The sequence below is a fragment of the Curtobacterium sp. ME26 genome, assembly GCF_903970945.1.
GTDB classification, from domain to species: Bacteria; Actinomycetota; Actinomycetes; order Actinomycetales; family Microbacteriaceae; genus Curtobacterium; species Curtobacterium citri.
Genome location: NZ_CAJCKG010000025.1, coordinates 1 through 44291, shown reverse-complemented (window position 1 = coordinate 44291; position 44291 = coordinate 1). Strand labels below are relative to the sequence as shown.

Sequence of the window (44291 nt, the reverse complement as noted above, 5' to 3'; positions counted from 1 at the left end):
ACACGAGGCACGAGAACTGGTCGCCGCCCCACCCGTAGGAGCCGATGGCGCCGCGGGCGTACGCCTGCGCGCCGGCGGGGTCGACGGCGACGCCGTCCGTGCTCGGGTAGGACGTGCCCGATCCGCCGCTCGTGGCGGCGGGCGTGGACGCCGCTGCGGCCGCCGCGGCCGCCGATGCCGCGGCTGCCGCGGCGGCTCGTTCGCGGGCGCGCTGCTGTGCAGCCTTCTGGGCCGCGACCTGCACACCCAGCTCGTACCGCTGCTCGGTCTCGGCGGTCGTGTCCCGCAGTTCCGCGAGCTGGGCGTAGAGCTCGTCGCTGTGCTGCTGCGTGTCGGCGACGCTCCGTGCGGCCGCGTCCGAGGCGGAGCGGGCGTCTGCCGACCGTTCCTCGGCGGCGCGCGCGAGCGTCGTCCGCTCGGACTCGGCCCGCTCGGCCTGGTCGTGCAGGGCGGACGCGGTGTGTCCGGCGACCGAGGCCTCGTCGAGCACGCCCTCCCACGTCGTCGAGAGCTGGTCCATCGCGCCGAGCTGGTAGAGCAGCTGCCGGGGGTCGTCGGCGGTCGCGATCCGCGTCGTCATCGCGTTGCCGCTGCCGTCCCGGTACAGGGTGGCGGCGAGCTGGCCGGCTCGTTCCCGGGCGCGGGCCGCCGTCCGGTCGGCGCTGTCCGCCTGGGACCGGAGGCTCGTGGCCGCCTGGGTGGCGGAGGCCAGGTCCGCCGCGGCGCGGTCGGACGCCGCTGACGCCTCGAGCGCGGCCTGCGACTTCGCCGCCGCGTCGGCCTGCACGGACCGGAGGGCGGACTGCACCTTCGTGACCTCTGCCGCCGCGGCCTGCTCGTTGCCCTTCGCCCGCTGCACGTCCTGCCAGCTCGGGTACTGCTGGGTGTCCGCCGTCGCGGGGAGGGCGGTGGCCACCGGGGCGACGAGCGCGCCGACGACCACGGCCGCCGCGACGAGCACGCCCCGCGAAGGGGTGAAGCGCATGGCGGCAGGCTACCGGGGACACGCCCGTTCGCCGGGAGCAACACCCGCGAGCGACCTGAGGACTGGTAAAGTCCTCCTCGTCCGGGGACCGTTTCCCCGGGCGTCACAACACACACTGCGCAGACCGGGCACGGAGCTGGTCATCGGTGGTGGCTCGCGGGCAGCACGGTCCGTCCCGAGTGCTTCTACTGCTGACCAGACATGCGTCCCGACCCCTCGGCGCGCACGCACCATCGAGTGCCGTCGCCCAGGTCTGCCGAACACGTCAAGGAGGCACCCTTTTGGAGGGTCCCGAGATCAAGTTCGCCGAGGCCGTCATCGACAACGGCAAGTTCGGCAAGCGCGTCGTCCGGTTCGAGACCGGCCGCCTCGCACAGCAGGCCCAGGGCGCGGTCGCCGCGTACCTCGACGAGGAGACCATGCTCCTCTCGGCCACCAGCGCCGGCAAGCACCCGCGCGAGGGCTTCGACTTCTTCCCGCTGACGGTCGACGTCGAGGAGCGCTCGTACGCCGCGGGCAAGATCCCCGGCTCGTTCTTCCGCCGTGAGGGCCGTCCGAGCACCGAGGCGATCCTCGTCTGCCGTCTGATCGACCGGCCGCTGCGTCCGTCGTTCGTCGACGGCCTGCGCAACGAGGTCCAGATCGTCATCACCGTCCTGAGCATCGCGCCGGACGAGTTCTACGACGCGCTGGCGATCAACGCCGCGTCGGCGTCGACGCAGATCTCCGGTCTGCCGTTCTCCGGCCCGATCGCCGGTGTGCGCCTCGCCCTCATCGGCGACCAGTGGGTCGCGTTCCCGAAGGCCTCGCAGCTCGCCGAGGCCGTGTTCGACCTCACCGTCGCCGGGCGTGTCGTCACCGACGACCAGGGCAACGAGGACGTCGCGATCATGATGGTCGAGGCCGAGGCCACCGAACACGCCTGGGGTCTCATCCAGGGCGGCGCCACGAAGCCCGACGAGGCGATCGTCGCGCAGGGCCTCGAGGCGGCCAAGCCGTTCCTCAAGGTCCTCGTCGAGGCGCAGGCGAAGATGGCCGCGCAGTCGGCCAAGGAGATCCAGGACTACCCGGTCTTCCCGCCGTACGCCCCCGAGGTCTACGACGCCGTCGAGGCCATCGCCCTCGACGAGCTCAAGGACGTCTACCAGATCGCCGGCAAGCTCGAGCGTCAGGACAAGGACGACGCCCTCAAGGCCCGCGTGAAGGAGGCCGTCGCCGCCAAGGTCGAGGCCGGGGAGCTCCCCGACAGCGCCAACGGCCAGGTCAGCGCCGCCTACAAGTCGGTCACGAAGAAGGTCGTCCGCGGCCGCATCCTGACCGAGCAGGTCCGCATGGACGGTCGCGGTCTCGCCGACATCCGTCCGCTCGACGCCGAGGTCGCCGTGATCCCGCGCGTCCACGGTTCGGCGATCTTCCAGCGCGGCGAGACGCAGATCCTCGGCGTCACCACGCTGAACATGCTCAAGATGGAGCAGCAGATCGACTCGCTGTCGCCCGTCACGAAGAAGCGCTACCTGCACCACTACAACTTCCCGCCGTACTCGACGGGTGAGACCGGTCGTGTCGGTTCGCCGAAGCGTCGCGAGATCGGGCACGGCTTCCTCGCCGAGCGCGCCCTCGTGCCGGTGCTGCCGTCGCGCGAGGAGTTCCCCTACGCCATCCGTCAGGTGTCCGAGGCCCTCGGCTCCAACGGTTCGACGTCGATGGGCTCCGTCTGCGCCTCGACCCTGTCGCTCCTCAACGCCGGTGTGCCGCTGCGCGCGCCGGTCGCGGGCATCGCGATGGGCCTCGTCTCCGACACCGTCGACGGCCAGACCCGCTACGCGGCGCTGACCGACATCCTCGGTGCCGAGGACGCCCTCGGCGACATGGACTTCAAGGTCGCCGGTACCTCGGAGTTCGTCACGGCGATCCAGCTCGACACGAAGCTCGACGGCATCCCGTCGTCGGTGCTCGACGCCGCGCTGAAGCAGGCCAAGGAAGCGCGCTCCGCGATCCTCGGCGTGCTGACCGAGGCGATCGACGCCCCCGACGAGATGGCCGACACCGCCCCGCGCGTGATCTCGGTGCAGATCCCCGTCGACAAGATCGGCGAGCTGATCGGCCCGAAGGGCAAGACGATCAACGGCATCCAGGACGAGACCGGTGCCGACATCTCGATCGAGGACGACGGCACGGTCTACATCGGCGCCGTCGACGGTCCGTCGGCCGAGGCCGCCCGCGCCCAGGTCAACGCGATCGCGAACCCGACGAACCCGGAGATCGGGGACCAGTTCCTCGGCACGGTCGTCAAGATCGCGACGTTCGGTGCGTTCGTGTCGCTGCTCCCGGGCCGCGACGGTCTGCTCCACGTCTCCGAGGTCCGCAAGCTCGCCGGTGGCAAGCGCGTGGAGAACGTCGAGGACGTGCTCGGCGTCGGCCAGAAGATCCTGGTCGAGGTCACGAAGGTGGACGACCGCGGCAAGCTGTCGCTCGCGCCGGTCGTCGCCGACGAGGTGGACACCGAGGGCCGCGACGACCACGCGACCCACGCCGAGGCGCCTGCCGAGGGCTGATCCCCGGACACCTGAACGGCCGCCGCTCCTGCTGGAGCGGCGGCCGTTCGCCGTTGCGGGCCGTGCGGGCGGTGGGGGTCAGGACGCGGGGGTCTCCTGCGTGCCCATCAGCTGTGCGCGGCCGAGCAGGTGCTCGCGGAGCACGAAGCCGACGACCGCAGGGGTGGCGTCCGCCGGGGCCTCGAGCACGGGGACGTCGAGCGCGCTCAGCGTGAAGAAGTACCGGTGCGGACCGTGCCCCGCGGGCGGTGCGGCGCCGAGGAACGTGTCGGTGCCGTACTCGTTGCGGCGGCGCAGGGCCTCGGCGGGCAGCAGCGCGTCGTCCGTCCCGGCGCCCTGCGGCAGCGAGGTCGCCGAGGCCGGCAGGTCCGTGAGGCTCCAGTGCCAGAAACCGGACCCGGTCGGGGCATCGGGGTCGTACACGGTGAGCACGTAGCTCTGGGTGCCCTCGGGCGCGCCCTCCCACTCGAGGGCGGGGGAGCGATCCTCGCCGCCACCGCCGGCGTCGGAGCCGCGTGCCCAGTCGGGCAGGACGCCGCCGTCGGTGAAGTCGGGGCTGGACAGGGTGAAGGACGGGACCTCCGGGAGGTTCCAGTTGGGGTCGTTGGCCATGTGCCCAGCCAACACCCGGGCCCTGGTGCGTGGGTGGGACGCCACGGGAGGCGCGTGGCGGCGCCGCCACGCGCCTCCCGTCCGTCAGGTGGTCACCGTCAGGCGGTCAGCGTCAGACGGTCAGGACCCGTTCGGCGACCCGGCCGAGCGCCGCCGTCGCCGCGATCGCGTCGCCGGCGTACGCACCGGCCATCGCGCCGTCGCGCGCGAGCATGAGCTCGTCGGCACCGTCGCCCGCGAGCGGGTGCCCGGCGCGCTGCAGCAGCGACGCGAGCTGCTCGGTGTACCAGTCGCGGTGCGCGGCGACGACCTGGCGGACCGGGTCGCGCGGGTCGTGGTACTCGGCAGCGGCGTTGAGGAAGGCGCAGCCGCGGAACTCGGAGCGGCCGACCTCGTCGGAGACGGCGGCGACCCACGCGCGGACGGCGTCCGTCGGGCTGTCCGCGTCCGCCACGAGCTGCTCGAAGGCGCGCTGGACCCGCTCGTCCTGCGACCGGATGTAGGCCAGGATCAGGTTGTCCTTCGACCCGTAGTGCTTGTAGAACGTCGCCTTCGTGACGCTGGCCTCGGAGATGAGGCGGTCGACGCCGACGCCGCGGATGCCCTCCTCGTAGAAGAGCCGCGTCGCGGTCTCGAGGATGCGGACCTTCGCGCCGCCGGAACGGGGAGCCGGGGGGACGCTCGACCCGTCCGGCGACGCGAGGTTCGTGCTCGGGCCCGGGAGACGCTGGACGGCCGGTTGGGGGGAATCGACCGTCACAGCGCTGCTCCTCGGACTCATCGGCTCCGCGGGGGAGTGGGGGGACTCCCGCGCGCAGGACTGATGTCCCGAGCCACCGGGTCGGAATCTAGGGGGGCTTCCGACCCGATGGAAGAAACTGTACCACAGGGAGGACAGACAGACGAGTCTTTCTATCCTCCTTCGATGTACCCCACTTCGAGGCACGTGGGTCCGGGCTGGGGAAACTGGGCAGCGGGCCGTGCCGGATCAGTAGGCTCCTACCCGATGAACCAGCCAGTGCCGTTGCCGCTCGGGTCGCAGGACACGTCGTTCCTGACGTCCGGCGGCGCATTCGTCCGTCGAACCGTGTTGTCGTCCGGGGTCCGGGTCCTGACCGAGTCGGTCCCGGGGGCGAGCTCGACGAGCCTCGGCTTCTGGGTCGGTGTCGGCTCCCGCGACGAGCGCGAGGGGCAGTTCGGCTCGACGCACTTCCTGGAGCACCTGCTCTTCAAGGGCACCGCGAGCCGGAGCGCCCTGGACATCGCGATCGCGTTCGACTCCGTCGGTGGCGAGCACAACGCTGCCACCGCGAAGGAGTACACCTGCTACTACGCACGCGTGCGGGACACCGACGTCCCGATGGCGGTGGAGGTGATCGGCGACATGGTGACCGGCTCGGTGCTCGAGGCCGACGCGTTCGACGTCGAGCGCGGGGTCATCCTCGAGGAACTCGCGATGGCCGCCGACGACCCGGCGGACGTCGCGGGCGAGGCCTTCTTCGCCGCCGCGTTCGACGGGCACCCGCTGGGCCGCCCGATCGGCGGCACCCCGGAGAGCATCCGCGCCGTCGGCCGCGACGAGGTGCTCGACCACTACCGCGAGCACTACGCGCCGAACGGCATCGTCGTGACGGCCGCCGGTGCCGTGGACCACGACCGCTTCCGCGAGCTCGTCGAGCGGGTCTTCCGTGACGCCCCGAAGGCGTCGCCGCTCGCCCGTCGGACCCCGCAGCCCGTCGCCGACCCCGCCGTGCCGCGGCTCACCGTCGCGCACCGTCCGACCGAGCAGGTCAGCATGCTCCGCGGATCGCAGGGCCTCGACCTGCGTGACGACCGGCGACCGGTGCTCAGCGTGCTCAACGCCGTGCTCGGTGGCGGCATGAGCTCCCGGCTGTTCCAGGAGGTCCGGGAGCGTCGCGGACTGGCCTACGCCGTCTCGTCGTTCGCGCCGGCGTACCTCGACAACGGCGCGTTCGGCGTGTACGCCGGGTGCGCGCCGGACAACGTCGGCGGGGTCGTCGAGATCATCGACGCCGAGTTCGCCCGCATGGTCGACGACGGCATCACGGAGGACGAGCTCCGACGCGCGAAGGGGCAGATCGAGGGGGCGCTGACCCTCTCGCTCGAGGACTCCGACGCCCGCATGACCCGGCTCGGGCGCTCCGAGCTCGGCACGGGCGAGTTCACCGACCTCGGCACCGCGCTGCAGCGGGTCGACCGCGTGACCGCCGCCGACGTGCTCGACCTCGCGCGGGACCTGCTCACCCGTCCGACGATCACCTCGGTCGTCGGCGCGGTCGAGCGGGACCGACTCGCCGCCGCCATCGGTGCCGAGGGGTGACGGACGTGTCCCACTACCTGTACCTCGTGCGCCACGGTGAACACCAGGACGCCGAGCACGGGCTCCGCGACGGCAAGCTGTCCGAGCGGGGCAAGCGCCAGGCGATGCTCGTCGCCGACCGGCTCGGCGGGGTGCCCTTCGACGGTGTGTACCACTCGCCGCTCGACGCCCCGAGCGAGACGGCGTCGTTCCTCGCGCAGCGGCTGCCGGCCGTCCAGCCCGAAGCGTCCACGCTGCTCTTCGACTGCATCCCCTCGGGTCCGACCCCGGACATGCCGCATGCTTACCAGGGCTGGTACGGCGGCGTGACCGAGGAGGAGATCGTCGCCGGCCAGGCGCAGATGGGCGACGCGGTCGCCGAGTGGTTCACCCCCGCGCGCGAGGACCGGCACGACCTGCTCATCACCCACAACGCGGTGATCGGGTGGTTCGTGCGCGAGGCGTTCCAGGCCCCGGAGTGGCGCTGGATGGGCACGAACGTCGCGCACACCGCGCTGACGATCATCCGCATCCGCTCCGCGAAGCCGGCCGAGGTCGTCACGCTCAACGACCTGGCGCACCTGCCCGTCGAGTTGCGCACGGGCCTGCCGGTCGACCAGCCCGTCTAGCGTCCGGCGTCCGGCGTCCGGGCGGGCACCGGCCTGGAGGCGCTGCTCGCCTCAGCGCACCGGCTTGCGGTACCAGGCGGTCGCGTTCGGGTTCTCGTTGAACGGTTCGACCCGCTGGTAGCCCCGACTCCGGTACATCGCACCCGCGGCGACCAGGGAGTCGTTCGTGTCGAGGACCACGCTCGTGGCACCGAGGTCCCGCGCCGCCTGCTCGAGCGCGTCCATGAGTGCGGTCGCGACACCCCGTCCGCGTCCGCCGGGGGTGACGTAGACGTGCTTGACCTCGAACCGGACGTCGTCGCCGTCGTCCGCGATCCGTCGGAGACCGCCGCAGCCGACCGGGACCTCGGTGCCGTCCGCGGTGTCGACCGCGAGCGCGAAGGTACCGTCCGGGGCGACGAACTCGGCCGCCGGGGTGCGCTTGCGCGAGTAGGAGCCCTGCGCACTCGGGAACGTCGCCTCGCGCTCGTCGAGGTAGGCGTCGAGCAGGGCGTCCACCTCGGGGGCGTCGGCGGGTACGGACCTGACCTGGAGCGACATGGGTCGATCCTAGGATGGGGGCATGGTCACTCCCGTCGCCGTCGTCGGCGCCACCGGTCGTCTCGGGGGCCTCGTGGCCTCCGTCGTGGAGTCGCTCGACGGCTTCGAGCTCGTCGCGTCGCTGTCCTCGAAGGACGCCGTGCACGAGGCGCCGCCGTCGGTGTTCGGGGGAGCTGCCGTCGTGGTGGACGTGACCGTGCCGGCGCTCAGCCCGGCGATCGTCGAGCACGCGCTGGCGAGCGGCGCGAACGTGCTCGTGGGGACCTCCGGCTGGTCGCTCGACCGGCTGGCGTCGCTCCGTGCCGGGCTCGAGGACCGGCCCGAGCAGGGCGTCCTCGTCGTGCCGAACTTCTCCATCGGCTCCGTGCTCGCGACGCACCTGGCCACCATCGCCGCGCCGTGGTTCCCGTCCGTCGAGATCGTCGAGACGCACCACGCGGGCAAGATCGACAGCCCGTCGGGCACCGCCGTGCGCACCGCGGAGCTGATCGCCGACGCCCGGCGCGACGTGGGCCCGGTCGACGCCCCCCACGTGGACCAGCGCGCCCGTGGGCAGCAGGTCGCGAGCGTCCCGATCCACTCGCTCCGGCTGCCCGGCGTGAAGGCCGTGCAGGACGTGCTCCTGAGCGGCCCGGGCGAGACCGTCACGATCCGCCACGACACGAACGACGACGTCGCGTACGTCGCCGGCATCCGCGCCGCGCTGTCCGCCGTGGTCGGTGCCCGCGGGCTCACCGTCGGGCTCGGCAGCGTCCTCGGCGTGGGCTGAGCCGTGTCGACGCTCTGGCGGTCGCTCCGCTCCCCGTTCTGGGGTGCCGCGCTGATGACCCTGCTCCTCGCGCTCTACATCGTGCTCGTGGGCCAGCGCGCGGTCGCGTTCGTCCGGACCGGGCAGCCGATCGGCATCGGCATCGGCGTGGCCCTGTTCGTCGTCGCCGCGATCGGCGCGCTGCTCCTCGTGCTCGAGCTGCGCTTCGGCGTGCGCATCACCCGGCTCGGCGCGCGGCTGGAACGGGAGGGCGGCACCCCGGACGACGTCGTCCCCGTCCGTCCGTCGGGCCGCCCCACCCGCGAGGCCGCCGACGAGCTCTTCCCGCGCTACCGGGACGCGGTCGAGGCCGATCCCGACGACTGGCGGGGGTGGTACCGGCTCGGGGTCGTCTACGACGCCGCCGGTGACCGGAAGCGTGCCCGGGCGGCGATGCGGACCGCGCTCGCCAGGGCGGACCGGACGGCCAGGGCCGGCTAGAACGCGGCGTCGACCGCGTCCTCGGCGCGCTCGTACCGGAACCGGTAGCCGGACTCGGTGAGCTTCCGCGGGACCATGCGCTGGCTCGAGAGCAGCATCTCGTCCGCGGCCTGGCGGAGCAGCGTCCGCAGCGCGAAGGCGGGCACGCTGAACAGGTAGGGCCGGTGCAGGTCCTCGGCGACCCGGCGCGTGATCCGGGTCGCGACCGCCGCCTCCGGTCCCGCCAGGTTGACCGGTCCCGTCACCCCGGCCGCGTCCGGACTGGTGGCGAGGTGAACGATCGCGCCCACCTCGTCCTCGAGGGCGATCCAGGGCCAGAACTGACCGCCGGTGCCGAGCTTCCCGCCGAGGCCCGCCTTCGTCAGCGGCACGAGGGGCGCCAGTGCGCCACCGCCCTGTCCGACGACGATCCCGGTGCGGAGCAGCACGACGCGGACCCCCTCGGGTGCGGCGGTCGCGGCGGCCTCCCACCGCGTGCAGACCTCCGCGAGGAAGCCCGTGCCCGCGGTCGCGTCGTCGTCGAGGACGTCGACCGGGCGGTCGCCGTAGACGCCCGACGCCGACCCGGACAGGAAGAGCGCCGGGGGCGTCGAGGCGTGCCGCATCGCCTCGACGAGGGTCTCGGTGGCGTGCACCCGGGAGTCGAGGATCTCACGCTTGTACGACTCGGTCCACGGCAGCTTGCCGATGTTCGCGCCGGCGAGGTTGACCACGACGTCGGCACCGTCGAGGATCGCGGGGTCGAGCGGGCGGGTGCCGGGGGACCAGCGGAACTCGGACGCCGAGCGCGGGGCGCGGCGCACCAGGGTCGTGACGTGGTGTCCGGCGTCGCGCAGGGCACGGACGAGGGGGGTCCCGATGAAGCCGGACGCACCGGCGACGAGGATCGAGAGCGGCTGGGTCGACATGACCGCCACGGTACTCACGAGTCTTCGGCACTTCCCGCTGGACGACGTATGGTCGTCTGGTGACCGAGACCGTGCAGCCCGACCCCACCGTCCCCACCCCCTACGAGGACCTGCTGCGCCGGGTGCTCGAGGAGGGGACGCCCAAGGGTGACCGCACCGGCACCGGGACCCGCAGCATCTTCGGGGCGCAGCTCCGCTACGACCTGTCGCAGGGCTTCCCGCTCGTGACCACCAAGCGCGTGCACTTCAAGTCGGTCGCGTACGAGCTGCTCTGGTTCCTCCGCGGCGACGGCAACGCCCGCTGGCTGCAGGAGCACGGCGTCCGGATCTGGAACGAGTGGGCGGACGAGGACGGCGACCTCGGTCCGGTCTACGGCGTGCAGTGGCGCTCGTGGCCGACGCCCTCGGGCGAGCACGTCGACCAGATCGCGCAGGTGATCGAGCAGATCCGGACGAACCCGGACTCGCGGCGACTCATCGTCTCGGCGTGGAACGTCGCCGACGTGCCCGACATGGCCCTCGCCCCGTGCCACGCCTTCTTCCAGTTCTACGTCGTCGACGGCAAGCTCTCGTGCCAGCTCTACCAGCGGAGCGCGGACATGTTCCTCGGCGTGCCGTTCAACATCGCCTCCTACGCGCTGCTCACGCACATGATCGCGGCCCAGACCGGGCTCGAGGTCGGCGACTTCGTGTGGACCGGCGGCGACTGCCACGTCTACGACAACCACGTCGACCAGGTCCGCGAGCAGCTGTCCCGTACGGCGTACCCGTACCCGACGCTCGAGATCGCACCGCGTGACTCGATCGACGACTACGAGTACGAGGACTTCTCCGTGGTCGGCTACGAGCACCACCCGGCGATCAGGGCCGCGGTCGCCGTCTGATGACCGGGACAGGCGCTTCCGGCTGGACCGAGCCCGTCCGCGGCGTCGGCATGGTGTGGGCGCGCACCGCCTCCGGGGTGATCGGTGCCGACGGTGGGATCCCGTGGCACGTGCCCGAGGACCTCGCGCACTTCCGGCAGGTGACCGGTGACGGTGTCGTCGTGATGGGTCGCCGAACGTGGGACTCGCTGCCGCCGCGCTTCCGTCCGCTGCCCGGACGCCGGAACGTCGTGCTCACGCGTGACGCGTCGTGGTCCGCCGAGGGCGCGGAGGTCGTGCACGACCTGGCGTCAGCGCTCGACACCGACGAGCCGGTGTGGGTGATCGGCGGGGGAGCGGTCTACACCGACGCCCTGCCCTTCGCCGACCGGGTCTCCGAGACGATCGTCGACCTCGACGTACCGGGCGACACCCGCGCGCCCGGGCTCGACGACGCGTGGGAGCTCGTCGACGAGGGCCCGTGGCAGGAGTCCCGCGTCGACGGCACCCGCTACCGCTTCCTGGAGTGGCGCCGCCGCGCGTAGCGCGCCGCGCCGCTCGCGGTGGACCGCCACCGGTGCCGGGCGGGACCGGCCGTGGCGGGGGCGAGCCGCGCCTCCCGACCGCGCCTCCCGACCGTCCGGGAGCCGCGCACCGTCCGACCGGACGGCAGCCGCGGCGCGCATCCCCGGTACGCTGGTGCGCGTGTCCCAGCGTGAGAATCCCTTCGGTCAGGTCCTCGTCGCCCTCGTGACGCCGTTCACGGCCGACGGCGAGGTCGACTGGCCCGGCGTCGAGCAGCACATCGACGACTGCATCACGGCCGGTGCCGACGGCATCGTCGTGACCGGGACCACGGGCGAGACGAGCACGCTGACCGACCCGGAGAAGCTCCGACTGGTCGAGGTCGGCAAGTCCGTGGCCGCCGGTCGGGCGAAGATCATCACCGGCGGCGGCTCGAACGAGACCGCGCACGCGATCCACCTCTACAAGCAGAGCGAGCGGGCCGGCGCGGACGGCGTCATGATCGTCACGCCGTACTACAACAAGCCCACCCAGGCGGGCGTGCTCACGCACTTCCGGATGATCGCGGACGCCACCGACCTGCCGGTCATCCTGTACGACATCCCGGGGCGCACGGGCATCCCGATCACCTACGAAACCCTCGTGCGGGCGTCGAAGCACCCGAACATCCTCGCGGTGAAGGACGCCAAGGGCGACTTCGCCGAGGTCTCCCGGGTGCTGAACAACACCGACCTCATGTACTTCTCCGGCGACGACACGAACGTGCTCCCGCACCTGTCGATCGGCGCGACCGGGCTCATCGGCGTGACGGCGAACATCACGTCGACCCCGTACCGCACGATCGTCGACGCCGTGAACCGCGGAGACCTGGCGACCGCCACCGCCGAGCACAAGCGCGTCGAGCCGCTCGTCCGCGCGATCATGACCCACGTGCCGGGCACCGTCGCCGCGAAGTACGTGCTGCACGGGCTCGGGCGCATCGGCAGCCCGCGGGTCCGCCTGCCGCTCGTCGGCCCCGAGGACACCGAGGCCTACGCCATCGAGACCTCCCTCGAAGCGGTCCGGGACATCCCGGGCGCCGACTTCTCGAACTTCCGCCCGGACCGCAACGCGGCGGCCGGCGGCGCACTGCCGAAGGTGCCAGGCACCACACGTTAGGAAGACCGCGGCTCGCCCGGAGCGCGTCGCACGACAGTCAGGACCGAATGCCCACCCAGATCTCCACACCGCAGCCGCTCGAACCCGGCACCCTCCGCGTGATCCCCGTCGGGGGTCTCGGCGAGATCGGTCGCAACATGACCGTGTACGAGTTCGACGGCAAGCTGCTCGTCGTCGACGCCGGCGTGCTCTTCCCCGAGGAGCACCAGCCGGGCGTCGACCTCATCCTCCCCGACTTCGGGCCGATCCGGGACCGCCTCGACGACGTCCTCGGCGTCGTGCTCACCCACGGGCACGAGGACCACATCGGCGCCGTGCCGTACCTGCTGAAGCTCAAGGGCGACATCCCCCTGATCGGCTCCACCCTGACGCTCGCACTCGTCGAGGCGAAGCTCAAGGAGCACCGGATCAAGCCCTACACGCTCGTCGTGCAGGAGGACCAGACGGAGCAGCTCGGCCCGTTCCACCTCGAGTTCGTCGCCGTGAACCACTCCATCCCGGACGCCCTCGCCGTCGCGATCACGACCCCCGCCGGTCGGGTCCTACACACGGGCGACTTCAAGATGGACCAGCTCCCGCTGGATGACCGCATCACCGACCTCCGCGCGTTCGCGCGGCTCGGTGAGCAGGGCGTCGACCTGTTCCTGCCGGACTCGACCAACGCCGACGTGCCGGGCTTCACCGCCCCGGAGCGCGACATCGGTCCGGTCCTCGAGAACATCATCACGCGCGCCCGCAAGAAGGTCGTCGTCGCGAGCTTCTCGTCGCACGTGCACCGCGTGCAGCAGGTCCTCGACGCCGCGGCCGCCGCGAACCGCAAGGTCGCCTTCATGGGCCGGTCGATGATCCGCAACATGACCATCGCCGCCGAGCTCGGCTACCTGCGGGTGCCCGAGAACGTGCTCATCGACACGAAGAAGGCGAAGAACGTCCCCGACGACCAGATCGTCTACATGTCGACCGGGTCGCAGGGCGAGCCGATGGCCGTCCTCGCGCGCATGGCGAACCTCGAGCACCAGATCGAGATCGGCGAGGGCGACACCGTCATCCTGGCGTCGAGCCTGATCCCGGGCAACGAGAACGCCGTCTACCGCGTGATCGACGGGCTGACGAAGCTCGGCGCGAAGGTCGTGCACAAGGGCAACGCGAAGGTGCACGTCTCCGGACACGCCTCGGCCGGCGAGCTGCTCTACTGCTACAACATCCTGCGACCGAAGAACGTGCTGCCCGTGCACGGCGAGCACCGCCACCTGTACGCCAACGCGGACCTCGCGATCCAGACGGGCGTGCCGCCGCGGAACGTCATCCTCGGGCAGGACGGCATCGTCGTCGACCTGAAGGACGGCGAGGTCACCGTGGCGGGTCAGCTCGACATCGCGTACGTGTACGTGGACGGCTCGACCGTCGGCGAGATCACCGATGCCGACCTCAAGGACCGTCGCGTCCTGGCGGAGGAGGGGTTCATCTCCGTCTTCTGCGCCGTGGACTTCACCACCGGCCAGTGCGTCGTCGGACCGGAGATCCAGTCGCGTGGCTTCGCCGAGGACGACTCGGTCTTCGACGACGTCCGCCCGCAGATCGCCAAGGCGATCGCGGAGGCGGCCGCCAACGGAACCCGCGACGCGCACGCGTTCAGCCAGGTGGTCCGTCGGACCGTCGGCCGCTGGGTGAACACGAAGCACCGGCGTCGGCCGATGATCGTGCCGGTGGTCATCGAGGCGTAGGCACCGCGCAGCAGCCGGCCGGGAGGCACGGCGAGCGTTCCCCGCGGACGCTCGCCGTGCCTCCCGGCCGTTCGCCTTCCGGTGGCGGGGCGTCCACGGAATGTCCCGGACGGGGATTAGGGTCTGTCCCATGGCCGGAGGCACCAAGTCGACCACGCGCGCACGCGCGTCCACGTCGTCCCGCGGGAGCGGGGCGCGCGGTTCGTCGCGCACGCAGGCCACGACGAAGAAGCTGCCGCAGGCCGCACCCACCCCGGTGTTCCGCGAGCAGAACCCGCTCGTGACCACCTGGCTCGCGATGGCGCACGGCGTCGGCGCGCTGTTCCGGCTGCTCGGCAAGGAGACCCTTGCTCCCGAGGAACGGCGCGACGGCTTCCCGTTCCTGCTCTTCGTGCTCGCCATCGCCGGAGCCGTGGTCGAGTGGCTCAACCCGACGAACCCCGTGTCGATCGGCCTCGACGCGTACACGTTCGGCGGGCTGTTCGGCCGGCTGGCGTTCGCGCTGCCCGTGATCATGGTCGTCTTCGCGGGCTGGCTCTTCCGCCACCCGGCGTCCGTGCACGACAACACCCGGATCGGCATCGGGCTCGGGCTCATGCTCGTCTCGATCGCCTCGCTCTGCCACGTGTTCGGCGGGCAGCCGAGCGCCGCCGACGGCATGGTCGCCCTCGCCGCCGCGGGTGGCGTGCTCGGGTGGGTCGTCATCAGCTGGCTCGTCGCCGTCGCGACCGTGTGGGTCGCGGTGCCGGTCGCCGTGCTGCTCCTCGTGCTCTCGCTGTTCATCATCACGAAGACGCCGCCGAACAAGACCGGTCGGCGACTCCACGAGCTCTACGCGTACCTGTTCGGTGCGCCCGCGCCGGTCGACGCGGCCGAGGTCGACGCCGAGGACGCCCCGGCGCCGGCGGCCCCGCGTGCCCGGACGTCGAAGCGCCGGACGAAGGACCAGACCGACTTCCCGCTGTTCGAGGACATCGGGTTCGAGGACGAGCGGGCCGCCGCCGACGGCGACGAGGCCGAGAACACGATCCCCTGGTGGCGCCGGAACAAGTCCGGGCGCGAGGAGGACCCGGCGTACGACAGCCCCGTCCTGCCCGCGGCGGGTGCGCCGGCCGCCCCGGCTGCCCGTGCGAGCGCGGGCGCTGCCGCGGTGTCCCCGAACGCGGGCGCGGCGGCCGGGCTCGTCGACCACACCCCGGCCGAGCCCGCCTCGGTGAACCTCAACGACTCCGCCGAGCAGGACACCGTGCACGGGGCGGCGGAGGTCGAGCAGGACCTCGCCGTCGCCGAGCAGGCCCTGCGCGACTTCGGCACGCCCGTCCCCGAGCAGCCCGCCGCGGTCGCACGCCCCGAGGCCGCCGTCGTCCCGAGCAGCGCCGGACCCGTGGTCTCGCCGATCGCGCCCGAGCCCGCGCCCGAGGGGCTGCCGTCGGCCGACGCCGCCGACGAGGACCCGGCCGCGCCGTACCGCCTGCCCGCGGCCACGACGCTCAGCGCCGGGACGCCCTCGGTGGCCCGGAGCCAGGCCAACGACGAAATCGTCGCCGCGATCACCGGCGTGCTCACCGAGTTCAAGGTCGACGCGAAGGTCACCGGCTTCTCGCGGGGGCCGACGGTGACCCGGTACGAGATCGAGCTCGGCCCGGGCGTCAAGGTCGAGCGCGTCACGGCCCTGTCGAAGAACCTCTCCTACGCCGTCGCCTCGAACGAGGTCCGGATCCTGTCGCCGATCCCGGGCAAGAGCGCGATCGGGGTCGAGATCCCGAACACGGACCGCGAGATCGTCTCCCTCGGCGACGTGCTCCGGTCCGGCGCCGCGACGAAGTCGAAGCACCCGATGACCATCGGCGTCGGCAAGGACGTCGAGGGCGGGTTCGTCGTCGCGAACCTCGCGAAGATGCCGCACCTGCTCGTCGCCGGTTCGACCGGTTCCGGCAAGTCGGTCTTCATCAACTCGATGATCACCTCGCTGCTCATGCGCGCGAAGCCGTCCGAGGTCCGCATGGTCCTCGTCGACCCGAAGCGCGTCGAGCTCTCGATCTACGCCGGAGTGCCGCACCTCATCACCCCCATCATCACGAACCCGAAGAAGGCGGCCGAGGCGCTGCAGTGGGTCGTGAAGGAGATGGACATGCGGTACGACGACCTCGCGTCGTTCGGCTTCCGGCACGTTGACGACTTCAACAAGGCCGTCCGGAACGACGAGATCGTGCTGCCCGCGGGCAGCGAGCGGAAGCTCAAGCCGTACCCGTACCTGCTCGTCGTCGTCGACGAGCTCGCGGACCTCATGCTCGTCGCGCCGCGCGACGTCGAGGAGTCGATCGTCCGCATCACCCAGCTCGCGCGTGCCGCCGGCATCCACCTCGTGCTCGCCACGCAGCGCCCGTCGGTCGACGTCATCACCGGCCTCATCAAGGCCAACGTGCCGTCGCGCGTGGCCTTCGCGGTCACGAGCGTCACGGACTCCCGGGTCATCCTCGACCAGCCGGGTGCCGACAAGCTCATCGGGCAGGGCGACGGGCTCTTCCTGCCCATGGGGTCGTCGAAGGCCGTGCGCGTGCAGGGCGCCTGGGTGCAGGAGAGCGAGGTCGCCGAGGTCGTCGCGCACGTCACCCGGCAGGCCCGACCCGAGTACCGCCAGGACGTCCAGGCCGTGGTCGAGCGCAAGGAGATCGACGCCGACATCGGCGACGACCTCGAGCTCCTGCTCGCGGCGGTCGAGCAGGTCGTCTCGACGCAGTTCGGCTCCACGTCGATGCTGCAGCGCAAGCTCCGCGTCGGGTTCGCGAAGGCCGGACGCCTCATGGACCTCATGGAGTCCCGCGACATCGTCGGCCCGTCCGAGGGGTCGAAGGCCCGCGACGTGCTCGTCACGCCCGACCAGCTGCCGGGTGTGCTCGCCAAGCTCCGCGGCGAGGAGCCGCCGGCCGCGGCGTCCGCGCCGGTCGGGTCGGGAGGCCCGGCACCGGCCGACGGGTCGGGTGCGGCTGCGAGCGTGGTCGCCTCCGGCACGGCCGGCGCCGACGACGACCGGTACGGCTCGGACCCGGTGGCGGACATGACCCGCGGGTACCCTGAGGTCGAGGACGAGGGTCCGGACGAGGACGCATGGGGCCTGACGGGCAGGGAGTGAGCGCATGACCAGCTCGGAGACCACACACGGCGCACGGTTCCCGTGGCGCGGACGGCTCCTCCGCAAGGGGGAGGGCCCGGCGTCGACGGCGAACGTCGCGAACGTCATCACCGTGGTGCGCATCCTCATGGCGCCCCTCTTCTTCGTGATGCTGCTCGCCGACGGCGGCCAGGACACGTCGCTGCGCGTGTGGGCCGCGGTCGTGTTCGTCGTCGCGATCGTCACGGACAGCGCGGACGGCATCATCGCCCGCCGCCAGAACCTGGTGACCGACTTCGGCAAGCTCGTCGACCCGATCGCCGACAAGGTGCTCATCGGAGGAGCCCTCGTCGCCCTCTCGATCCTCGGCGAGCTGCCCTGGGTCGTCACGGTCCTCATCATGGTCCGCGAGATCGGCATCACCGTCTTCCGGTTCGCAGTGCTGTCCGACCGGGTCATCCCGGCGAGCCGCGGCGGCAAGATCAAGACCGTGCTGCAGGCCGTGGCGATCACCCTCGCGCTGTTCCCGTGGTGGAACGTGGTCGGTGACCTGGCGCACTGGGTCAACGGCATCCTCATGACGGCGGCGCTGCTGGCGACCGTGCTCAGCGGTGCCGACTACCTGTGGCAGGCGTGGAAGCACAACCGCACGGGCGCATGACCGCCACGGACCTCGGCGCGGACGGCGATCCGGCGGCGGTGGCACGGACGCTCGTCGCGCGACTGACCGCGCGGGGCGAGACCGTCGGCGTCGCCGAGTCGCTGACCGGTGGACTGGTCGTCGCGACGCTCGTCGGTGTCCCGGGGGCCAGTGCCGTCGTGAACGGCGGCGTCGTCGCCTACGCCACACCGGTCAAGACGACGCTCCTCGGGGTCTCCGCCGAGCTGCTCGCGGCGAACGGAGCGGTCGACCCGGAGGTGGCGCGCCAGATGGCCACGGGCGTCCGCACCGCCGTCGCGGTCGACGGTCGACCGGCGACGTGGGGGATCAGCACCACGGGTGTCGCCGGGCCGGACCCGCAGGACGGCAAGCCCGTCGGCACGGTCTTCGTCGGCATCGCGTCCGCCGAGCGCGCCGAGGCCGTCGAACTGCACCTCGACGGGGACCGCGGGGCAATCCGCGAGGCCACCGTCTCCGAACTCCTGGCACGGATGTCGGCCAAGGTCGGCAGCGGGGAATAGGCCCTGTTGCCACTGGGTTACATCCCACGCAATCTCCAGCAGGACAGCAGTTGCCGTGGTTAGCATGCTGCGAACGGCAACGCTACTGTTGCTGAACCCGACCAAGGTCACCGGGACCGGGGCGGGCGCGGAGACGACAGAGAGGAGGAGTCCACATGGTTCTCGTTCGTCAGGAGATCGGCGACGTGCTGCGGGACTTCCGCTTGCAGAAGGGCCGGACCCTCCGTCAGGTCGCGTCCAAGGCCAGCGTTGCTCTCGGGTACCTCAGCGAGGTGGAGCGTGGTCAGAAGGAGGCCAGCTCCGAGATCCTCGCATCGGTGGCCGACGCACTCGACACCCCGATCTCGACCATCATGCGTGAGGTCGGAGACCGTCTCGCGGTCGTCGAGGGACTCACCCCGGTCCCCGACACGCTGCCCGACGACCTCGTCGCCGAGTTCGACAACGACCTCGCGGTGCGCTGACGCACCGCTGCACACGAACGCCCTCGCCGGTCCGCCGGCGGGGGCGTTCGTCGTTACGCTGGTCCGATGCGCGTGAGTGAGTTCTGGCGAGCCGTCGACCAGGTGTTCGGGGAGGCCTACGGTGCCGTGGTGTCGCGCGACGTCGTGCTCGAGGACCTCGGTGGTCGCTCGGCCGCGGACGCGCTCGACGCCGGCATCGACGCCCGGCGGGTGTGGGAGGCGCTCTGCGACTCGCAGGACGTCCCCCTCGACAAGCGGCACGGCAAGGGGCTCGCGGAGCCGCGTGACTGAGCTCGGCGAGCCCCGGGACGTCCGAACGTCTGTTCGGCGTGTTGCTCGAACGCGTGTTCGATCGGTGTTAGGTTCCTGCACAACGGCGCTGTCCTGACCTCGGTCCACAGGTCGCGCGGTCACGGGCAGTGATGTCGGTGGCCCGCCCTAGGTTCGGAGTCATCGGGAACAGCCCGACGCCTTGTCGCTCGACCCCCGGCCCTGCAGCACCGGCCGGCGGGAGCGCGACAGCCTACAGGCAGCCGACACCGAGCACGAAGGAGCACCCCATGCCCTCACCGGCAGACCGCGAGAAGGCCCTCGAGACCGCTCTCGCCCAGATCGACAGGCAGTTCGGCAAGGGCACGGTCATGCGCCTCGGCTCCGACGAGCGCGCCCCCGTCGCCACCATCCCGACCGGTTCGGTCGCCCTCGACGTCGCGCTCGGCATCGGCGGGCTGCCCCGCGGCCGCATCATCGAGATCTACGGCCCGGAGTCCTCGGGAAAGACGACCCTGACCCTGCACGCCATCGCCAACGCGCAGCGCGCCGGTGGCATCGCGGCCTTCATCGACGCCGAGCACGCGCTCGACCCGGAGTACGCCAAGAAGCTCGGTGTCGACATCGACGCCCTGCTCGTCTCGCAGCCGGACACCGGTGAGCAGGCGCTCGAGATCGCCGACATGCTCGTCCGTTCCGGGTCGATCGACCTGATCGTCGTCGACTCGGTGGCCGCGCTCGTGCCCCGCGCCGAGATCGAGGGCGAGATGGGTGACTCGCACGTGGGTCTGCAGGCGCGCCTCATGTCGCAGGCGCTCCGCAAGCTCGCGGGTGGGCTGAACCAGACGCAGACCACGATGATCTTCATCAACCAGCTGCGCGAGAAGATCGGTGTGTTCTTCGGCAGCCCGGAGACGACCGCCGGCGGCAAGGCGCTGAAGTTCTACGCCTCCGTCCGACTCGACATCCGACGCATCGAGACGCTGAAGAGCGGCACCGACGCGGTCGGTAACCGCACCCGCGTCAAGGTCGTCAAGAACAAGATGGCGCCGCCCTTCAAGCAGGCGGAGTTCGACATCCTCTACGGCACGGGCATCTCGCGAGAGGGCTCGCTGCTCGACTTCGGTGTCGACCACGGCATCGTGAAGAAGTCGGGCGCCTGGTACACGTACGACGGCGACCAGCTCGGCCAGGGCAAGGAGAACTCGCGCTCGTTCCTCATCCAGAACCCGGACACCGCTGCCGAGATCGAGGGCAAGATCCTCGCGAAGCTCGGCGTCGGTGGCGCGAAGGCCGACGCCGTTGACGCGCCGGTCGAGTCGATCGCTCCGAAGCTCGCGGAGCGCAAGGGCGCGTGACGGACGCACCCGACCACGGCGAGGGCCTGGCACCGGTCACCGACCTGTTCGGTGCCCGGTCCCGCCGTGGTCGCCCCGCGCCGGACACGGATCCGGACGGACCGCAGGACGTCGAGGCGACGTCGCCGCCCGACGACGATCCGGCGACCGACGACACGGCCACCGGACTCCGCCCCGTGTCCGTGCCCGAGGTCGACGACTCCGCCGACGCCCCGGAGGTCGTGCCGCTGCGCGGGCAGCACGCCCAGGCCGAGTGGCTGTCGCCCGTCGTCGGCGACGGCTCGGGACGGAGCGCGCGCGCCGAACAGCGCGGGTACGACTCCGACACGGCGGACGCCACGGGCGCCTCGGTGTTCGCCATCCGCAGCGGTGACGAGATCGACCCGGCCGACGCGCCGCGGCCGATCGACGAGCAGCGTGCCGACGCCGAGCGGGTGAGCATGCGCGCACTCGGGCGCAAGGGCGTGAGCGAGTCCGAGATGCGGAAGCTCCTCGGCGGACAGGACCTCGACGCCGACGTCGTGGAGCACGAGGTCGCCCGGCTCGTCCGCGTCGGCCTGCTCGACGACGTCGCGCTCGCGACCGACCTGGTCGACCGGCTCCACGAACGCAAGGGGCTCGGGCGGCAGGGCGTGGTCGCGGAACTCCGTCGCCGCGGCATCGACCAGGCGGCGATCAACGCCGCCCTCGACGCGGCGGAGGACGACGCCGACGACGAGTTCGTGCGGGCGATCGAGCTCGCGCAGAAGCGTGCCGGGCAGCTCCGCGGGCTCGACCGTGCGACCGCCGAACGCCGGCTCAGCGGGTTCCTCATGCGCAAGGGCTACGGGTCGGGCGTCGTGCGGGTTGCCGTGCAGCGTGCCCTCGACGGACCGTCCCGCCGGCCGCCGTCCGGTGGCGGCAGCGTCCGCTTCGAGTAGCGCCGTCGGGGGCTGCGGCCGACCTACACTGGACGATCATGGCCACCGTCGCAGCCCGCCCCCGCACCTACGAGGTCCGCACCCACGGGTGCCAGATGAACGTGCACGACTCCGAGCGTCTGAGCGGGTCGCTCCAGGCGGCGGGGTACGTGGCAGCGGACGGCGGCCAGGCGGACGTCGTCGTGATCAACACGTGCGCGGTGCGCGAGAACGCGGACAACCGCCTCTACGGCAACCTCGGGCAGCTCGCGGGCATCAAGCGCGAGCACCCCGGCATGCAGATCGCGGTCGGCGGGTGCCTGGCGCAGAAGGACAAGAACGTCATCCTCGAGAAGGCGCCCTGGGTGGACGTCGTCTTCGGCACGCACAACATGGGGTCGCTGCCGACGCTCCTCGAGCGGGCACGGCACAACGACGAGGCGCAGATCGAGATCCTCGAGGCCCTCGACGTCTTCCCGTCGACGCTGCCGACGAAGCGCGACTCGACGCACAGCGGGTGGGTGTCCATCTCGGTCGGGTGCAACAACACGTGCACGTTCTGCATCGTGCCGTCGCTCCGGGGCAAGGAGAAGGACCGCCGTCCGGGTGACGTGCTCGCCGAGATCCAGGCGCTCGTCGACGACGGTGCCGTCGAGGTGACGCTGCTCGGGCAGAACGTGAACTCGTACGGCGTCGAGTTCGGCGACCGGCAGGCCTTCGGCAAGCTGCTCCGCGCCGCCGGCCAGATCGAGGGGCTCGAGCGCGTCCGCTTCACGAGCCCGCACCCGGCCGCCTTCACCGACGACGTGATCGACGCGATGGCGGAGACGCCGAACGTCATGCCGCAGCTGCACATGCCCCTGCAGTCCGGCTCCGACCGGATCCTCAAGGCCATGCGCCGCAGCTACCGCAGCGAGCGGTTCCTCGGCATCCTCGACCGCGTGCGTGCCCGGATCCCGCACGCCGCCATCTCGACGGACATCATCGTCGGCTTCCCCGGTGAGACGGAGGAGGACTTCGCGGACACGCTCCGCGTCGTCGAGCAGTCGCGGTTCGCGTCGGCCTTCACCTTCCAGTACTCCATCCGCCCGGGCACCCCCGCGGCGACGATGCCCGACCAGCTGCCGAAGGAGGTCGTGCAGGAGCGCTACGACCGGCTCATCGCGCTGCAGGACCGGATCACCGCCGAGGAGCACGCGAAGCAGGTCGGTCGGAGCGTGGAGGTCCTCGTCGCGACCGGCGAGGGCAAGAAGGACGACACGACGCACCGGCTGTCCGGACGCGCCGAGGACTCCCGACTCGTGCACTTCGCCGTCCCGCAGGGGTCCGACGTGCCCCGCCCCGGCGACGTCGTCACCGTCGAGGTCACGCGAGCGGCCCCGCACTTCCTCATCGCCGACAACGACGGGCCGCTGCGGATCCGCCGCACCCGGGCGGGCGACGCGTGGGACCGGGCCGAGGCCGAGAGCTGCGGCGTGCCCACCCCCGCCGCGGCGGGCGCGGGTCCGCGCCCGGTGTCGCTCGGCCTGCCGAGCCTCCGTGTCGGGCGCTGAGGCGGCAGCGGCGACGGCGGGCCGGGACGAACTGCCGGACCTGATCGCCGTCGTCGGTGCGACCGGCACGGGCAAGTCCGAGGTCGCCCTGACGATCGCCGAGTACCTCCGGGACGCCGGTCGCCCCGCCGAGATCGTCAACGCCGATGCGATGCAGCTGTACCGCGGCATGGACATCGGCACCGCGAAGCTGTCGGAGGACGAACGCCGCGGCATCGTGCACCACCAGCTCGACGTGCTCGACGTCACGGACGAGGCGAGCGTCGCCGCGTACCAGCGCGACGCCCGGGCGGACGTCGAGCGGATCACCGCGGGCGGCGGCACGGCGGTGCTCGTCGGGGGCAGCGGCCTGTACGTCTCCGCGGTCCTCTTCGACCTCGCGTTCCCGGGGACCGACCCGGAGCTCCGCGCCGAACTCGAGCGCGAGCACGCCGAGCACGGACCGAACGCGCTCCTCGCACGGCTCCGCGCCCTCGACCCGGCCGCCGCCGCCGAGGTCGACGTGCGCAACCCGCGTCGCCTCGTCCGCGCCGTCGAGATCGCGAGCCGGTCCGAGGTCGTGACCCCGCGCCTCCCGTCCGCGCCGCGTCCCTGGCGAGCCGCCCGGGTGGTGCACCTGCACCGCGAGCGGAGCGAGCTCGTCGCGTCGCTCCACGAGCGCGCCGCACGCATGTTCCGGGACGGGCTCGTCGACGAGGTGGACGCCCTGCGGGCCGACGGGCTCGAACAGGGGCGCACCGCGCGGGCCGCGATCGGGTACTCGCAGGCGCTCGACGTCCTGCACGGCCGGGCGACGACGGAGCAGGCCGTCGACGCGACCGCCGTCGCCACCCGGAAGTACGCCCGCCGGCAGGTCTCCTGGTTCAAGCGGTACGACGCCGAGGTGCTCGACGTCAGCGGGACCGACGTCGCCGGGCTGCGGGCCGCGGCCCGTAGGATCGTGCCGTGACCGAGCTGCACTTCACGAAGGGCCAGGGGACGGGCAACGACTTCGTCCTGTTCGCCGACCCCGACGCCACGGTCGACCTGACCCCGGAGCGCATCCGCGCCATCGCCGACCGGCGCTTCGGCGTCGGCGCCGACGGGGTCATCCGCGCGGTGCGCTCCGACGCGATCCCGGAGGGGCGCCCGCTCGTCGCCGTCGAGCCCGCCGCGACCTGGTTCATGGACTACCACAACGCCGACGGCTCGGTCGCCGAGATGTGCGGCAACGGCATCCGTGTCTTCGCCCGGTACCTCACCGAGTCCGGGCTCGTCGACCTCGCACCGGGGGAGACCCTCACGGTCGGCAGCCGCAAGGGGCTCGTCGACGTGCAGCGCACGACGAACGGCTTCTCGGCCGACCTCGGCCGGTGGGACCTCGGGATCGAGGGCGGCGGCGCGGACGACGTCATGGTCCGGGCGAAGGAGCTCGACGGTGCGCGGCCCGGGATCGGCATCGACGTCGGCAACCCGCACGTGGTCGTCGCCGTCGCGACCGAGGACGAGCTCGCCGAGGTCGACCTGACCTACGTGCCCGTGCTCGACCCGGCGCCGGCGGCCGGGGCGAACGTCGAATTCGTGCTGCCGGGCGACCCGCTCGTCAAGGACGGGGTCGGCGAGATCACCATGCGCGTGCACGAGCGCGGGAGCGGCGAGACGCTGTCCTGCGGGACGGGCGCGGTCGCGGCGGCGCTCGCGACGCGGTACTGGGCGGGGTCGTCGGCGCCGGACACCTGGCGTGTGCGGGTGCCGGGCGGGGTGGTCACCGTGCGGATGTTCGCGGCGGAGGACGGCGAGCACGTGGCGCTCGCCGGGCCGGCGGAGCTGGTGTTCTCGGGCGACCTGACGGTCTGAGACCACGGCGCCGGGGCCCGGCGTCGGTGCTGCTGCCGCGTCGGTGACCCGGTGCCCGTGCACCCCGGTGCCCGTGCACCCCGGTGCCCGTGCACCCCCGGTGTCGGTGCGCCCTGGTCCCAGTGCTACGGCGCCGTGCGGTGGACCCGGATGACGCGGAAGCCCTTGTCCGTCGTCGCCCGTGCGACCTGGAAGCCGTCGTCGAGCGTCTCCCGCAGCCACCGCTGCAGGGAGTCCCCGCCGAGGTCCTTCGACACGACGAGCCAGGCGTCCCCGCCGACCTCGAGCCGGGGGAGCCAGGTCAGCAGGATCGCGTGCAGCTCGTCCTTGCCCACGCGGATGGGCGGGTTGGACCAGATCGTCCGGAACCGCAGGTCCGCCGGGACCTCGTCGGGCAGGGCGACGGTCACGTTCGTCGCGCCGGCGGCGGCGGCGTTCGCCCGCGCCAGACCGAGCACCCGCTGGTTGACGTCGACACCCCACACGGCGGCACCGGGCGACTCCAGCGCCATCTTGATCGCGATCGGTCCCCAGCCGCAGCCGACGTCGAGCAGCGCGCCCTCGGCCGCCGGCGGCGGTACCGAGCCGAGCAGGACCCGCGTCCCGCGGTCGAGGCCGTCCGGGCTGAAGACTCCGGCGGCGGTCGACAGGGTGAGCGGTCGACCGGCGAGCGTGACGTGCACCTGGCGCTCCCGCACCTCCGACGAGGGATCGGCGGAGAAGTAGTGGTCGTTCGCCATGGAAGAACCGTACCGGTGCACCCGTGTGTCCCGGGCGTGGCGGCGGTACCCTGTGGAGAAGATGACGGAAACCACCATGAACGACGGACGATCCGACGACAGCGCCGAAGGTGTCGTGGAACGCGTCCTCCGCAATGCCGAGACCCGGGCGACGTCGGCGATCTTCGCTCCGGCCCAGGCCATCCAGACACGATCGGTCGACGAGCACGGCTGGTCCGGCGACGGCGACCAGTACGAGCGTGAGGACCGGGCGGCCCTGCGCCGCGTCACCGGTCTCTCCACCGAGCTCGAGGACGTCACCGAGGTCGAGTACCGGCAGCTCCGGCTCGAGCGGGTCGTCCTCATCGGCGTCTACCCCCAGGGCGACGCGCAGGACGCCGAGAACTCCCTGCGCGAGCTGGCCGCACTCGCCGAGACCGCGGGCGCCGTGGTGCTCGACGGCCTGCTGCAGCGCCGACCGAACCCCGACCCCGCCACGTACCTCGGCAAGGGCAAGGCCGAGGAGCTCGCGATGGTCGTCAAGGCCACCGGGGCCGACACGGTCGTGGCCGACACCGAGCTCGCGCCGTCGCAGCGCCGTGCGCTGGAGGACGTGGTGAAGGTCAAGGTGATCGACCGCACCGCGGTCATCCTCGACATCTTCAGCCAGCACGCCACGACCCGCGAGGGCAAGGCGCAGGTCGAACTCGCGCAGCTCCAGTACCTCCTCCCGCGTCTGCGCGGTTGGGGTGAGTCGATGTCCCGCCAGGCCGGTGGTCAGGTCTCGGGCGGTGCGGGCATGGGTTCGCGTGGTCCCGGTGAGACGAAGATCGAGCTCGACCGCCGCCGCATCAACACGCGCATGTCGAAGCTGCGTCGGCAGATCGCCGGCTTCCGTCCGGCGCGCGAGGCCAAGCGCGCGGACCGGCACCGCAACGAGGTGCCGAGCGTCGCGATCGCCGGCTACACGAACGCCGGCAAGTCGTCGCTGCTGAACCGGCTGACGAGCGCGGGCGTGCTCGTGCAGAACCAGCTGTTCGCCACGCTCGACGCCACCGTGCGCCGCACCGAGAGCAGCGCCGGCCGCGAGTTCACGTTCGTCGACACCGTCGGCTTCGTGCGGAACCTCCCGCACCAGCTCGTCGAGGCCTTCCGGTCCACCCTCGAGGAGGTCGGCGAGGCCGACGTCATCGTGCACGTGGTGGACGGGTCGCACCCGGACCCCGCCGCGCAGCTCGCGACGGTCCGCGACGTGATGGGCGACGTCGGTGCGCGGGACATCCCCGAGGTCGTCGCGTTCAACAAGGCGGACCTGATCGACGAGGCGCAGCGCCTCGTGCTCGTCGGGCTCGTGCCGGACGCGGTGTTCGTGTCCGCCCGCACGGGCGAGGGCGTCCCCGAGCTGCTCGCCGCGATCGAGGCGCGTCTGCCCGAACCGGACGTCGAGCTCACCGTCGTGGTGCCGTACGACCGCGGTGACCTCGTGTCCTCGCTGCACGACGCGGGCGCGGTCGAGTCCACCGACTACGTCGAGGACGGCACGCGACTGCGGGTGCGGGTCTTCCAGCGGCAGGTCGCCGAGCTCGACCCGTTCGTGGTCGCGCCGGTCGCGACGGCGTAGTCCCGCAGACGGTCGCGCCGCACCCCCGGCCGGGAGGCACGGGTCGGCTCCGGCGCGCCGGCCCGGCCGCTGGGCGGTGCGGTGCGGTCGCCTGCTCACGTCGCGCCGCCGGACGGTCCGGCGTGACTGCGCACAACGCGGAGCAGCCCGCGCCACGGAAGTCCGTGGCGCGGGCTGCTCCGCGTCGTTCCGGCGTCAGATCGAGCGCAGGACCGCCACGACCTTGCCGAGCACGGTGGCCGCGTCGCCGAGGATCGGCTCGAACGCGGTGTTCCGAGGGAGCAGCCACGTGTGGCCGTCCCGCTGGCGGAAGACCTTCACGGTCGCTTCCTCGTCGAGCATCGCGGCGACGATGTCCCCGTTGTCCGCCGTCTGCTGCGAGCGGACGACCACCCAGTCCCCGTCGCAGATCGCGGCGTCGATCATCGACTCGCCCACGACCTTGAGCATGAAGAGGTCGCCCGTCCCGACGAGCTGACGGGGGAGCGGCACGATCTCGTCGACGTGCTGCTCGGCCGTGATCGGGACACCGGCCGCGATCCGCCCGACCAGCGGCACGAGGGTCGTCGCGTCGACGTCGGGGGTGTCGACGTCCGGGGTGGGCTCGTCGACGAGGACCTCGAGCGCACGGGGTCGGTTCGGGTCGCGGCGGATCCACCCGCCCAGCTCGAGCTGCCCGAGCTGGTGCGAGACGCTCGACAGCGACGACAGTCCGGCGGCGTCGCCGATCTCGCGCATGCTCGGCGGGTAGCCCCGGCTGGCGATCGACGCGCGGATCGCGTCGAGGATCGCCTGCTGCTTCGCCGTCAACGGCTTCTGGACCCGCAGTTCGTCCGCCACGTCGTGTCGCCCTTCGTCGGTGCCGGGCGGTCGGGCGGGAATGTCGGTGGTCCCCGCTTGACTCGTCCCAGTCGATCGAAACAGTATCCGACCGGCGCAGGCCGGACAAACACCTGTTCGAGCGTGTCGGCAAGAAATCCCGCACAGATTCCTTCCTGGGACTTGTGTGGGGTCGGATTCGAAACTATGTTCGGTACACGACTTCGGTTCCTCCGAACGGGAAGGCAAGAACGACATGAGCACCATCGCCATCGCTGACCAGCGCACCGCGACGCCCGCCGTCCGTACGCGCCTGCGCATCACGCGCCGCGGCCGCATCGTCCTGACGACGCTCGTCGCGCTCCCGGTCTTCGTGATCGTCGCCCTGTCCGTGCTCAACGGCGGTCAGGCCTCGGCCGGAGACTCCTCCCGCGCCGGCGAGCCCGTGCACTTCGACACCGTGACGATCCAGCCGGGCGAGACGCTCTGGCAGCTCGCCGAGGAGACCGCGCCCCAGGCCGACCCGCGCGACTTCGTGCAGGACGTCGTGAGCCTCAACGCGCTGGACGGCTCCTCGCTGCAGGCCGGCGAGCAGATCGCCATCCCCGCGAAGTACACGACGGGCGACTGACCGCAGCCCCCAGCCCGGCGGACCCTGGCCGGCACGGCCCACCGTCCGGACGGCCGGTCGCCGCACACGGGGCCCGGCCTACGATGGATCGGTGGCAACCTCGCTCGAAGACCTCCCGATCCGCGACGACCTCCGTGGGCAGAGCCCCTACGGCGCTCCGCAGAAGCACGTGCGTGTGCAGCTCAACGTCAACGAGAACACGCATCCCGTGCCCGAGGACGTCGCCGAGGACATCGTGGCCTCGATCCGGCAGGCCCTGGCCACCGTCAACCGGTACCCGGACCGCGAGTTCACCGAGCTGCGTCGGTCGCTGACCGCGTACCTGAACGGCGGCCTCACGGCGGACCAGCAGCTGACCCCGGAGCAGCTCTGGGCGGCGAACGGGTCCAACGAGGTCCTGCAGCAGCTCCTCCAGGCCTTCGGCGGTCCTGGCCGCTCGGTGCTCGGCTTCCCGCCCACGTACTCGATGCACTCGATCCTCGCCGCCGGCACCGGCACGCGGTGGATCGCGGCGCAGCGCGACGACGAGTTCCGCATCGCCCCGGAGACGGTGGTCGCGGCCATCGCCGAGCACCGTCCGGACATCGTCTTCCTCTGCGGCCCGAACAACCCCACGGGCACCCCGCTCGACATCGAGACGATCCGTGCCGCCTACGACGCGACGGACGGCATCGTCATGGTCGACGAGGCCTACGCGGAGTTCATGCCCGCCGACGCGCCGAGCGCCATCACCCTGCTGCCGGGACGACCGCGACTGGTCGTGTCCCGCACGATGAGCAAGGCCTTCGCGTTCGCCGGTGCCCGCGTCGGCTACCTGGCTGCCGACCCGGCGGTGGTCGACGCCCTCCGACTCGTCCGCCTGCCGTACCACCTGTCCGCGCTCACCCAGGCCGCCGCGATCGCCGCGCTCCGGCACGCCCCGGCGATGCTCGCGATGGTCGACGACATCAAGCGCCAGCGTGACCGGATGGTCACCGAGCTCGGGGCGATGGGGTACCGCACCTACGAGACGTGGTCGAACTTCGTGCTCTTCGGTGGTGTCGCGGACCCGAACGCCGCGTTCGAGGCGCTCCTCGAGCAGGACGTCATCGTCCGCGACCTCGGCATCCCGAACCACCTGCGGGTGAGCGCGGGGACCGAGGAGGAGACCACGGCGTTCCTCGAGGCCATGCGCCGCGTGGCCGCCGTGCAGCCGCCGGTTAGGGTTGACGCATGACCGCCCGCACCGCCTCGATCAGCCGGAGCACGAGCGAGTCGAGCATCGAGCTGTCGCTCGACCTGGACGGCACCGGTTCGTCCGACGTCTCGACGAGCGTGCCGTTCTTCGACCACATGCTGACCGCCTTCAGCAAGCACTCGCTGATCGACCTGCGGGTGCGGTCGACCGGGGACACCGACATCGACGTGCACCACACCGTCGAGGACACCGGCATCGTGCTCGGGCAGGCCCTCAAGCAGGCACTCGGCGACCGGTCGGGCATCGGTCGCTACGGCGATGCGCTCGTCCCGCTCGACGAGGCCCTGGCGCAGGCCGTGGTCGACGTGTCCGGCCGTCCGTTCCTCGTGCACTCGGGCGAGCCCGACGGCTTCGAGTTCCACCGCATCGGCGGCCACTTCACCGGGTCGATGGTCCGGCACGTGTTCGAGGCGATCACGTTCAACGCCGGGATCACCGTGCACGTCCGCGTCCTCGGCGGTCGCGACCCGCACCACATCGCCGAGGCGGAGTTCAAGGCCTTCGCCCGGGCGATGCGCCGCGCCGTCGAACTCGACCCGCGCGTCGACGGCATCCCGTCCACGAAGGGCGCACTGTGAGCGCCAGGCCGAACGTCGTCGTCCTCGACTACGGGTCGGGCAACGTCCACTCGGCGGCGAAGGCGCTCGAGCGCGCGGGTGCCGACGTGACGCTCACCGCCGACAAGCAGGAGGCCCTGCGCGCGGACGGCCTGCTCGTCCCTGGCGTGGGCGCGTTCGCCGCGGTCGTCGACCAGCTCGAGGGGGTGCGCGGCGGCGAGATCGTCGACCACCGCCTGGCCGGCGGGCGGCCGGTGCTCGGCATCTGCGTCGGCATGCAGGTCATGTTCGCCCGCGGTGTGGAGCGCGGCGCGGACGTCGAGGGCCTCGGCCAGTGGCCGGGCACCGTCGAGGAGATCCGGGCCGAGGTGCTGCCGCACATGGGGTGGAACACCGTCCAGGCACCGGAGGACTCCGTGCTGTTCGACGGCCTGCACGACGAGCGCTTCTACTTCGTGCACTCCTACGGCGTCACCGACTTCCCGCTCGACGCCTACGGCCCCTTCCGCGCCCCGCGGCTGACGTGGGCCGAGCACGGGCAACGCTTCGTCGCGGCGGTCGAGAACGGCCCGCTCACCGCGACCCAGTTCCACCCCGAGAAGTCCGGCGAGCCGGGCATCCGGCTGCTCCGCAACTGGGTCGACTCGCTCTGACCCGTCTGCCGCGAACCGACACGGGACCGGCACCGCGTCCGACGCGACGGCACCGCCGGAGCCGAGCCGTGCCTCCCGGCCGCTCCCGACCACCCGCGTGACCGCACCAGCAACAGAACCGACAGGACCATGACCGACCTCACCGCCACCCCGCCCCTCGTCCTGCTGCCCGCCGTCGACGTCGTCGACGGTCAGGCGGTCCGCCTCACGCAGGGCGAGGCCGGCAGCGAGACCGCGTACGGCGACCCGGTCGCCGCGGCCCGCACCTGGCGTGACCAGGGTGCCGAGTGGATCCACCTCGTCGACCTCGACGCGGCGTTCGGCCGCGGCGACAACCGCCGGCTGATCGCGAAGGCGGTCCACGAGGTCGAGGGCGTCTCGGTCGAGCTGTCCGGCGGCATCCGCGACGACGCCTCGCTGGAGGCCGCGCTCGCGACCGGGGCCGCCCGCGTCAACCTCGGCACCGCCGCGCTCGAGAAGCCGCAGTGGGCGGCGCGCGTCATCGGCGAGTACGGCGAGCAGATCGCCGTCGGCCTGGACGTCCGCGGCACCACCCTGGCGAGCCGCGGGTGGACCGAGGACGCCGGCGACCTGTGGGAGGTGCTCGACCGTCTCGAGGCCGCCGGGTGCGCCCGGTACGTCGTCACCGACGTCACGAAGGACGGCACGCTGCAGGGGCCGAACGTCGAGCTCCTCCGCGAGGTCTGCGACCGCACCGACCAGCCCGTCGTCGCTTCCGGCGGGATCTCGACGCTCGACGACCTCCGTGCCCTGCGCGAGCTCGTGCCGCACGGCCTCGAGGGTGCGATCATCGGCAAGGCCCTGTACTCCGGCGCGTTCACCCTGCCGGCCGCCCTCGACATCGCGTCGGAGTAGCCGCGGTGGCGGGCATCTCGAACGGGCGCGGCACCGGACCCGAGGCGCCGGAGCCGGGCGCGACCGACGACGCCCACACCCCGGGCGGCGCCGCCGACTCGGCGGGGAACCCCTGGGCGGGACGGACGTTCGACGCCCACGACGACGCCTACGCGGACGACGACGGCCTGGCCGACCCGGCACTCGTCGCCGCGATCACGGCCCTGCAGCAGGGCGGGTCCCAGGCCGCGGTCGTCGAGGCGCTGCGCGGGGCCCGGCTGCTCATCCCGCTCGTCGCCGAGGCCGGTGACGTCGGGCACACCGCCGAGGGGAAGCTCGTCGACAAGACGCAGGAGCTGTCGATCGTCACGGTCGCCGGACCCGACGGCCGCAGCGTGATGCCCGCGTTCACCTCGGCCGAGGCGATGCGCTCCTGGGACGCGACCGCACGACCGGTGCCGGCGGACGCACGCCGCGTGGCGATGGCCGCGGCGAGCGAGGAGACGCAGCTCGTCGTCCTCGACCCGACGGCACCGACCGAGTTCGTCCTACGCCGGCCCGCGGTGTGGGCGATCGGGCAGGACCTGCCGTGGACGCCCTGCTTCGAGGACCCGGAGGTGGGGCAGGCGTTCGCCGACTCCGTCGCCGACGAACCGGCGGTCGCCCGCGTCGAGCTGTCGCCCGGCGACCCCCTCGGCCGCTTCGCGGGCGCCGAACTGACCGTCGGGTTGGCGCTGCACCCCGGACTCGACCAGGCGGACGTGCAGGCCCTGGTCGGCCGGCTGCAGCAGCGCTGGACGGCAGACGCCGTGATCGCCGACCGGGTGGACAGCATGCGGGTGGCGCTGCGGCGAGCGTGACGCCGGTCCGGGCCCGGACGGGGGGCGCGACTCGCGTCCGACGGTCCGGCTGCGGTCCGGTGGTCCGACGGTCCGGTGACGCGGCGCCGCGGCGGTGCGGCCCGGGCCGGGCAGGGCACGCCGGTACGATGACCGGGTGAGGACGAACCCGACGAGCACCCCCGGCACCGGCGAGACCCCGGTCGGCCCCACCGGTCGGCCCGTGCGGCAGTTCCCCGTGCCCGAGGAACTCGACGGTCACGGCCCGGCTCGCATCATCGCGCTCTGCAACCAGAAGGGCGGCGTCGGCAAGACCACGACGTCCATCAACCTCGGCGCCGCGCTCGCCGAGTACGGCCGCAAGGTCCTCGCCGTCGACTTCGACCCGCAGGGCGCCCTGTCCGCCGGCCTCGGCGTCCGCACGCACGACATCCCGACGGTCTACGACCTGCTCATGGGCGCCGTGAAGGACCCGCGCGAGGTCATCCAGCCGACGAACGTGCCGATGCTCGACGTCATCCCCGCGAACATCGACCTGTCCGCGGCCGAGGTGCACCTCGTGAACGAGGTCGCCCGCGAGCAGATCCTCGCGAGCGTGCTCCGCAAGGTGTCGAACGACTACGACCTCATCCTCGTCGACTGCCAGCCGTCGCTCGGCCTGCTCACCGTCAACGCGCTCACCGCGGCGCACGGCGTCCTCATCCCGCTCGAGTGCGAGTTCTTCGCCCTGCGCGGCGTCGCGCTCCTCATCGAGACGATCGACAAGGTGCGCGACCGCCTCAACCCCGCCCTGCGGCTCGACGGCATCCTCGCGACCATGTACGACTCGCGCACCCTGCACTCCCGCGAGGTCATGGAGCGCGTCGTCGAGACCTTCGACGACCACGTGCTCGACACGGTCATCGGCCGGACCGTCAAGTTCCCGGACGCCACCGTCTCGGCACGTCCGATCACGCAGACGGCACCCGAGCACGCCGCGGCGCACGCCTACCGGGCGCTCGCCAGGGAGCTCGTCGAGCGTGGCGCCGTCGCCTGACGCGACCACGCCGTCCGGCTTCCGGGTCCGGCTGCGCAACTTCGACGGCCCGTTCGACCTGCTGCTGTCGCTGATCACGAAGCACGAGCTCGACATCACCGAGGTGTCGCTCGGCGCGGTCACCGGCGAGTTCATCCAGTACGTGCGCCAGGCGGAGTCCGCCGACGAGCTCGACGAGGCCAGCGAGTTCCTCGTCGTCGCCGCGACCCTGCTCGACCTGAAGATCGCCGGGCTCCTGCCGCAGGGCGAACTCGTCGACGCCGAGGACGTCGCCCTGCTCGAGGCCCGCGACCTGCTGTTCGCCCGGCTCCTGCAGTACCGGGCGTTCAAGCAGGCCGCCGAGTGGTTCGGGGAGCAGTGGCAGCAGGAGTCCCGCCGCCACGTCCGCCGGGTGCGGCTCGAGGAGCGCTTCCGAGCGCGGACGCCCGAGCTCGTGTGGACCCTGTCCGTGCAGGACTTCGCGGCGATCGCGACGCTCGCGTTCGCCCCGCGGGAGATCCCGACGGTCGGACTCGACCACCTGCACGCGCCGCTCGTGAGCATCCGCGAGCAGGCCGCGATCGTCGTGTCGATCCTCCGGACCCGTGCCGACGAGGACGTCTCGTTCCGCGAGCTGGTCGCCGGTGTCTCGGAGACGGGTATCGTGGTGGCTCGCTTCCTGGCGATCCTCGAGCTGTACCGGAACGCGTCGATCTCGTTCGAACAGCTCGAACCGCTGGGGGAGCTGACACTCCGGTGGACCGCCGAGGACTGGTCCGAGGAGAGCCTCGCGAACCTGGGAGCCGACTATGACGGATGACGCACGCGCCGCCGCCTCGAGCGCCGAACCCGGGGGAGCGGACGAGGTCGCCGACGCCCGCGCGATCGAGCAGGAGCTGCGCGACGCCGGCCACGCCCGCACGGAGCTCCCGGTCGACCGTCAGCTCGAGGCGATCCTCATGATCGCCGACGAGCCCCAGTCGCTGGTGTCACTCGGCGCCGCGGTCGGCGCGCCGGTCCCGGCCGTGCGCCAGGCGATCGAGCGGCTCGTCGCGGACTTCGACGGCGTGGCCGGCACCGTGCGCCGCGGGTTCGAGCTCCGCGAGGTCGGTGGCGGCTGGCGCTTCTACGTCCGCCGGGAGCTCGACGTCGTCGTCGAGCAGTTCGTCGAGGCGGAGCGCCCGGCACGGCTGTCGCAGGCGGCCCTCGAGACCCTGGCGGTCGTCGCCTACAAGCAACCGATCACCCGGTCGCAGATCGCGTCGATCCGCGCGGTGAACGTCGACGGGGTCGTCCGCACCCTCGTCGCGCGCGGCCTCATCGAGGAGTCGTTCACCGACGCCGAGACCGGCGCCATCAACTACGTCACGTCCGACCTGCTGCTCCAGCAGCTCGGCATCAACTCGCTCGACGAGCTGCCGCTCATCTCGCCCCTCCTCGAGGACGGCGTCGGCGGCTTCGAGCAGAACGAAGGGATCCCCGATGGCCGCGTATGAGGACGAACGACGAGGAGGCGCCCGACGGTCGGGTCGCGACGGCGGGTCGGGTCGCGACGGCGGGTCGGGTCGCGACGGTGGCCGGACGGGAGGCACGCCCCGCGACCGCGACGGCGGCTCCGCTCGTGCGGGTGGCCGGTCAGGTGACGACCGCGGTGGGTACCGGGGGCGCGACGAGCGGTCCGGTGGGACCGGCGGTGAGTACCGCGGGCGCGACGAGCGTCCGGGCGGCGCCCGGGGCAGCGACGACCGTGGTGGGTACCGGGGGCGCGACGAGCGGTCCGGTGGAGCCGGCGGCGGGTACCGGGGGCGCGACGATCGTTCCGGCGGCGGGTACCGGGGCGGCGACGACCGAGGTGGGTACCGGGGGCGCGACGAGCGGTCCGGTGGGACCGGCGGCGGGTACCGGGGCGGCGAGGACCGCGATGGGTACCGCGGGCGTGACGACCGTTCCAGCGGCGGGTACCGGGGCGGCGACGACCGTGGTGGGTACCGCGGGCGCGACGACCGTTCCGGTGGTGCCCGGGGCAACGACGACCGTGGTGGGTACCGCGGCCGTGACGACCGTTCCGGTGGGACCGGTGGTGGGTACCGCGGTCGTGACGACCGTCCGGCCGGCGCCCGTGGCGGCGACGACCGGGGCGGGTACCGGGGTCGTGATGATCGCGGCACCGGCGGGTACCGGGGCGGCGACGACCGTGGTGGGTACCGCGGGCGGGACGACCGACCGGGTGGTGACCGCGGCCGCTTCGTGAGTCGCGACGACGACCGCCGCGGCGGGGACGGCGGGTTCGTCCGCCGCGAGGACGACCGCTCCACGAGCGGGTACCGCGGCCGCGACGACCGCGGGCGCGACGACCGCAGGGGCGGCGGCCGTGACCGCGACGACCGCGGCGGGTACCGCGGGCGTGACGACCGGGGTGCCGGTGCCTCCCGTGGGCGTGACGACCGTCGTGACGACCGGCGCGACGACCGGCGCGATGACCGCCGCCGCGACCCGGCGCGCGAGGACCGCCGGACCCCGGACGGTCGACCGAGCACCGTCTGGCACAACGGCCGCCGCTACGTCGGTGGCACGACGACCGCGCGCAACGGCGACCGCCCCGGTGGCGCGGGTGCTCGGGGAGCAGCAGGTGCTCGGGCAGCCGGACCCCGCGGCGCCGACGCCCGCACGACGCCGCGCCCTGCGGGCGCGCGCGACGAGCACGGCGCACCGCTGGAGGGCACGCCGGAGCGTCCGATCATCCCGGACTGGGACGCGACGGAGGGGAGCGCGCCCACCGGGGGCGAGCCGAGCCTCCAGGCCGACGGTGAGCGCCTGCAGAAGGTCATCGCCGCTGCGGGCGTGGCGTCCCGCCGGGTGGCGGAGAACCTGATCGTCGAGGGTCGCGTGACCGTCAACGGCGAGGTCGTCGACGCCCTCGGGCGTCGGGTCGACCCGGAGTCCGACGCGATCGCGGTGGACGGCGTGCCGGTGCAGGTCGACACCTCGCGGCGGTACGTGCTCCTCAACAAGCCGACCGGGATCGTGTCGAGCCTGCAGGACGAGCGGGGCCGGCGCGACCTGTCCGAGTTCGTCGACCGGTACGAGGAACGGCTGTTCAACGTCGGCCGGCTCGACGCGGAGACCTCGGGGCTGCTGCTCCTGACGAACGACGGCGACCTGGCGCACGTGCTGGCCCACCCGTCGTTCGGCGTCGCGAAGACGTACATCGCGAAGGTCGCGGGCAACGTCAACCCGGGTACCGTGCAGCGACTCCTCGACGGCGTCGAGCTCGAGGACGGACCGATCGCCGCGGACAAGGTGCGGTTGCTCGAGTCGGCGCGCGGCGAGTCGCTCGTCGAGGTCACCCTGCACTCGGGGCGCAACCGCATCGTCCGCCGCATGCTCGAGGCCGTCGACCACCCGGTGCTCGAACTCGTCCGGCGTTCCTTCGGACCGCTGCAGCTCGGCTCGCTGCCGGTCGGCCGGGTCCGTGAGCTGTCGACGGTCGAGCTCGGTGCACTCCTGCGCATCGCCCGCGAGGCGCAGGTCGCTCCACAGGGCGCCGGGGACGAGGAGACCACCGACTGAGGCGTCGGTAGGCTGACCGCGTGACCGACGCCCCCGCCCCGCTCGCCGAACCGGACATCGACCGGCGGCTCCGCGGACCCGTCCGGGTCGTCGGGGCCGGGCTCCTCGGGGCCTCCATCGGGCTCGCCCTGCGCGAGAAGGGCGTCGACGTGGTCCTCGATGACGTGTCGCCGGCCGCGCTGGCGCTCGCCGTGGACTACGGCGCCGGTCGTCGTCCCGCAGCGGGCGACGAGCCGGAGCTCGTGGTCGTGGCGGTGCCCCCGGACGTCGTGGCGACGGTGGTCGAGCGCGAGCTCGCCGCCTTCCCGCGCGCCGTCGTGACGGACGTGGCGAGCGTGAAGACCGGGCCGCTCGAGCGCCTGCGTGCCGCCGGTGCCGACGTCGCGCGCTACATCGGGTCGCACCCGATGGCCGGTCGCGAGCGCAGCGGTCCGACCGCGGCACGGGCCGACCTGTTCGTCGGGCGCCCGTGGGTCATCGCGGGGCACGACGGCATCTCCTACCAGCGGGCCGCGGTGGTCGAGGACCTCGCCCTCGACGTCGGTGCGACGGTGGTGCCCATGGAGCCGAGTGCGCACGACCTCGCGGTCGCCTACGTCTCGCACGCGCCCCAGCTCGTCTCCACCCTCATGGCCGCGCGGCTGCAGGAGGCACCGGACGGGTCGCTCGACCTGGCGGGCGGCGGCGTCCGCGACGTCACCCGCATCGCCGCGAGCGATCCGGGGCTCTGGGTGCAGATCATCGGTGCGAACGCCGCGAACATCCGACCGGTGCTCGCCGACCTGCGCGACGACCTCGACCGGGTGCTCCGAGCACTCGACGACCCGGACGGCCAGGGCTCGCCGCGCACCATCGCCGAGACGATCGCCGCCGGCAACCGCGGTGTCGAGCGCCTGCCGGGCAAGCACGGCACGACCAAGCGCTTCGCCCAGGTAGTCGTCCTCGTCGACGACACCCCGGGCCAGATCGCCGCACTCCTCGCGTTCATCGGGGAGATCGGCATCAACCTCGAGGACATGCGCCTCGAGCACTCACCGGGCGCACCGATCGGCATCGTCGAGGTGGCGGTCGTGCCCGAGCAGGAACAGCGACTCGTCGAAGAGCTCGAGGGTCGCGGATGGAGGATCGCAGCAGCATGGGCCTGAACGACGACACGAACACCGCGCTCGAACAGTCCGGCGTCACCGGCGGACCGGACGGCCCCGACTCCGGGCTGCCGGCCCCGGGCGGCCAGCCCGGACCCATCGGCGGCGGCGACATCGCCGGCGGCCTCGACGGCCAGGGCGGTGGCGAGCCCGGTTCGACGAGCGCACCCGTTCCGTCCGGGCTGCCCCAGGGCGCGTTCGTGGCGAAGACCGTCATCGCGGTGGACGGACCGGCCGGCAGCGGCAAGTCCAGCGTCTCGCGTGCCGCGGCCCGCGCCCTCGGGTTCGGCTACCAGGACACCGGCGCCGCCTACCGTGCCCTCGCGTGGCACGCGCTGCAGCAGGGCGTCGACCTCGACGACCCGTCGGCGGTCCTCGCCAGCTGGGACACCTTCGACTACGCGATCGGCACCGACCCCGACGACTACTTCGTCCGGGTCGGGGACACCGACGTGACCGAGGCCATCCGGACGCCGGAGGTCACGGCCGCGGTGGCGCACATCGCGAAGCTGCCCGAGGTGCGCGAGCGGCTCGTCCAGCTCTTCCGCCAGGTCATGCGGAAGGCGGACGGGCAGGGCATCATCACCGAGGGGCGCGACATCACGACCGTCGTCGCCCCCGACGCCGAGGTCCGGATCCTGCTGACGGCCGACGAGTCGGTTAGGATGGCTCGGCGATCTGCTGAGGTCACGACCCAGTCGGCCGCCGAGACCTCCGCCGCACTCGCTCGCCGGGATGCAGCGGACGCGAAGGTCGTCGACTTCATGAACGCCGCAGACGGTGTCACGACGCTCGACTCCACCGACCTCGACTTCGACCAGACCGTCCAGGCGGTCGTCGACCTGGCCCGAGCGGCCACGCACTGACGCAGACCGGGCGCCGTCCGGTCACACGACCGGGTCGCCCGGTCACCACGGCCGGGTGACCGGCCCGGCCGGGAACGGCCACCGACACCGCGACTCCGGTCGCACACGAGGAACCCCACCATGGCCCAGCAGGACAGCCACGACAACGACGACTTCCCGGAGTACGACGACGCCCTCGGTGAGCGGCTCGCCGGACTCGACGAAGCCGAGGCGGAGCAGCGCGCGAACGCGCTCCGCGTCGGCCTCGACGAGTACGAGCTCGACGAGGAGGACGTCGCGCTCCTCGACGCCGGTGCCCTCGGCGAGGACGGCGTGCACTACCTGCCCGCCTACCCGGTGCTCGCGATCGTCGGTCGCCCGAACGTCGGCAAGTCGGCGCTCGTCAACCGCATCATCGGTCGGCGCGAAGCCGTCGTGCAGGACGTCCCCGGCGTCACGCGCGACCGCGTGAGCTACAAGGCCGAGTGGAACGACAAGCGCTTCACGCTCGTGGACACCGGTGGGTGGGAGCCCGACGCCCGCGGCATCAACGCCTCGGTCGCCGCGCAGGCCGAGGTGGCGGTCGACCTCGCCGACGCCGTGCTCTTCGTCGTCGACGTCACCGTCGGCATCACCGCCACGGACGAGCACGTCGTGAAGATGCTCCGCGGCACCGACCGTCCGGTCATCGTCGTCGCCAACAAGGCGGACGACGAGCGCCGCGACCTCGACGCCTTCGAGCTCTGGAACCTCGGCCTCGGTGAGCCGCACCCGGTCTCGGCGCTGCACGGCCGCGGCGTCGCGGACCTGATGGACCTCATCATCGCGACGCTCCCCGACACGTCGGCCGTCGCCAAGCAGGAGGTCGGCGGTCCCCGTCGCGTCGCGATCCTCGGACGCCCGAACGTCGGCAAGAGCTCGCTGCTCAACAAGGCCGCGGGTGAGGAGCGCGTGGTCGTCAACGACCTCGCCGGCACCACGCGCGACCCGGTGGACGAGCAGATCGAGCTCGGCGGCCGGGTCTGGCGCTTCGTCGACACCGCGGGCATCCGGAAGCGCGTGCACCTGCAGCAAGGCGCAGACTTCTACGCGTCGCTCCGCACCACCGCGGCCCTCGAGAAGGCCGAGGTCGCGGTCGTCGTGCTCGACGTCACCGAGACGATCTCGACGCAGGACCTCCGCATCATCGACCTCGTGCTCGAGTCCGGTCGCGCGCTCGTCCTCGCCTACAACAAGTGGGACCTGCTCGACGACGACCGCCGCCGTTACCTGGAGCGCGAGATCGAGCAGGACCTGGCCCACGTCGCCTGGGCCCCGCGCGTCAACATCTCCGCCCGCACCGGCCGGCACCTCGAGAAGCTCGTGCCCGCGCTCGAGACCGCGCTCGAGTCGTGGGACACCCGCATCCCGACCGGCAAGGTCAACGCCTTCATCGCCGAGCTCGTGCAGGAGCACCCGCACCCCGTCCGCGGTGGCAAGCAGCCCCGCATCCTGTTCGGCACCCAGGCGTCGAGCCAGCCGCCGACGTTCGTGCTCTTCACCTCGGCCTTCCTCGACCCGCAGTACCGACGCTTCATCACGCGTCGGCTCCGCGAGGTCTGGGGCTTCGAGGGGACCCCGATCAACGTCAACATGCGGGTGCGCGAGCGCCGGAAGCGCACGTAGTCGGTCCGGGGCGACGACGTGCGACGGCGAGCACCACGGGGACCGGCGACGGTCCTGGTGGTGCTCGCCGTCGTCGTGGGCGGCGTCGGGATCGCGTGGACGGCCAGCACGCCCCGCGGGGGTGATGCGGTCGTCGACCGACACGCCGGTGTCGACCGCGACCGGGCGCTGACGCGACCGCAGCCGTCGGCGCCGATCGGGGTGTCGAACGCCCTCGGAGCGCCGATCCCGGAGCCGCCGGTCCGAGCCACGCCACGCGACGTCGAGGACTGGGTCGCACGCACGCTGCCGGTCGCCGGGCCGATCCTCCCGGTCGGCGACGACGTCGGCGGGACCGTGCGAATCGAGCGGGTGGGGGACGCGTCGGTGGCCGTCCGCCTGCAGGGCCTCACCGTGCCGCCAGGGCACCGTTCGCTGCGGATCGTGCTGTCCCGCCAGGTCGCCCTCGACACGGCGGCGCTCGCAGCCGCGCACACGCTCACGGCGGTGCCCGCCGTCGCCGGGGACACGTCGATCGTCACCGATCCCACGTCGCTCGAGGCGGACGTCCGGACCGTGGCGGTGCTGGACGACGACTCCGGCGAGGTGCTCGGCGTCGCCCTGCTGGTCCCCGTCGACTGACGTCGCCCGGGCAGCGCCCGGATGCGGCACGATTGACGGGTGAGTCTCCCCGCCCTCGCCGACCGTGTGTGGTGCCGGCTGCACCTCGATCGCCTCGCCGGCGGTCGGCAGGCCGGCTACGTCATCCGCGAGGACATGCTCGCGCACCCGGACACCGTGCGCTCCTTCCGGTGGATCCGGTGGCTGCTCGTCGCCGAGACCGCCGTCGGCCTCGCCGCGATCGTCGTCGCCGTGCTGCTCACCCGTGCCGGGGAGACGGTGGCATGGGCCGTGTGGTTCCGGGCGACGGTCGTGCTGCTCATCACCCTGACGCTCTACGTGTTCGCGTGGCGGGCGCAGCTCGGTTACTACTGGGCGTACCAGCGACTCCGCCTGTTCAGCAGGATCTTCCCGGTCGTGACGCTCGTCGTGGCGGCGATCCCCGGGCTCTACCCGTTCTGGATGGTGATCGAGCAGATCCTGTTCTCGCTGCTCATGATCGGCATCGGCGACGTCCTGACGAGCGACCACATGCGAGCGACGTTCCCGAAGCCCCGCACGGCCGGCTGAGTCCGCGGCACCGAGGCGGCGCCAGGGCGGCACCCGGGCGGCACCAGGGGACACCCACGGCCAGGCACACCGGAGCGAACGGGTGCATCGTCGACGCATGACGACGAACACGCTCCCCGGCGGCACCTACGACCTCGGCGACCTCGAGGTCACCCGCTTCGGGTACGGCGCGATGCAGCTCGCGGGACCGCAGGTGTTCGGTCCGCCGGCCGACCGGGACGAGGCCGTCCGGGTCCTCCGCACGGCCGTCGAGCTCGGCATCACCCACATCGACACCGCGGACTTCTACGGCCCGCACGTCACGAACGAGATCATCCGCGAGGCCCTGCACCCGTACCCGGAACAGGTCCACATCGTGACGAAGGTCGGATCCCGACGCAACGACAAGGGGCAGTGGCCGCCGGCCCGGAAGCCGGAGCAGCTCGTCGAGGACGTGTACGCGAACCTGGAGCGGCTCGGCCTCGAGCAGCTCGACGTCGTCAACCTGCGCGTCGGCGGGTTCGACGCCCCGGAACCGGGGAGCATCGCCCCGCAGTTCGAGGCACTGGCCGGTCTGCAGCAGCAGGGGCTCGTGCGGCACCTCGGCCTGTCGACGGTCACGGGCGCGCAGCTCGTCGAGGCGCTGCGGATCGCACCGGTGGTGTGCGTCCAGAACATGTACAACGTCGCGCAGCGTGCCGACGACGACCTCGTGGACCTCACCGCGGCCGAGGGCATCGCCTACGTGCCGTACTTCCCGCTCGGCGGCTTCTCACCGATCCAGTCGGCGGCGTTGGACGCGGTCGCGGAGCGGCTGGGGGAGTCACGCCTGTCGGTGGCGCTCGCCTGGCTGCTGCAGCGGTCCGACAACATCCTGCTCATCCCCGGGACGTCGTCGGTGGACCACCTGCGCCAGAACGTCGCCGGAGCCGGGCTCACCCTGCCGGCGGACGCGGTCCGGGAGCTCGACGCCATCGGCGCCTGAGGCGGCTGAGGCGGCTGAGGCGGCGAGGCTCCCGAGGAGCGCGAGGGCGCGCGCCGAGGGGGAGCCCGGTTCGGCGTGGTGCACCACGAGGAGCTGCCCGTCGGTGCCCCCGACGCCGAGCTTCTCGCGCCGGAGCTCCAGGTCGCCGACCTCGGGATGCCACATCCGGACGGTCCCGCCGGCGAGCGGCCGGACGTCGTGGCGGGCCCACAGCCGGCGGAAGTCCTCACTGCCGAGGGACAGCTCGCCGACGAGGGACGTGACGCCGGGGTCGTCGACGTCGGTGCCGATGGAGGCCCGGAAGGCCGCGACCATGCCGGCCATCTGGTGTTCCCAGTCGGGGTAGCGCTCCTGCTCGGCGCCGTCGAGGAACATCGTCCGCAGACGGTTCTCGCCCGCTCGCATCCCCGGCGCGAGCTCCGTCGCGAGGGCGTTCGCAGCGAGGACGTCGAACGCGCGGCCCTCGACGAACGCCGGCAGACCGATCACGTCGAGCAGCTGCAGGGTGCCGGACGGCACGCGCTCCCCGGTGGTGCGAGCGGAGGCCCGTCCGGAGCCGCCCCGACGGGGGCGTGCGACACCGGCCTCGTGCGCGGCGAGCGAGTGCAGGTAGCGGGTGGCGGTCGCGTCGAGACCGAGCACCCGTGCCAGTGCGTCGAGCACCTGACCCGACGGGTTCCGGTCGCGACCCTGCTCGAGGCGGAGGTAGTAGTCGGCACTGATGCCCGCGAGCGTCGCGACCTCCTCGCGGCGGAGCCCCGGGGTGCGACGCACCCCGGTCACGCGGATGCCGGCGTCCTCCGGTCGGACCAGGCTGCGCCGAGCCCGCAGGTACGCGCCGAGGCTGTTGTCGCTCACACCGCGATGCTACGGACCGCCTGCGTTCCGTTCCTGGTCCCCGTGGTCCCAGGGACGCGGGGGACCTGTCCCGTCGCGCCCGGCGGACGCATCGTGGTGGGCATGAGCACGACGACCCTCCCCGGCGGCACCTTCCGCCTCGCTGACGACCTCCACCTGACCCGGATCGGCTACGGCGCCATGCAGCTCGCCGGCCCCGGCGTGTTCGGCCCGCCCGCCGACCGTGACGAGGCGGTCCGGGTCCTCCGCACCGCGGTGGAACTCGGCATCACCCACGTCGACACGTCCGACTTCTACGGCCCGCACGTCACGAACGAGATCATCCGCGAGGCCCTGCACCCGTACCCGGACGAGCTGCACATCGTGACGAAGGTCGGCGCCCGACG

General features: G+C 72.5%; 45 protein-coding genes and 1 pseudogene. 37 read left to right on the top strand and 9 right to left on the bottom strand.

Annotated features, from left to right (window positions below; translation table 11 throughout):
- Nucleotides 1–985, bottom strand: a 985-nt coding sequence (locus H7A69_RS11250; protein ID WP_182047087.1) for a hypothetical protein, incomplete at its 3' end; no start/stop codon positions are given.
- 281 nt (nucleotides 986–1266) lie between these two features.
- Between H7A69_RS11250 and H7A69_RS11245 the strand changes: the two genes are divergently transcribed.
- Nucleotides 1267–3540: a polyribonucleotide nucleotidyltransferase gene (locus tag H7A69_RS11245; RefSeq protein WP_182047086.1), complete on the top strand. Its 2274-nt coding sequence runs from the start codon at nucleotides 1267–1269 to the stop codon at nucleotides 3538–3540.
- Nucleotides 3541–3618: 78 nt separating this feature from the next.
- Here H7A69_RS11245 and H7A69_RS11240 read toward each other — a convergent pair whose 3' ends face one another.
- The gene (locus H7A69_RS11240) at nucleotides 3619–4152 is read right to left on the bottom strand and encodes a YbhB/YbcL family Raf kinase inhibitor-like protein (RefSeq protein ID WP_182047085.1); all 534 of its coding nucleotides are present in this window, start codon (nucleotides 4150–4152) and stop codon (nucleotides 3619–3621) included.
- Nucleotides 4153–4264: 112 nt separating this feature from the next.
- Nucleotides 4265–4912, bottom strand: coding sequence for a TetR/AcrR family transcriptional regulator (locus tag H7A69_RS11235; protein ID WP_182047084.1), 648 nt, complete (start codon nucleotides 4910–4912; stop codon nucleotides 4265–4267).
- 246 nt (nucleotides 4913–5158) lie between these two features.
- On the opposite strand from H7A69_RS11235, the gene H7A69_RS11230 reads away from it, so the two are divergent.
- Both H7A69_RS11230 and H7A69_RS11225 read left to right on the top strand, forming a co-directional pair.
- Nucleotides 5159–6493, top strand: a complete 1335-nt coding sequence (locus tag H7A69_RS11230) for a M16 family metallopeptidase (RefSeq protein ID WP_182047083.1) — start codon at nucleotides 5159–5161, stop codon at nucleotides 6491–6493.
- Between the two features lie 5 nt (nucleotides 6494–6498).
- Entirely contained in the window at nucleotides 6499–7101 is a 603-nt protein-coding gene (locus tag H7A69_RS11225; RefSeq protein ID WP_069713561.1) for a histidine phosphatase family protein, read from the top strand.
- Between the two features lie 51 nt (nucleotides 7102–7152).
- Here H7A69_RS11225 and H7A69_RS11220 read toward each other — a convergent pair whose 3' ends face one another.
- Nucleotides 7153–7641: a GNAT family N-acetyltransferase gene (locus tag H7A69_RS11220; RefSeq protein ID WP_182047082.1), complete on the bottom strand. Its 489-nt coding sequence runs from the start codon at nucleotides 7639–7641 to the stop codon at nucleotides 7153–7155.
- 22 nt (nucleotides 7642–7663) lie between these two features.
- On the opposite strand from H7A69_RS11220, the gene H7A69_RS11215 reads away from it, so the two are divergent.
- Nucleotides 7664–8410: a 4-hydroxy-tetrahydrodipicolinate reductase gene (locus H7A69_RS11215; protein ID WP_182047081.1), complete on the top strand. Its 747-nt coding sequence runs from the start codon at nucleotides 7664–7666 to the stop codon at nucleotides 8408–8410.
- A gap of 54 nt (nucleotides 8411–8464) precedes the next feature.
- Nucleotides 8465–8890: a tetratricopeptide repeat protein gene (locus H7A69_RS11210; protein ID WP_182047091.1), complete on the top strand. Its 426-nt coding sequence runs from the start codon at nucleotides 8465–8467 to the stop codon at nucleotides 8888–8890.
- Here the strand turns inward: H7A69_RS11210 and H7A69_RS11205 are convergent.
- Complete coding sequence (locus H7A69_RS11205) at nucleotides 8887–9798, bottom strand: TIGR01777 family oxidoreductase (protein WP_182047080.1); 912 nt, start codon at nucleotides 9796–9798, stop codon at nucleotides 8887–8889. The two genes, H7A69_RS11210 and H7A69_RS11205, sit on opposite strands and share 4 nt — an antisense overlap.
- A 59-nt stretch (nucleotides 9799–9857) precedes the next feature.
- Between H7A69_RS11205 and H7A69_RS11200 the strand changes: the two genes are divergently transcribed.
- The 14 genes from H7A69_RS11200 to dapF all read left to right on the top strand — a co-directional run bounded on the left by H7A69_RS11200 (nucleotide 9858) and on the right by dapF (nucleotide 24742).
- On the top strand, nucleotides 9858–10682 hold the full coding sequence (locus H7A69_RS11200) for a thymidylate synthase (RefSeq protein WP_182047079.1): 825 nt from the start codon (nucleotides 9858–9860) through the stop codon (nucleotides 10680–10682).
- Entirely contained in the window at nucleotides 10682–11206 is a 525-nt protein-coding gene (locus H7A69_RS11195; RefSeq protein WP_182047078.1) for a dihydrofolate reductase, read from the top strand. Before H7A69_RS11200 ends, H7A69_RS11195 begins: the two co-directional genes overlap by 1 nt.
- A gap of 160 nt (nucleotides 11207–11366) precedes the next feature.
- Nucleotides 11367–12344 carry a 4-hydroxy-tetrahydrodipicolinate synthase gene (gene dapA / locus H7A69_RS11190; RefSeq protein WP_182047077.1) on the top strand — a complete coding sequence of 326 codons (978 nt, stop codon included), beginning with the start codon at nucleotides 11367–11369 and terminating at the stop codon, nucleotides 12342–12344.
- 47 nt (nucleotides 12345–12391) lie between these two features.
- The gene (locus H7A69_RS11185) at nucleotides 12392–14068 is read left to right on the top strand and encodes a ribonuclease J (RefSeq protein ID WP_182047076.1); all 1677 of its coding nucleotides are present in this window, start codon (nucleotides 12392–12394) and stop codon (nucleotides 14066–14068) included.
- Nucleotides 14069–14198: 130 nt separating this feature from the next.
- Nucleotides 14199–17201 (top strand): FtsK/SpoIIIE family DNA translocase, encoded by a 3003-nt coding sequence (locus H7A69_RS11180; RefSeq protein ID WP_182047075.1) that lies wholly within the window; start codon nucleotides 14199–14201, stop codon nucleotides 17199–17201.
- 4 nt (nucleotides 17202–17205) lie between these two features.
- Nucleotides 17206–17841 carry a CDP-diacylglycerol--glycerol-3-phosphate 3-phosphatidyltransferase gene (gene pgsA, locus H7A69_RS11175; protein WP_182047074.1) on the top strand — a complete coding sequence of 212 codons (636 nt, stop codon included), beginning with the start codon at nucleotides 17206–17208 and terminating at the stop codon, nucleotides 17839–17841.
- Entirely contained in the window at nucleotides 17838–18362 is a 525-nt protein-coding gene (locus tag H7A69_RS11170) for a CinA family protein (protein ID WP_182047073.1), read from the top strand. The genes pgsA and H7A69_RS11170 overlap by 4 nt, the downstream gene beginning before the upstream one ends.
- A gap of 155 nt (nucleotides 18363–18517) precedes the next feature.
- The gene (locus H7A69_RS11165; RefSeq protein ID WP_058742950.1) at nucleotides 18518–18826 is read left to right on the top strand and encodes a helix-turn-helix domain-containing protein; all 309 of its coding nucleotides are present in this window, start codon (nucleotides 18518–18520) and stop codon (nucleotides 18824–18826) included.
- 66 nt (nucleotides 18827–18892) lie between these two features.
- A complete protein-coding gene (locus tag H7A69_RS11160) occupies nucleotides 18893–19117 on the top strand; it encodes a DUF3046 domain-containing protein (protein ID WP_069713542.1) in 225 nt (74 codons plus the stop codon).
- A 269-nt stretch (nucleotides 19118–19386) separates the two neighbouring features.
- Nucleotides 19387–20454, top strand: coding sequence for a recombinase RecA (gene recA, locus H7A69_RS11155; protein WP_182047072.1), 1068 nt, complete (start codon nucleotides 19387–19389; stop codon nucleotides 20452–20454).
- On the top strand, nucleotides 20451–21374 hold the full coding sequence (locus H7A69_RS11150) for a regulatory protein RecX (RefSeq protein WP_182047071.1): 924 nt from the start codon (nucleotides 20451–20453) through the stop codon (nucleotides 21372–21374). Before recA ends, H7A69_RS11150 begins: the two co-directional genes overlap by 4 nt.
- A 38-nt stretch (nucleotides 21375–21412) precedes the next feature.
- A complete protein-coding gene (gene miaB / locus H7A69_RS11145; protein WP_182047070.1) occupies nucleotides 21413–22906 on the top strand; it encodes a tRNA (N6-isopentenyl adenosine(37)-C2)-methylthiotransferase MiaB in 1494 nt (497 codons plus the stop codon).
- On the top strand, nucleotides 22893–23855 hold the full coding sequence (gene miaA / locus H7A69_RS11140; protein WP_259346184.1) for a tRNA (adenosine(37)-N6)-dimethylallyltransferase MiaA: 963 nt from the start codon (nucleotides 22893–22895) through the stop codon (nucleotides 23853–23855). Before miaB ends, miaA begins: the two co-directional genes overlap by 14 nt.
- Complete coding sequence (dapF, locus tag H7A69_RS11135; RefSeq protein WP_069713537.1) at nucleotides 23852–24742, top strand: diaminopimelate epimerase; 891 nt, start codon at nucleotides 23852–23854, stop codon at nucleotides 24740–24742. The genes miaA and dapF overlap by 4 nt, the downstream gene beginning before the upstream one ends.
- Nucleotides 24743–24867: 125 nt before the next feature.
- On the opposite strand, the gene H7A69_RS11130 is transcribed toward dapF, so the two are convergent.
- Nucleotides 24868–25482, bottom strand: coding sequence for a class I SAM-dependent methyltransferase (locus H7A69_RS11130; RefSeq protein ID WP_182047069.1), 615 nt, complete (start codon nucleotides 25480–25482; stop codon nucleotides 24868–24870).
- A gap of 61 nt (nucleotides 25483–25543) precedes the next feature.
- Here H7A69_RS11130 and hflX point away from each other — a divergent pair, with 61 nt between their 5' ends.
- The gene (gene hflX / locus H7A69_RS11125) at nucleotides 25544–27082 is read left to right on the top strand and encodes a GTPase HflX (protein ID WP_069713557.1); all 1539 of its coding nucleotides are present in this window, start codon (nucleotides 25544–25546) and stop codon (nucleotides 27080–27082) included.
- Between the two features lie 195 nt (nucleotides 27083–27277).
- Here hflX and lexA read toward each other — a convergent pair whose 3' ends face one another.
- A complete protein-coding gene (gene lexA, locus H7A69_RS11120) occupies nucleotides 27278–27922 on the bottom strand; it encodes a transcriptional repressor LexA (RefSeq protein WP_069713535.1) in 645 nt (214 codons plus the stop codon).
- 235 nt (nucleotides 27923–28157) lie between these two features.
- Between lexA and H7A69_RS11115 the strand changes: the two genes are divergently transcribed.
- The 9 genes from H7A69_RS11115 to scpB all read left to right on the top strand — a co-directional run bounded on the left by H7A69_RS11115 (nucleotide 28158) and on the right by scpB (nucleotide 35184).
- Entirely contained in the window at nucleotides 28158–28532 is a 375-nt protein-coding gene (locus tag H7A69_RS11115) for a LysM peptidoglycan-binding domain-containing protein (RefSeq protein WP_069713534.1), read from the top strand.
- A gap of 91 nt (nucleotides 28533–28623) precedes the next feature.
- Nucleotides 28624–29748, top strand: a complete 1125-nt coding sequence (locus tag H7A69_RS11110; protein WP_182047068.1) for a histidinol-phosphate transaminase — start codon at nucleotides 28624–28626, stop codon at nucleotides 29746–29748.
- Nucleotides 29745–30347: an imidazoleglycerol-phosphate dehydratase HisB gene (gene hisB / locus H7A69_RS11105; RefSeq protein WP_069713532.1), complete on the top strand. Its 603-nt coding sequence runs from the start codon at nucleotides 29745–29747 to the stop codon at nucleotides 30345–30347. Before H7A69_RS11110 ends, hisB begins: the two co-directional genes overlap by 4 nt.
- Entirely contained in the window at nucleotides 30344–30979 is a 636-nt protein-coding gene (gene hisH, locus H7A69_RS11100; RefSeq protein WP_182047067.1) for an imidazole glycerol phosphate synthase subunit HisH, read from the top strand. The genes hisB and hisH overlap by 4 nt, the downstream gene beginning before the upstream one ends.
- 129 nt (nucleotides 30980–31108) lie before the next feature.
- A complete protein-coding gene (priA, locus tag H7A69_RS11095) occupies nucleotides 31109–31855 on the top strand; it encodes a bifunctional 1-(5-phosphoribosyl)-5-((5-phosphoribosylamino)methylideneamino)imidazole-4-carboxamide isomerase/phosphoribosylanthranilate isomerase PriA (protein WP_182047066.1) in 747 nt (248 codons plus the stop codon).
- Between the two features lie 14 nt (nucleotides 31856–31869).
- Nucleotides 31870–32694: an SseB family protein gene (locus H7A69_RS11090; protein ID WP_411469363.1), complete on the top strand. Its 825-nt coding sequence runs from the start codon at nucleotides 31870–31872 to the stop codon at nucleotides 32692–32694.
- Nucleotides 32695–32830: 136 nt separating this feature from the next.
- The gene (locus H7A69_RS11085; protein ID WP_069713529.1) at nucleotides 32831–33709 is read left to right on the top strand and encodes a ParA family protein; all 879 of its coding nucleotides are present in this window, start codon (nucleotides 32831–32833) and stop codon (nucleotides 33707–33709) included.
- Nucleotides 33693–34508 carry a segregation and condensation protein A gene (locus H7A69_RS11080; RefSeq protein ID WP_182047064.1) on the top strand — a complete coding sequence of 272 codons (816 nt, stop codon included), beginning with the start codon at nucleotides 33693–33695 and terminating at the stop codon, nucleotides 34506–34508. The genes H7A69_RS11085 and H7A69_RS11080 overlap by 17 nt, the downstream gene beginning before the upstream one ends.
- Entirely contained in the window at nucleotides 34498–35184 is a 687-nt protein-coding gene (gene scpB, locus H7A69_RS11075) for an SMC-Scp complex subunit ScpB (protein ID WP_083264044.1), read from the top strand. The genes H7A69_RS11080 and scpB overlap by 11 nt, the downstream gene beginning before the upstream one ends.
- 139 nt (nucleotides 35185–35323) lie before the next feature.
- On the opposite strand, the gene H7A69_RS17495 is transcribed toward scpB, so the two are convergent.
- Nucleotides 35324–36235, bottom strand: coding sequence for a hypothetical protein (locus H7A69_RS17495; protein WP_182047092.1), 912 nt, complete (start codon nucleotides 36233–36235; stop codon nucleotides 35324–35326).
- Between the two features lie 267 nt (nucleotides 36236–36502).
- Between H7A69_RS17495 and H7A69_RS17490 the strand changes: the two genes are divergently transcribed.
- The 7 genes from H7A69_RS17490 (at nucleotide 36503) to H7A69_RS11035 (ending at nucleotide 43047) form a co-directional block, all read left to right on the top strand.
- Nucleotides 36503–37258 (top strand): pseudouridine synthase, encoded by a 756-nt coding sequence (locus tag H7A69_RS17490; protein ID WP_259346186.1) that lies wholly within the window; start codon nucleotides 36503–36505, stop codon nucleotides 37256–37258.
- 20 nt (nucleotides 37259–37278) lie between these two features.
- Nucleotides 37279–38403: a prephenate dehydrogenase gene (locus H7A69_RS11060; protein ID WP_182047063.1), complete on the top strand. Its 1125-nt coding sequence runs from the start codon at nucleotides 37279–37281 to the stop codon at nucleotides 38401–38403.
- Nucleotides 38404–38603: 200 nt separating this feature from the next.
- Nucleotides 38604–39269 (top strand): (d)CMP kinase, encoded by a 666-nt coding sequence (gene cmk / locus H7A69_RS11055; protein WP_259346185.1) that lies wholly within the window; start codon nucleotides 38604–38606, stop codon nucleotides 39267–39269.
- 120 nt (nucleotides 39270–39389) lie between these two features.
- The gene (der, locus tag H7A69_RS11050; protein WP_069713021.1) at nucleotides 39390–40913 is read left to right on the top strand and encodes a ribosome biogenesis GTPase Der; all 1524 of its coding nucleotides are present in this window, start codon (nucleotides 39390–39392) and stop codon (nucleotides 40911–40913) included.
- Nucleotides 40914–40973: 60 nt separating this feature from the next.
- Complete coding sequence (locus H7A69_RS11045) at nucleotides 40974–41534, top strand: hypothetical protein (RefSeq protein ID WP_182047062.1); 561 nt, start codon at nucleotides 40974–40976, stop codon at nucleotides 41532–41534.
- 39 nt (nucleotides 41535–41573) lie between these two features.
- Nucleotides 41574–42083, top strand: coding sequence for a hypothetical protein (locus H7A69_RS11040; RefSeq protein ID WP_182047061.1), 510 nt, complete (start codon nucleotides 41574–41576; stop codon nucleotides 42081–42083).
- Between the two features lie 97 nt (nucleotides 42084–42180).
- Nucleotides 42181–43047, top strand: a complete 867-nt coding sequence (locus H7A69_RS11035; RefSeq protein ID WP_182047060.1) for an oxidoreductase — start codon at nucleotides 42181–42183, stop codon at nucleotides 43045–43047.
- Nucleotides 43048–43092: 45 nt separating this feature from the next.
- Here the strand turns inward: H7A69_RS11035 and H7A69_RS11030 are convergent.
- A pseudogene (locus tag H7A69_RS11030) lies at nucleotides 43093–43905 on the bottom strand (helix-turn-helix domain-containing protein); the annotation flags it as partial.
- Nucleotides 43906–44007: 102 nt separating this feature from the next.
- On the opposite strand from H7A69_RS11030, the gene H7A69_RS11025 reads away from it, so the two are divergent.
- Nucleotides 44008–44291, top strand: a 284-nt coding sequence (locus H7A69_RS11025; protein ID WP_182047059.1) for an aldo/keto reductase, incomplete at its 3' end; no start/stop codon positions are given.

Bases quoted from the DNA above. Each gene is read 5' to 3' on its own strand.
- H7A69_RS11240 (WP_182047085.1), bottom strand. From the start codon at position 4,152: ATGGCCAACGACCCCAACTGGAACCTCCCGGAGGTCCCGTCCTTCACC.
- H7A69_RS11230 (WP_182047083.1), top strand. From the start codon at position 5,159: ATGAACCAGCCAGTGCCGTTGCCGCTCGGGTCGCAGGACACGTCGTTC.
- H7A69_RS11220 (WP_182047082.1), bottom strand. From the start codon at position 7,641: ATGTCGCTCCAGGTCAGGTCCGTACCCGCCGACGCCCCCGAGGTGGAC.
- H7A69_RS11215 (WP_182047081.1), top strand. From the start codon at position 7,664: ATGGTCACTCCCGTCGCCGTCGTCGGCGCCACCGGTCGTCTCGGGGGC.
- H7A69_RS11210 (WP_182047091.1), top strand. From the start codon at position 8,465: ATGACCCTGCTCCTCGCGCTCTACATCGTGCTCGTGGGCCAGCGCGCG.
- H7A69_RS11205 (WP_182047080.1), bottom strand. From the start codon at position 9,798: ATGTCGACCCAGCCGCTCTCGATCCTCGTCGCCGGTGCGTCCGGCTTC.
- H7A69_RS11195 (WP_182047078.1), top strand. From the start codon at position 10,682: ATGACCGGGACAGGCGCTTCCGGCTGGACCGAGCCCGTCCGCGGCGTC.
- H7A69_RS11185 (WP_182047076.1), top strand. From the start codon at position 12,392: ATGCCCACCCAGATCTCCACACCGCAGCCGCTCGAACCCGGCACCCTC.
- H7A69_RS11180 (WP_182047075.1), top strand. From the start codon at position 14,199: ATGGCCGGAGGCACCAAGTCGACCACGCGCGCACGCGCGTCCACGTCG.
- pgsA (WP_182047074.1), top strand. From the start codon at position 17,206: ATGACCAGCTCGGAGACCACACACGGCGCACGGTTCCCGTGGCGCGGA.
- H7A69_RS11170 (WP_182047073.1), top strand. From the start codon at position 17,838: ATGACCGCCACGGACCTCGGCGCGGACGGCGATCCGGCGGCGGTGGCA.
- H7A69_RS11165 (WP_058742950.1), top strand. From the start codon at position 18,518: ATGGTTCTCGTTCGTCAGGAGATCGGCGACGTGCTGCGGGACTTCCGC.
- H7A69_RS11160 (WP_069713542.1), top strand. From the start codon at position 18,893: ATGCGCGTGAGTGAGTTCTGGCGAGCCGTCGACCAGGTGTTCGGGGAG.
- recA (WP_182047072.1), top strand. From the start codon at position 19,387: ATGCCCTCACCGGCAGACCGCGAGAAGGCCCTCGAGACCGCTCTCGCC.
- miaB (WP_182047070.1), top strand. From the start codon at position 21,413: ATGGCCACCGTCGCAGCCCGCCCCCGCACCTACGAGGTCCGCACCCAC.
- H7A69_RS11130 (WP_182047069.1), bottom strand. From the start codon at position 25,482: ATGGCGAACGACCACTACTTCTCCGCCGATCCCTCGTCGGAGGTGCGG.
- hflX (WP_069713557.1), top strand. From the start codon at position 25,544: ATGACGGAAACCACCATGAACGACGGACGATCCGACGACAGCGCCGAA.
- H7A69_RS11115 (WP_069713534.1), top strand. From the start codon at position 28,158: ATGAGCACCATCGCCATCGCTGACCAGCGCACCGCGACGCCCGCCGTC.
- hisB (WP_069713532.1), top strand. From the start codon at position 29,745: ATGACCGCCCGCACCGCCTCGATCAGCCGGAGCACGAGCGAGTCGAGC.
- priA (WP_182047066.1), top strand. From the start codon at position 31,109: ATGACCGACCTCACCGCCACCCCGCCCCTCGTCCTGCTGCCCGCCGTC.
- scpB (WP_083264044.1), top strand. From the start codon at position 34,498: ATGACGGATGACGCACGCGCCGCCGCCTCGAGCGCCGAACCCGGGGGA.
- der (WP_069713021.1), top strand. From the start codon at position 39,390: ATGGCCCAGCAGGACAGCCACGACAACGACGACTTCCCGGAGTACGAC.
- H7A69_RS11035 (WP_182047060.1), top strand. From the start codon at position 42,181: ATGACGACGAACACGCTCCCCGGCGGCACCTACGACCTCGGCGACCTC.